Consider the following 54,332-nt stretch of genomic DNA (forward strand, 5'->3'; position numbering starts at 1 on the left):
AGATGTGTATAAGAGACAGGCACTACCCCGTGGCCGAGCCCCCCTCAGCGCAGCTGGCTCTCGGCGAATTCCCAGTTGACCATCTGCCAGAACGCGTCCAGATAGCGCGCGCGACCATTCTGGTAGTCGGTGTAGTAGGCGTGTTCCCAGACGTCGCAGCACAGCAGTGGCGTGCTCTCGCCGGTCAGCGGGGTGCCTGCATTGCGAGTGGCCTGCAGGCCCAGCTGCCCGCTCGGATGCTGCACCAGCCACACCCAGCCCGAGCCGAACAGGCCCAGTGCGGTGCGGTTGAACTCCTCGCGCAGGCGCTGCACGTCGCCGAACTGGCGCTTGACCAGCTCGCCCAGCCGCCCCTGCGGCTCACCGCCGCCGCGCGGACGCAGGCACTGCCAGTAGAAGCCGTGATTCCAGGCCTGGGCGGCAGCATCGAACAGCTTGCCCTGGGCATGGCGGACGATCTCTTCCAGTGACGCCTCTTCCCACTCGGTGCCGAGGATGCCGGCATTGACCGCATCCACGTAGGCGCGGTGATGGCGGCCGTGGTGCAGCTCCAGGGTCTGTGCGGACAGGTGCGGCTGCAGGGAGCCGGGAAGGTAGGGAAGGGCAGGCAATTCGACAGGCATGGACAGGTTCGTGGCCAGAGGGGCGGCGGCAGCCGGTTCCATCGGCTTACAATGGCGGCTACCGTGGGCAGTCTAGCCGACCACCGCGGTCGGTTTGTCCGGCGAAGCAAGGAGTCAGGTTGTGGCGGTAATGCAGCAAATCCAGGCCGAGGTCGATCGTTACCCGCTCGTGCTGTTCATGAAGGGCACCCCGCAATACCCGATGTGCGGCTTCTCCAGCCGCGCCGTACAGGCATTGATGGCGGCCGGCGCGGTCACCCTGCGCACCGTCAACGTGCTGGAAGAGCCCGAGATCCGCGCCAACCTGCCGCGATTCTCCAACCTGCCGACGTTCCCGCAGCTGTTCATCAACGGTGAGTTGATCGGCGGCTGCGACATCGTCCTGGAGCTGTTCGAAGCCGGCGAGCTCAAGCGCATCGTCGAAGAGGCGACACAGGGATGAGTGCCTGGCCATCGACGTCACCGACCGACGGGGCGCTCGATGGCCGCCCGTTGCAGGATCGCGTGGTGCTGGTTGCCGGCGCCGGCGGTGGCTTGGGTAGTGCGGCGGCCGTTGCGGCCGCAGCAGCCGGTGCCACCGTGGTCCTGCTGGGCCGCAAGCCGCGCCGCCTCGACCGTGTCTACGCCCAGGTCCAGGCCGTTGGCCCGGAGCCGCTGCTGTATCCGCTGGATCTGGAAGGCGCTGGCCCGGATGACTATGCCGAGCTGGCCCAGGCCCTGCAGCGCGAGCTGGGGCGGCTGGACGGCCTGCTGGTCTGTGCCGCCCACTTCCCGGGCCTGACCCCGTTCGAGCTGGCCGACCCGGCCAGTTTCGCCCGTGCGGTGCACGTTACCTTGACCGCGCCGGCCTGGCTGGCCCAGGCCTGCCTGCCACTGCTGCGGCAGCGCGAAGATGCGGCGCTGGTGTTTGCGGTCGATGCCCCCGACCGGGTCGGGCAGGCTTACTGGGGCGGTTACGGTGTGGCCCAGCATGGCCTGCGTGGCCTGATCGCCAGCCTGCACGACGAACTCGGCCGCAGCCCGGTACGGGTCAGTGGCCTGTACCCCGGCCCACTGCGCACGGCGCTGCGGGCCCGGGCGTATTCCGTAGATCAGGACCCGGCCGCCCAAGGCCCGGAGGCCGCCGCCGCTGCGGCCGTGACCCTGTTGTCCGGTGCTGGCGCCACCTGGCGCGGCCGGATTCTCGATGCCAGCGGGGCGTCCCCGGCCGAGTGAGCGCCGGGGAAAGGCGGAGTGAAGAACTCGTCACGATTGCGTTGCGATCCGGTGCCGTTTGTCGCACAACCGTCACATTGATGGCGTAGCGTGTTAATCTAGTGTTAACCGTTGTGGCTTCCTTCAGCCAAGCGGTAGGGAACCCCAGATAAATGTCCGACCAGCCACCCGCAGGGCTGTTTGGATGCGCTTTTTTTCCGCCATCGCCAACTCGCATCGAGGCTACCGAAAAATGACCCACCCACTCCGGATGTCCAAGCTCACCCTTGGTCTCGTGGCTGCGCTCGCCGCCGCTCCCGCCTTCGCCCAGAGCACCTCTGCCGGTGTCGGCGGCCAGGTGATGTCCTCTGCAGGCCAGCCTGTCGCTGGCGCTGAAGTCACCATCACCCACACCGAGTCGGGCACCGTTTCGCGTGCCACCACCGACGCGTCGGGTCGTTACAACGCGCGCGGCCTGCGCGTGGGTGGCCCGTACACCATCACCATCACCAAGTCCGGTGAAGGCACCAAGACCGAAGAAGGTGTCTACCTGAACCTGAACCAGGTCAACACGGTCAACGCCAGCCTCGGCGGCGATCTGGCCGCCACCAACCTGGACGCCGTGAACGTTGTCGCCACCGCCGGCGGCCTGGACCTGTTCAGCGCCACCAAGATGGGCAGCGGCACCAACGTGACGCGCGAAACGATGGACGCGCTGCCGTCGGCCAACCGCAACATCCAGGACTACATCCGCCTGGACCCGCGCATCTCGCAGGTCAGCAAGGCTGACGGCGCGATCTCGGCCGGTGGCCAGAACACCCGTTACAACGCCATCCGAATCGACGGCATCAGCGCCTCCGATCCGTTCGGCCTGGGCTCCAACAACCTGCCGACCGAGCGTCAGCCGGTGTCGATGGACGCCATCCAGGAAATCAACATCGACTTGGCCAACTACGACACCACCATCGCTGGTGGTACCGGTGCGGTGATCAACGCCGTGACCAAGTCGGGTACCAATGAATTCCACGGCACCGTGTACGGTTCGTACCGCGACAAGGACATGGTCCGTTCGCGCCTGGAAGGTGACAAGCAGGACTTTAACGGCTTCAAGGACGAGAAGACCTACGGCATGACCTTCGGCGGCCCGATCGTCAAGGACAAGCTGTTCTTCTTCACCAACTACGAAAAGTACGAGCGTAGCGGTGGCGGCGTCAGCCTTGGCGAAAGCCCCTACAACAAGGCTGGCGGCATCAGCGATGCTGATATCGCCCGCGTCCAGAAGCGCATGTCCGATCTTGGCTATCAGGTCGGCGGCGTCGGTGCGCTGAACAACAAGACCGAGATCGAAGAGTACGCGGTCAAGCTGGACTGGAACATCAACGAGAACCACCGTGCGGCCCTGCGCTACAACAAGATGAAGCAGGACGTGGTGCGTTTCCCGAAGGTCAGCAACAGCGAAATTTCGCTGAGTGACTTCTGGTACACCCAGCCGACCGAGTATGAGACCTGGATGGGTGAACTGTTCAGTGACTGGTCCGAGAACTTCTCGACCGAGTTCAAGGTCTCGCACAAGGACTACTCGTCCAACCGCGTTGCCGCTTCGCACCTGCCGCAGATCCGCGTCCGCTTCGACAACAACAATTCGCTGTACCTGGGTACCGAGCAGAACACCCACACCAACCTGGTGGAGTCGAAGGAACTGAGCGCCTTCGGTGCCGGTACCTGGTATGTCGGTGACCACACCGTCAAGTTCGGCTTTGACTACACCGACAACGACCTGATGAACTTCTACGGTCGCAACCTGTACGGCGCGTATGAGTTCGCCAACCTGGCTGCGTTTGAAGCCGGCACCCCGTCCGCGTACCAGGTGCGCGTGCCGCGTGCTGGTGGCAGCCTGGATGACATTCCGGCGAAGTTCCACCTGAAGAACACGGGTCTGTTCATCCAGGATACCTGGGCGATCAACTACAACCTGAGCCTGATGTTCGGTGTCCGCGTTGACATGCCGGACTTCAGCACCCAGCGCCTGTACAACCCGCGCATCGAGCAGCTGTACGGCTTCAACAACACCAAGCTGGTCGACAAGAAGCTGTTCCAGCCGCGCGTCGGCTTCAACTACACCTTCGATAGCGACCGTCCGACCCAGCTGCGCGGTGGCGTGGGCCTGTTCGGCGGTGCTGCCCCGAACGTGTGGCTGGCGGGTGCCTACCAGAACACCGGCCTGAACTACGCCGAGTACAACCTGACCCGCAATCCGGGTGGTTTCAGCTTCGATGCTGACAATCCGTTCATCCCGGACCCGTCGCTTGCTTCGGCACGTCAGAACGTCGACCTGATCGCTCCCGGTACCCGCCTGCCGTCGGTCTGGAAGGCCAACCTGGCCTTCGATCACGAACTGCCGTGGTACGGCATCGTGGCGTCGGCCGAGCTGCTGGTCACCAAGGTCAAGGATGGTCTGTACTTCGATCGTCTGGACGTCATGACCCCGAACGCCAACCGCTCGGTTGGTCAGGACGGTCGTGCGCTGTACTGGAACGACTACGGCATGAACGGTGCCAATGCTGGCTCGAACGGCATGCAGGCTGGCCAGAAGAACGGTCGTGCCTGCTCGGCCACCGATCAGACCTGCCCGAGTGACCGTGTCAACCGTCCGAGCGATATCGGCGACGTGATCCTGCTGCGCAACACCGACAAGGGTCGTGGTTCCCAGGCTACGTTCTCGCTGGCCAAGCCGCTGACCGAGAACTGGGGCTGGTCGCTGGGTTATACCTACACCCAGGCGAAGGAAGTGAGCCCGCTGTCCAGCTCGCAGAACACCTCGAACTGGAACAACACGCTGAGCCTGAACGCCAACGACAACGTTGCGTACAACTCGCGCTATGCGATCAAGGACCGCATCACCGGTACCCTGGAGTGGAAGCACAACTTCTTCGGTGACAATGCCACCCGCGTCGGCCTGTTCTATGAAGGCCGTTCGGGTCGTCCGTACAGCTACGTGTTCTATAACGACGTGAACGGCGACGGCGCAGGCACCAACGATCTGTTCTACGTGCCGAAGGGCCCGGGTGACGTGATCTTCACCGGCGGCGCCGACATGGAGAAGAAGTTCTTCGAATGGCTGGCGCAGAATCCGGAGCTTGATGCCTACCGTGGCAGCGTGGTCCCGGCCAACGCGCACCGCGCCAAGTGGGTCAACAGCTTCGATGTCCGCATCAGCCAGGAGTTCCCGGGCTTTGCGAAGACCCACAAGGGCGAGATCGCGCTGGACATCATGAATGTCGGCAATCTGCTCAACAAGAAGTGGGGTCTGATCGACGATTACGGCTTCTACGCCACCCGTCGCGTTGCCAACTACTCGGGTATCGACCCGGCTACCGGCAAGTACCTGTACAACTTCACCGGCCGTACCGACAACTCGTCGATCCAGGAAAACAACAACGACAAGGGCAACACCGCCGTGTCGCGCTGGTCGATGCAGCTGACCGTGAAGTACAAGTTCTGATCCATCAGAGCCTGAAGCAGTAAGTGAAAACGGCCGGGGAAACCCGGCCGTTTTCCGTTCATGCGAAAGTCCTTGCAGGTCACCTGGCATCGGCGTAGCATCCGGAAATGTGCGCGGTGCCAACGCCGCCGATGCGGTCCCGGAAAGGCGAACGCGGGAAGCACACATCCAACGGTCGGGCTTCCCGGCCGTTTTGCTTTTTAAGGGGGCGGCAGTACAGTCGGAAACCTTGAAGGAAGCGAAAAATTGGACATGACCACGAACGAAAAATCAGCCCGTGCACTGCCGGTGCAGGACGCGCGGATCTACCCGCGCGGTGGGCTGGATGTGCTGTCGCGGGCCGAAGTGGCCCGCCTGCGCGATGCCTCTGCCGGCGGTATGCACGAGCTGCTGCGGCGCTGCGCGCTGGCCGTGCTGACCAGCGGAAGCGCCTCTGACGATCCGCGCGCGGCGCGCGATCTGTATCCCGATTTCGACATCCAGGTGGCGCAGCAGGATCGCGGCGTGCGCATCGACCTGGTCAATGCACCGGCGATGGCCTTCGTCGATGGCGAGATCATCCGCGGCGTCGCCGAACTGCTGTTCGCCGTGGTGCGTGACCTGGCCTACATGGCCATCGAGATGGGCCCGGCCTACGCGGCCGAGCTGGAGTCGTCCGAGGGCATCACCAACGCGGTGTTCGGCCTGCTGCGCAATGCGCGCATCCTCAACCCGGGCGACCCGAACCTGGTCGTGTGCTGGGGTGGCCATTCGATCTCGCGCGACGAGTACCTGTACACCAAGCAGGTGGGTTATGAGCTGGGCCTGCGCGGCCTGGACATCTGCACCGGCTGCGGTCCAGGCGCGATGAAGGGCCCGATGAAGGGCGCCACCATTGCCCACGCCAAGCAGCGCCGCACCGTGACGCGCTACATCGGCCTGACCGAGCCGGGCATCATCGCGGCCGAGTCGCCGAACCCGATCGTCAACCACCTGGTGATCATGCCGGACATCGAGAAGCGCCTTGAGGCCTTCGTCCGCATCGGCCACGGCATCATCGTGTTCGCCGGTGGCGTCGGCACCGCCGAGGAAATCCTGTACCTGCTCGGCATCCTGCTGCGCGAGGAAAACAAGGACCTGCCGTTCCCGCTGATCCTGACCGGCCCGACGGTGGCAGCGCCGTACTTCGAGCAGATCGATCGCTTCATCCGCCTGACCCTGGGCGATGCAGCCGCCGAGCGCTACGAGATCGTCATCGGCGACCCGGTGGCGGTGGCAAAGAAGATGGCCAACGGCATCAAGCGCGTGCGTGAGCACCGCCTGGCACAGAAGGACTCGTTCTTCTTCAACTGGTCGATCGAGATTCCGTGGGAGTACCAGCAGCCGTTCGTGCCGACCCACGAGGCAATGGCCGCGCTGGACCTGCACCACGGACGTGCCCCGCACGCGCTGGCGGCCGACCTGCGCCGGGCGTTCTCGGGCATCGTTGCCGGCAACGTGAAGGAAGACGGCATGCGCCGCATCGAGCAGTTCGGGCCGTTCCAGATCCACGGTGACCCGGACATGATGCAGGCCCTGGACGCGCTGCTGCGCGCCTTCGTCGAACAGCGCCGGATGAAGATCTCCGGCGAATACCAGCCCTGCTACCAGGTGCTGGCCTGAGCCTGCGCCGGCGCGATGGGGATCGCGCCGGGACAGGCAGGGGGAGGGCGGGCCGTCAAGGTGTTGACGCCCGTCACCCCGGAATGACCGTTCATCCTGCCGCCGCTTGCCGGTGGCAGGGCGATGGCCCATCGTGGCCATCAACACGCTGGGGAGCGTCCAATGTCTTTGCGCCGGCAAAACGGCTTTACATTGATCGAGTTGATGGTCACGTTGACCGTCTTCGTGATCTTGGCGTCGATCGCCTATCCCAGTTTCCGCGGAATGATCCGCTCGAACCGCCTGGCGACCGCCAACAATGAACTGATTGCCCTGACAGGCCTGGCGAGAGGCGAAGGCATCCGCAACAGCCGTGGTGGTGGTGTCTGTGGCAGTACCGATGGCACCGGTTGCGATGGCGAATGGTCCAAGGGTGTCCTGGCCTGGTCGGATCTCGATGGAGATGGCCAGTTGGGGGGCACCGATACCGTGTTGCGGTTTTCGCAGGGCAACCCGCAGTTGAGTGTGGTGGGGCCCGCGGGTGCGACCATCGCGTTCGACGGTCGCGGCCGTCGCAGGGCGGCTGCGGACCAGACGCTGGTGCTGTCGCCGGACACCTGCAAGACCGGTGAGCCCAAGAGTACATTGACGATCAACCAGTCCGGCCAGGTCCGGGCGACCAAGGGAACCTGCTCATGAGCCGACGCAAGCTTGCCGGCCCGCGTTCTTCGCAGGGTGGTTTCAGCCTGATCGAGGTGATGGTGGCCATGCTGATCCTGGCGTTCGGCCTGCTGGGCTTCGCCTTGCTGCAGACCACCAACGTCCGCTTTGTGCAGAGTGCGAATTACCGCACCCAGGCCACCAATCTGGCCAATGACCTGATCGAACTGATGCGTGCCCAGCGCACCGATACCCTGGCCGGAGGTGCTTACTCCGCCGCTTCGTTCTCGGCCGGCTCGGTGACCGCGAAGGGCGCGTGCGCCTGGCCAACCGGTGCTGCGGTGACGCCGAAGACCAATGTCGCGCGATGGCAGTGCGAGGTCGTCAAAACGCTTGGCGAAAAGGCCAGCGCGGAGGTGAAGTTCACCCAGAGTACCGGTCAGGTAAGCGTCGCGATCACGTGGGGGGACCAACGCTGGGACCCCGAGAATCCCGACAGCCTGACCACCTTTGGCTTGACCACTTTCCTGTGAACGTGCCCATGAGTCCGTCTTCGCGAATCCGCGGCTTGTCGCTGATCGAACTGATGATCGCCATGGTCATCGGCCTGGTGTTGATGCTGGGCATCACCCAGATATTCATTGCGTCCCGCGCGGCTTCGCGCCTGTCCGAGGGCGCTGCCCGGACCCAGGAGAATGCCCGTTTCGCGTTGGATTTCCTGCAGCGTGACCTGCGTATGGCCGGGCACTTCGGCTGCGTGAACGACCAGGCACATGTGATCAAGAACACGGGCGATGTCCGCTACAACCTGGGAATCGCTTCCGGCAGCGGTGATCCTCTGGACTTCTCTGTACCGGTACAAGGCTATGAAGCTGCCGGCACCGCGCCGACCAACACCCTGACCCTGGGCCGGGCATGGAGTGCCGCAGGCTCGGTGCCCAAGAGCATCACCGATCTGAAGCCGAAGCCGCTGCCCGGCAGCGACATTCTCGTGTTGCGGCTGCTGAGCCCGGAGGGAGCCGTGCTTGCCTCGGCAAGCGTGGACGGCACCGCCACCACGTTGACAGTGTCCAGCGACGGCATGGCGCGTCTCAAGGCCAACGCCGCAGGTACTCCCGCCGTATTCGCGCTTGCAGATTGCACCCGCGCCGACGTGTTCTCGGGCGCCATCACAGGTTCTACGGTAAAGGTGGACAAGGTCGACCTGACGGGTTACTCGGTCAACAACGCAATGACCATGCTGTACCGCGCCGATGGCCTGGTGTACTACATCGCGACCAACGGCAACAATGAGCCATCGCTGTTCAGGGCACGTGCCAATGGCGCAGGTGGTTATGGCACGGGCGAGGAGCTGGTGGAGGGCATCGAGAACATGCAGGTCCTGTATGGCCTGGATGCGACGACCGATATCGCCCTGGCCACGCCGCCGACTGGGCGGATCGTCGATCAGCGCGTAGCCAGCAGCGTCAGTACCGCTACCGATGCAACGGCAACCGCCGCGTGGCGACGTGTCGGGATGGTGCAGGTCGGTCTGCTGGCCAGGAGTCCGCAGCGTGCTTCGGCCGAAGCACCGGGTGCGGCCGACAACTATCTTGGAGTGCTCGGGGTGACCATCGCGCCGGGTGATCCCTATGACCAGCGTCATCGCGGGGCCTATGAAGTCTCCGTTGCGCTCCGCAACCGCCTGTTCGGGAACTGACGACCATGCGACCAATCACTCGCTTTTCGCGTCGCCCTTTTTCTGGTCCTGCCCGCCAGCGTGGTGCGGTGCTGTACATTTCGCTGATCCTGTTGATTCTGCTGGCCCTGCTGGGAGTGATAGGCATGCAGGTGGCAGGCATGCAGGAGCGCATGGCATCGGGCTACCGCGCTGGTAGCTTGGCGTTCCAGAACGCCGAGGGGGCTGCGCGCGGGGCGGAAAATGCAGTCGAGAAAATCGCCAACCGACAGTCAGCGGGTGACAACCCGATGGTCAGTTCCGCCGACATCGATCAACGCTGCGACGATGGTTTCGATCCGTCCGACTGGGTGGCCAAGACCAAGCTGGGCAGCAAGCCGGCGGTGAAGGTCCGGCAGATCCAGGGCTGCATCCAGGGAGAGGGGGCGCTGGACATGGGAAAGCCGCTGGAGACAGCAACGCCGGTTTACCAGATCACGACGTATGCCAGTGATACGACTTCCGACGCGACGTCGCGTTCGGCGGTCGATACCGTATTCAAGCTGTGAGGCTGGGGAGCCCATGAACACGCGCAATCGCAGAATCCTGGCAGGCGTTGGCCTTGCCGTCTTGGCCGCCGGCGGCTATCTGGTGCATACGCTGATGGCGGCACAGGCGCAGGGGGTGTTGGCCCAGGAGCCGATGAACGTTCAGGTGCAGACGCCGCCAGCGTTCATCATGGCGGTAGACGACTCCAACTCGATGACCTTTGAGCGCATGTTTCCAGGGGGCGATGGGCGTCTGATCTTCAACTCGTCAACGGGCAGCTTCTTCAACAATGATGGCAGCTTCTACAGTGTTGGCCGTGATTGCACGAGCAGCTCGGTCGATTGCTATCTTTATCTGTATCCACATTCCGATTACAACGAACGCTATTCGTACGGCCGTGCGATTCCGCCGTTGGACATCTTCGGGTTCGCACGTTCGCACGTCTACAATGCGAGCTATTACAACCCTGCTGTCACCTATAAGCCATGGATAAAGGCTGACGGGACACGCTGGGCCGACGCAGTCCTTGACAAGGTGCGCGTTGACCCTCGCACCGGATTTGCGGGCAACCTTCAGTTGTACAACATGCTGGCGACCCGTGCGTCGAGTTCAGAGGGTTTCCAGTTCGTTGACGGAATGCGGATTCCGAATCTCGCCGACACCGGTAACGAGTATTACCGGAGCGGCAGCTGGCGCACGGCTGCGCGGGATATCAGCTCCGCGGTTCAGTACGGTGTGAAGTACTTCCCGGCGACGTTCTATCTTCCAGAGAATGCGCCCGCTCCCTATGGCTACAAGAGCGACGATGCCAATCGCCCGGTGATCGCAGGTGCTTGTGGTCCAAAGTGCAATCTTCGTCGTTACCAGATCAAGAGCGAAAACTACAATATCGACGGGGCGTACGGTCTGGCGATCCAGAATTTCGCCAACTGGTTCCAGTATCACCGCAATCGCACGCTCGCCATCATCGGTGCATCGACGGAGGCTCTGTATGGCGTCGACAACATGCGCGTGGGCTACTTCACGATCAATGTCCTGAAAGACGTGAAGATGCATGATCTGGTGACCAATCGAAGCGATCTGTACGAGCAGATATACGGCCTGAAGCCGATCAGCGGCACGCCCAACCGTCGCGCGGTGGAGTACCTGGCAGAACAGTTCCGACGTACTGATGATGGCGCGCCGGTGATGCGGGCGTGCCAGCGCAATGGTGGCATGTTGTTCACTGACGGCTACACCAACTCCGGTAATGTGCCGAATGGATCGTTTGGTAATGCCGATGGGGTCAATACCACCGATCTTCCCAGCGTTCCATTCGCGGATGGTTACAGCAATACCATGGCGGACATCACGGCCGCCTATTATTCCGGTAGCAAGACCCCGCTGCGTTCGGGTACCGGATTCGCAAAGGGCCAGGTGCCAGTGGATGAGCGCTGCGCGTCACTGGACAAGAGCAGTGCAGACTGGAAGCGGCTGGATTGCCAGACTGACCTGCATATGAACTTCTACGGCGTGACCCTGGGTGCGCAAGGGCGCATCTATGGTGTCAATCCCGCTGCGACTGCGGACCCTTTCAAGAATCCTCCTGATTGGAACAGCAATCCAGATCCTGCAAAGGTTGACGATGGCACGGTTGTCGACGAAATCTGGCACGCCGCGCTGAACAGCCGCGGTGAGTTCATCAATGCGCAGACGCCCAATGACGTGACGGTTGCAATGCGCCGGGTGCTGGAATCAATCACTGCCGGCAAGTCACCGTCTGGAACACTGGGCATGACCGGCGCCCGCATTGGTGCAGGCTCGCTGTCGGTAACGCCCAGCTACGACATCCGCAATGGTGCGACCGACTGGTCGAGCAAGCTCAAGGCTTCGACCGTCAGGATCACTGGTGAACAGGTCGCTGTGTTCAGTGAGGCCTGGGAGGCGTCCGCCAAGCTGTCCTCGAGTGGTCGTCGCATTGTCGCCAACAAGGCGGGCACCGTCGTCGACTTTGGGGCGGGTACGATCAGCCTGACCGACTTGTGCAGCAAGCCGGATGGCAAGTACGCCACGATGCTGGTGTGCAGCCAGGATAAGTTGAAGGACATTGATGCTGACCTGAGCACGGCCATCCGCTATCTGAAGGCGGATGCATCGATGGAAAAGCGCAACGGTGGCAAGTACCGTGACCGCGCGACACCGCTGGGTGACATCGTCACATCCGCACCCGTGGTGAGTTCGCCGATTGACGACTATGGCTATCGCCAGCTTGGTGGAAGCTATGCGGTCAGCTACGCCAAGTATCTCGATACCAAGGCGAAGGGCCATCGCTACATGGTGTACGTGGGCGCGAACGACGGCATGTTGCATGCCTTCGACGGTGGTATGGGTGCCTCGGGTGAGATGGACAGCAGCGGTGGCACCGAGAGCTTCGCCTATATTCCCGCAACTGCGCTGGGCCACATGGCAAATCTGTTGTTCCCCTTCAAGCCGGACAGCAAGGACCAGACCTTCCGTCATCGCTATTACGTCGATGGACCGATCACGGTCTCCGACATTTTGAATGGAAGCACGTGGCAGACAGCGCTGGTCGGCACCGCCGGTGCGGGCGGTCGCTCAGTGTTCGGATTGGATGTGAGTGCTCCGGGTTCCTTCGGCACCGGCGAAGTGTTGTGGGAAATCAATGACATCAATGCGTCGTTGCCCGAGAACGTGCGCAACAACATCGGGTTTGTGCTGGGCAAGCCAGTAATCGTTCCTGTAAAGGAAGGCAACGGCATTGCCTGGAAGGCGATCTTCGGCAACGGCTACAACAGTTTCAGTCGCAAGGCGGTGCTGTTCGTGGTCGACATGGCCACTGGCAGTGCACGGATGATCGAGGCGGCTGAAGGAACTGCTGCAAACGGTATCAGTGGTGACAATGGCCTGGGCAACGTTGTGGTGGTGGATCGTTGGCGAGGCGATAACCAGAACGTGCGTGGCCGGGATGGGCTGGCGGACACCGTCTATGCAGCCGACCAGCGAGGTGCGGTCTGGAAGTTCGATCTGACCGACGGCAAGGACACCGCGTTGTCGACTCCCGTGTTTACCACCCAGGTCAGCCAGGATACGGGCGGGCGCAATTATCGCCAGCCCATCACCGGCGGCATGACGGCAGCGACCGGGCCGTCTGGTGGCGTGATGCTGTACTTCGGTACGGGCAGCTTCTCGTTCTACTCGGACAAGGACGACAAGACACAGCAGGCGCTGTATGCGGTCAACGACCTTGCTGGAAAGAGCGTTGCGACGACGTTGACGGCTTCCAATCTCGTCCCCTACACGGCCGCCACACCAGCAACCGGCGCGGAGGCGCGCAAGATCGTTGCAGGTACTGCGCCTGCCAATGCGCGTGGCTGGATGGTCAGTCTTCCCACAACCAATGGAGAGCGGTTCGTCGGCAACCCATTGCTCGTCAGCGGCATCATGTTCCTGCCTACGTATGTCCCCAATCTGGAATCCGTGGGTTGCTCGACGAGTGGTTCGAACTGGCTGTTTGGTCTCTCGTCGCTGACCGGCGCGGCCGCGCTGGAGAATGTCCGGGCCGGATCGCCCAAGGGTGAAAAGCCAGCAGCGGGCACGGCAGGTATTCTGCTGAAGAGCGAGGGCACTGCCCCGATCAGGGACGTATCGCTGTCAGTGTTGCCGCGTCTTGGCACCGGCAAGGAGGGCCCGCCCGGGGGCAGCTCGTGCTGGATGGTGGTGGGCGCCGCCGGCAGCCAATCGCTGTATCTGCCCTATCCCTGCGGTCGCCAGTCCTGGCGCCAGCTGCAATGATTCCGATGCAAGGAACCCATCACATGTTTGCTGTCTCCTCGCCTCGTCGTGCGGCCGGCTTCACGCTGATCGAGCTGATGATCGTGGTGATCGTCATCGGCATCCTGGCGGCAATCGCGATTCCCTCCTATCAGAGCTACGTGAGGCGATCGCATCGAGCAGTTGTAAAGGCGGACATGGCCGAGTATGCGCAGCGTGCCGAGCGCTACCACTCAAGCAACAATTCCTATGCCGGATTTGCGCTGCCCAGCAAGGTCTCGCCACGCGAAGGTGGTACGGCCCGCTACAACCTGGCGTACAAGGGGGACGGCACAACCTTCACGATCACCGCCACGCCGCAGGGCACGCAGACCAAGGACAGCTGCGGCAAGCTGAGCCTGGACCAGGCCAACCGCAAGACAGCCGAAGCGGCCCTTTCGGACTGTTGGTAAGTCAGGTGTTGATCTTCCGGTAAACGGTCAGTACAATGCGCCTCCCCGCCCGAATAGCTCAGCCGGTTAGAGCACTTGACTGTTAATCAGGGGGTCGTTGGTTCGAGTCCAACTTCGGGCGCCAGATACTGCAAAAGCCGCGAGAAATCGCGGCTTTTGTTTTTCTTGCGTGGATGTTCAGCAGGGCATGTTGCGGTCCGTGCGTTCACTGCGTGTGCGCCCGCCATTGTTGACAATCAGCTTGCCATGCAGGCGGCTGCCGGCGCAGATGCGCAGGGTCAGATTGGCACCAGGGCTCCGCCCATCGGCCTGGAAAAACAGTTGCGGGCGGCCACTGCTCGCCTGGGCCAGGATCAGGACGTCGGAACGCCCGCGCTGGTGTGTCAATACCATGTCGGATGATGACGGCGATCCTCGGCGGGTGCCGCTCCGGTAGACGATCCAGCCGATGCTCCAGTCGCTGATGCAGTGCAGTCCATCGTCGCTGGCGCACACGCCGATCAGCTCGCGCCGCCTCAGGGCTTCGCTGCGAGCACTGGAAAGACCCGCATGCAGGCTCAACTGCAGGGCATCGGCGCGCTGCCGCAACAGCAGGGACTGCAGGGAGGGCCAGCCGGCCGCCAGTAGCACGGCCATCACTGCCACGACCGCCAACAGTTCGACCAGATGCATGCCTCGCGGTGCGGTAGGGCTGGGGAAGGGGAGGTGGCGCATGGGTCCAGCCTCCCTTGTCCAGCTAGGCGCCACCATCAGCCAACGCCGCGCTCACCTGCCCGAAAACCCCTCAGCGGGCCGTCACTCCATGCCCCGTATACTCACTACTCCCGGGAACTGGCACCACCATGAGCGACCGTTTTGAACTCGTCTCGCCGTATTCGCCGGCGGGCGACCAGCCTGATGCCATCGCGAAGCTGACCAGCAACTTCGAAGCGGGCATCGCCAAGCAGACGCTGCTGGGCGTGACCGGCTCGGGCAAGACCTACACCATCGCCAACGTCATCCAGAACGTGCAGAAGCCGACGCTGATCATGGCGCCGAACAAGACGCTGGCGGCGCAGCTGTATGGCGAGTTCAAGGCGTTCTTCCCGCACAACGCGGTGGAGTATTTCGTCAGCTACTACGATTACTACCAGCCGGAAGCCTACGTGCCGTCGTCGGACACCTTCATCGAGAAGGACAGTTCGATCAACGAGCACATCGAGCAGATGCGGCTGGCGGCGACCAAGACCCTGCTGTCGCGCCCGGACGCGATCGTGGTGGCGACGGTGTCGGCAATCTATGGCCTGGGGGCGCCGGAAGACTACCTGTCGCTGCGCCTGATCCTGTCCAAGGGCGAGCGCATCGACCAGCGCGACCTGATCAACCACCTCACCCAGCTGCAGTACACGCGCAACGAATACGAGCTGCAGCGCGGTACGTTCCGCGTGCGCGGCGAAGTGATCGACGTGTTCCCGGCCGAGTCGGACAGCGAGGCGCTGCGCCTTGAACTGTTCGATGGCGAGGTCGAGAAGATCACCCTGTTCGACCCACTCACGGGTGAAACCCTGCGCAACATGCAGCGCTTCACTGTGTACCCGAAGACCCACTATGCGACCACGCGCGAGCGTGTGCTGGCGGCGATCGAGACGATCAAGGTCGAGCTGAAGGAGCGCCTGGAGCAGCTGTACGCGCAGAACAAGCTGGTGGAGGCGCAGCGCCTGGCGCAGCGCACCCAGTTCGATCTGGAAATGATGGCCGAGGTCGGCTACTGCAACGGCATCGAGAACTACTCCCGGCACCTGACCGGCAAGAACGCCGGCGAACCGCCGCCGACATTGTTCGACTACCTGCCAGCCGACGCGCTGCTGGTGATCGACGAATCGCACGTGACCATTCCGCAGATCGGTGCCATGTTCAAGGGCGACCGTTCGCGCAAGGAGACGCTGGTCGAGTTCGGGTTCCGGCTGCCCTCGGCGCTGGACAACCGGCCGCTGCGCTTCGAGGAGTGGGAAGAGCGCTGCCCGCGCAGCATCTATGTGTCGGCCACGCCAGGCCCCTATGAGTACCGCGAGGCCGGTGACGAGATCACCGAACTGGTCGTACGCCCCACCGGGCTGATCGACCCGGTGGTGGAGATCCGCCCGGTGGGCACCCAGGTTGACGACCTGATGAGCGAGGCCAACGCGCGCATCAAGGCCGGTGACCGTGTGCTGGTCACGACGCTGACCAAGCGCATGGCCGAGAATCTCACCGAATACCTGACCGAGCACGGCATCCGCGTGCGCTACCTGCACTCGGACGTGGACACGGTCGAGCGCGTGGAGATCATCCGCGACCTGCGCCTGGGCAAGTTCGATGTGCTGGTGGGCATCAACCTGCTGCGCGAGGGCCTGGACATGCCCGAGGTGTCTCTGGTGGCGATCCTGGATGCCGACAAGGAGGGCTTCCTGCGCTCGACCGGCTCGCTGATCCAGACCATCGGCCGTGCCGCCCGCAACGTGCGTGGCAAGGCGATCCTGTATGCGGACAAGATCACCCGTTCGATGCAGGCGGCGATCGACGAGACCGACCGTCGTCGCGCCAAGCAGGTCGAGTACAACGAGCAGCACGGCATCGTGCCGCGCTCGGTGGCGCGTCCGATCACCGACGTGCTGGAAGGTGCGCGCTCCGATGCGGCCGAGAAGGAAGCAAAGAAGGGCAAGGGCAAAGGCAGGCCCGGCGTTGCCGAGGAGGGGAGTGACTATCGATCGCTCAGTCCGGCCCAGCTGGCGTCCCGTCTCAAGGCGCTGGAGCAGCAGATGTACCAGCACGCCAAGGACCTGGAATTCGAGGATGCCGCCCGCGTGCGTGACCAGATCCGGCAGCTGAAGGAAGCGAGTCTGGGCTGAACGCGGCAGTGCAGCATCTTCTTCACAAAAGTGTTGCGCTTCACGGCCGGCATCCGTAATATACGCGGCCTGCACCGACGCAATCGCGGACGTTCAGAAGCAAAAACGGGCGGTTAGCTCAGCGGTAGAGCACTACCTTGACATGGTAGGGGTCACAGGTTCGAACCCTGTACCGCCCACCACGAAGTCCCTGGAAGGGGGCTGTCGTGAACTGCAAAGCCCGGCCCTGGCGCCGGGTTTTTACGTAGCAAGGCCAGCTTTCGGGCGGCAAGAACAAGATGGGCGGTTAGCTCAGCGGTAGAGCACTACCTTGACATGGTAGGGGTCACAGGTTCGAACCCTGTACCGCCCACCACCTGGCTCCCGGCATTGCCGGTGCAGCGGTGGATCACGACGGAAGCCGGCCTTGTGCCGGCTTTTCTCGTTTCAGGCATCGATCACGGTTCCATATGGTCAGCGTTGCACGACCAGGTCTTCGATGCTGATCATCCGCTGCAGCTTCCAGTGACCGTCCACGCGCTCCCAGAGCTGGGCGACGCGAACCGTTGCACCACGCGTGGGCTGGGCAACGCCGGGTTCGTGTTGCAGGGGCTGGTTGGCCAGCCTCAGGACCCGGTCCTGGCGCAGCCGGTAAAGCAGCAGGGAGGGCGAACCGCAATCCTGTCGTACGACGTCAGGCTGCTGGGTTTCGGCACGCAGGATCTGGCTGCGAAGGGCCTCTTCAGTGGGCCCGTTGCCAGCGCCGAACAGGCTGGAGAGCAGCAGCATCAGGGCAAGCATCGGCATGGCACGGTGCTCCAGCGGGAAAGTGCACGCAGGCTGGCATGACATGTGGGGTGCTGCAGCCGGCCTGCGACGAAGGCCGGAATTGAACCGCCAAAGACGGCCGGGGGGCGATGAATCCGGGCCGTGCAGGCGTAGACTCCGGTCTACCGCGCAATCGCGCCGTCACTGCAAGGAGCTGCCGCATGAGTGATCACGTTCCGGTTTCCCGGCCCAATCCCATCATCGAACTGCTGTTCGGCGGCAACATGCTGGAGGGTACCTTCAAGGCGGTGATCTGGGTGGCCCTGCTGGCGGCAGTGCTGGCGTGGACCACGTTCCGCTGAGTCTTCCCGCTGCCTGCGGCACCGGCGGCGTCGCTGGCCTGCGCTCAGGCGCTGAAGGCCTGGCGCAGGCTGCGCAGCGTGGCCTGGCGATGTTCCTTTGCGGTCGCTTCGCCCATCTCCAGTTCCTGCAGGCGCAATCCCACCAGCGTCATCGACAACGCGTAGCCGCGTGCCGCATCGGCAGCACGCGAAAGGCCCAGTGCGCGGCGCGTCAGCGCGTTCACGTGTTCCAGGTCGGGCAGCAGCCCCAGGTAGACGCGCTCGGCGCTGTCCAGGTCGGGGGCACGCAGGATCGCGTGCGCTTCAGCAGCAGGGGAGACGGAGGCCATGGGGGGGTCCTTGTCCGTTGCGGGCGCTCGATCAGAACGAGCGCATCAGGGAAACGAAGGCCGACGTCTGCGTACCGCGACGGGCCATCGGGCTGTCCTTTACTGCATCGCCGAACCACTGGTTGGCGACGACGCCGGTCGCGCGCCACTTCGTGCCCAAGGGCGTGCTGACTGCGATCTGCAGGCTCGGTGATGTCGCGCTGCCCGGGTTGTAGGCGGCAAGTCCCGAGCGCAGCGCTTCTTCGTCGGTGATGCCGTAGTAGTAGTCGAGCAGGCGCGCACTGGAGTGCACCACGCCGACCTTGGGCACCCAGGTGAAGCGACCGGCCTGGATCGGATAGCTGTAGTGCAGGCGCGACTCCATGCCACCTCCGTGCCCGGTGACCTCGCGCATCACGCTGGCCTCGACGATGCCCCAGTCGGCGCTGTACTCACCGTTGATGCCGGCCATGGCCGACATCTGCCGGCTGTGCAGGCGACGCAGCTGAGGATCGTTCACGTCGTCGGTCTTGAAGCGCAGCGTGTAGGGCGTGACTGCCGCCGACAGGCGCAGGCCCTCGCGCTTGTACAGGTACATGCCCAGCGAGCCCGGGCTGGCGAAGAAGCGCTCGCCCTGCCAGGCAATGGACGGTACGACCAGCGGCTTGACGTCGTAGTGGGCGTACGCCCCCGGGGTCGCGCCGGCACTGATACCGGCCTGCACGCCCGGGTTCCGGTCGGCGGCGTGGGTGATCAACGGCAGGCCGATGGCAGCGGAGAACAGCAACGGGCGCAGCAGGGTCGGGGACAGCGACGGCATCGATCAACCACTTTGCGGGGGATGGCTGTGCATGGTGCGGGCACAACATTGTCAGAACATTGCGCCTTCGCAACTGGCACACGAAGACGCCCAAACCTGGCGCCAGGCACTATGATCGGCACCGTTTCCGGTAGCCGAGCCCCTGATGCGCATTCTCCTGGTCGAAGACGATCCCGATCTGTCCCGAGCCCTGCAGTCGGGCCTGGAGCGGCAGGGCGTGGTCGCCGACGTGGTCGGCAGCCTGGCCGAAGCCGCGGTTGCGCTGCGCGAGCCGGTGCATCAGCTGATGCTGCTGGACCGTCAGCTGCCCGATGGCGATGGCGTGGCTTTCGTCGCCACCGCACGCGCGCTGCGCCCGAACCTGGCGGTGATCATGCTGACGGCCAAGGGCAGGTTGTCAGACAAGGTCGAGGGCCTGGATGTCGGTGCCGACGACTACCTGGTGAAGCCGGTGGCGATCGAGGAGCTGATGGCGCGGATCCGTGCTGTCTCGCGGCGGCCCTCGGCCATGGTGACACCGAGCCTGCATCTGGGCCGGCTGGAATTCGACTTCGAATCGCTGCAGGCACAGGTGGAGGGCCAACCGCTGGCGCTGCCGCGGCGCCAGGTGCTGGTGCTGCAGGCACTGGCGATGCGCCAGGGGCGCACGGTCACCCGCACGGCACTGGAGGCCGCGGTGTACGGCTTCGACGATGAGATCCAGTCCAATGCGCTCGATGCGCACATTTCCAAGCTGCGCAAGGCGCTGCAGCAGGCCGGGGCGGGCGTTGAAATCCATGTGATCCGGGGCGTCGGCTACCTGCTGGCGGAGGCCTGAGATGGCGCGTCCGACACGTCCGATCCGTTCCATCACGCTGGGGTTGGCCTGGCGGTTGTTCCTGGCGCAGGCCTTCACCGTGCTGTTCGCAGTTGTTGCGCTGATCCTGACCTGGGGCGACAAGGACACCTGGGGCATGGACATGTTCATGGCCGAAGCCGTGGCCAAGGCCGTGCACAGTGAAGGCGGGCGGTTGGTGCTGGACCAGGCGCGCTGGAACAAGCTCGACGCCGAGGCCGGGGGCAACCTCTGGTTCGCGGCGGTCGACGACAAGGGTGTCTGGCTGGAACGCGGCACGATTCCGGCGATCCACGCCCCGCTGCTCGCGCGCCTGCCGACGCTGGGTGCCACCGAACTCGGCTCGCTGGTGCCGCCGTACCTGGACGTGGCGCGGGTCATGATCCGCAAGGAGGACGGGCGGCGCATCACGGTGATGGTGGGTGGGGCGCCGAAGGGCGGGTTGCTGGACGGTGCGCTGATGGTGCTGCGCCTGATCGGGCTGTGGTTTTTCCTGCCGCTGATCGTGATCACGCTGCTGGTCATGCCGACCGTGATCCACCGCGCGATGCGCGGCGTGCGCCGCTCCGCACAACAGGCCAAGGAGCTGGATATCGGCCAGCCGGGGGCGCGTCTGGATGCGCAGCTGGTGTCGACCGAGGTCGCACCGCTGGTGGAAGCCTTCAACGACGCGATCGACAAGGTGCAGCAGGGGTATGCCGCGCGTGACAAGTTCCTCGCCGATGCCGCGCACGAACTGCGGGTGCCGATTGCAGTGGTGCAGGCGCGCCTGTCGCAGTTGCCGCAGGGCGAGCTGAAGTCGCAGCTGCTGACCGACGTGGCGCGGCTCGGTAACGTTGCCGAGCACCTGCTTGACCTGCAGCGACTTGATCGTAATGTCGGCGCACTGCAGCGGCTGGATCTGGCGTTGCTGGTGCGCGAAGCGGCCGCCGATCTGGCGCCGCTGGTGGTGGGTGCCGGTTACGGCTTCGAAGTGGATGCACCCGAGATGCCAGTGTGGATCCATGGCGACAGCCTGGCGCTGGGGCGGGTGATCGCCAACCTGGTGCACAACGCCATCGTCCACGGTGGCGGACGCGGCACCATCTGCGTGCGCCTGGATGCACGTGGCCTGCTGGAGGTCAGCGACCAGGGCGCCGGTATTCCGGTGGGCGACCGTGAAGCGATCTTCGAGCCGTTCCATCGTCTGCGCGCAGCGGGTAGCGGCAGTGGCCTGGGCCTGCATCTGGTGAAGGAAATCGTGCAGCACCATGGCGGATCGGTCAGCGTCGGCGAGGCGGCCGGTGGTGGCGCCAGTTTCCGTGTCAACTTCCATCGCGGCACCGTCCGGCGCTGACAGCCACGCGGGGAAATCCCCGATAGGCAACCTGCCACGTCCCTCGGCAGGCTGCTGGAATGGTTCCCGAACGTTCCGCTCCAGCACTGTTTGGCCCCGGCTGCGCCGCCGGCCTGGTGCTGGGCGCGCTGGCCTGCGTGCAGATGCCGGCACTGCTGCCGTTGTGGCTGAGCGCGCCGATGGCCGTTGCCGGCGTCGCGGGCTGGCTGCTGCGCTGGCGCGGCCGCGCGTGGGCTGCAGTCCTGCTCGGCCTGGCATGGGCAACAGTGCACGGGCAGTGGGCCCTGCACGGCCAGCTTCCACCCGGAGCGCCGCCGCAGGATGTGCAGGTGCGGGGGCGGGTGGCCGATCTTCCACAGAGAGGGGCTGGCTACACACGTTTCGTGCTGCACGTGGATGACGCCGATGCGCCGCCAGTGCTGCGTGGCAAGCGCCTGCAGATCACCTGGAACGATCCATGGCGTGGACCGCCTGCGAGCGGCACCGATGGTGGGCGCCATGCGGTTCAAGCTGGCGCGTACTGGGAGCTGTCGCTGCGGGTGCGGGCACCGCGTTCGCGGATCAATCCTGGCGGCTTCGACGGCGAACGCCATGCATTGCTGCGCGGCATTTCCGGCAATGGCACGGTGCGCGACCCCGGCGCTGCGCGTGAGCGCGCGCCTGCACAGGGCCTGCCGGCCTGGCGCGAGCGCAGCAGTGACGCCATCGCCACCCAGGTGGCCCATCCTGCCGCTCGCTTCGTACAGGCGCTGGCACTGGGCGATACCCGCGGCTTGTCCGATACCGACTGGGAACACCTGCGCGCTCTGGGCCTGACCCATCTGGTCGCCATTTCCGGTTTCCACGTGGGCGTGGTGGCTGGCTTCGGTGTACTGCTGTGTCGCGTGTTGTGGTGGCTATGCCCGGTGCTGGGACGGTTCTTGCCTCGGCCGCAGGCGGCGGCATGGGGTGCGGCGCTGGCCGCAGCCGTCTATGCCGTGGCCGCCGGCGGCGCGCTTCCAACAGTGCGTGCGGCGCTGATGATCGGGCTGGTGGCACTGGCCCGTGCCGGGCGTCGCCCGGTGGGTGCGGGGCAGGGACTGGCCCTGGCCGCGATGGTGATGCTGCTGCCGGCGCCGCTGTCGGTGCTGTCGGCCGGCTTCTGGCTCAGCTTTGGGGGCGTGCTGTGGCTGCTGTGGTGCCTGCCACGGACCGGGCCGGACGGCGTCGGTGGGGGCCTGCGCGGCTTTCTGGCTGCCCAGGGCGTGGCCAGCCTCGGCCTGTTGCCGCTGTGCGTGGCCCTGTTCGGCGGCACCGCGCGCTTGGGGCCGCTGGTCAATCTGCCGATCATTCCGTGGTGGACCCTGCTGGTGGTGCCGTTGTCGCTGCTGGGTACCGGCCTGCACGCGTTGCAGGATGGTGCCGGGCGCTGGGCATGGCGCGCCGCCGCCTGGCTGTTCGAGCTCAGCTGGCAGGCCCTGCAGCCGTTGGCGCTGCACCCGCAGGCGATGTGGTGGCTGGCCGAGGCACCGCGCTGGGCGGTGCCGGCGGCAGTGGCGGGGGTGTTCTGGTGGCTGCTGCCACGCGGCGCTGGCGGTGGCCTGGCAGGCCTGCTGCTGTGCCTGCCGCTGCTGTGGCCCGCCCGGCATGCACCGGCTGAAGGCGAACTGGAGCTGCTGGTGCACGACGTAGGGCAGGGCACCGCGGTGCTGGTGCGTACGCCGCGGCACGCGCTCTGGTACGACGTGGGGCCGCCGACCGGCGGCGACGGCAACGAACGCATTCTGGTCCCGGCCCTGCGCGCGCTCGGACAGGGGCCGCCCCAGCAGGCGGTGCTCAGCCATGACCATCTTGATCACACCGGCAGCCTACCGAGCTTGCGAAGGCAGCTGCCCGGGCTGCAGCTGCTGGCGCCACCGGGCAGCACCATCGCCGGCGCTACGCCCTGCCAGCAGGGGATGCGCTGGCAGTGGGACGGGGTTGATTTCCAGGTCCTGCACCCGGCGCCGGGCAGCCGCCAGGCCGAGAATGAAGACAGCTGCGTGCTGCGCGTCGCCAGCCGTCACGGCGTGGTCCTGCTGCCTGGCGATATCGGCCGCCCGGCCGAGCAGGTGTTGCTGCAGGCGTCTCCGGCAGCGCTGAAGGCGGATGTGGTGCTGGTGCCGCACCATGGCAGTGGCGGCAGCTCCAGCGCGCCGTGGGTGGCCGCCGTGGCGCCACGGCTGGCGGTGGTCTCGGCCGGGCACCGCAACCGCTTCGGGCACCCCCGCCAGGACGTGGTCCAGCGCTGGCAGGCGCAAGGGGCGGAAGTGCTGACCACGGCTGATTCCGGGGCGATCCGCATATGGCTTGGCGCACAAGGGCTGCAGCTGCGTGAACAGCGCATCCACGCATCCCGGTGGTGGGATGCCGCTGGGCGGGCGCGGTCGGCTGCTATCCTATCGCCGATCGAACAAGCGGCCGTTGGGCCGGAGGGTTGAAACGTGTGGGAACTGGTCAAGGCCGGTGGCTGGCCGATGGTGCCGCTGCTGCTGTTGGGCGTACTGGCTTTGGCGATCATCCTGGAGCGTTTCTGGTCCCTGCGACGTACTGAAGTGCTGCCGCCCGGCCTCGGCCAGGAAGTGCGCAACTGGGCGGCACGCGGCAAGCTCGACCCGGCCCACCTGCAGACCCTGCGTGCGAACTCGCCGCTGGGCGCGCTGCTGGCCGCCGCGCTGGAAGCACGCAACCGCCCGCGCGACCAGATCCGCGAGCGCATCGAAGACACCGGCCGCCACCTGGTGCACCGCATGGAGCGTTTCCTCAACGCGCTGGGCACCATCGCATCGGCCGGGCCGCTGCTGGGCCTGCTGGGCACGGTGATCGGCATGATCCAGATGTTCCTGGGCATCCTCGACCATGGCGTGGGTGATGTGAACCAGCTGGCCGGTGGTATCGGCAAGGCGCTGGTGTGCACCGCCACCGGCATGATCGTCGCCATTCCAGCACTGATGTTCCACCGCTACTTCAAGGGCCGCATCCACGGCTACGTGGTGGAGATGGAGCAGGAAGCCAGCGCGTTGCTGGATACGCTCGACGGCCGTCCCGGGGTGTTGAACCCGGCCCCGGCCGCACGTCCGACCAATGCTGCCACGGCGAAGGCCTGATCGATGCGTATCGGCAACGACCGATCCCAGGATGAGCCGCATATCGACCTGGTGCCACTGATCGACGTCATCCTGGTGCTGATCATCTTCTTCGTGGTCACCACCACCTTCGATGCGCGCTCGACACTCCAGGTGGAGCTGCCTACGGCCAGCCAGCAGCCCAGCAATGAGCCGCCGCGCTCGTTGAGCGTGCTGATCAACGCCGAAGGCCGCTACTTCATCAATGACCAGGAAGTGCTGCGCAGCGACGTCGAGTCGGTCAAGCAGACCATCGCGGCCGTTGCCGGCAGCGACCGTACCCAGCCGGTACTGTTGCGTGCCGATGCCCGCACGCCCTATCAGGCCGTGGTGACCGCGCAGGATGCGCTGGGTCAGCTCGGCTTCCGCCGTATTGCCATTGCAACAGCACCCGAGGTGCGTCCATGAGTTCCAAACACGCGCCGGTGTGGCCGATCTACAAACGTCTGCTGGGATACACCCGTGCCTACTGGGGCATGATGGTCGCCGCCGTCATCGCCATGGCGGTGGAGTCGGTAGCCGGTTACCACTTCACCAAGCTGATGGAGCCGCTGGTCAACCGTGGCTTCGTCAATCCCGAACCGAAAATGGCGGTGATCCTGCCGCTGACCATCCTTGGCCTGTTCCTGATGCGCAGCGCCGCCACCTGGGTGAGCGACTACGCGCTGGCCAAGACCGGTCGCAGCGTGGTGCGCGACCTGCGTGAACAGGTGCTGGCCAAGTACCTGCACCTGCCGTCCTCGCATTTCGATACCGAATCGACGCCGGTGATGGTCAGCCGCCTCAACTTCGATACCGAGCAGGTCACCCAGGCCAGCGCCGATGCGCTCAAGACCGTGGTTGCCGACACCCTGACCATCATCGCTATGCTGGCGGTGATGCTGCAGATGAGTGTCAAGGTGACCGTGGCCATGCTGGTGGTGGTGCCGATGATCGGCGTGATCGTGTCTTACGTGGGCAAGCGCTACCGGCGCATCAGCCGCGGTATCCAGGACGGCATGGGCACGATGGCGCAGACCGCCGAGCAGTCACTGGCGGCCCAGCAGGAAGTGAAGGTGCACGGCACTCAGCAGCATGAGATGTCGCGCTACTCGCGCCTGGCCAACCGCATGCTGGCGCTGAACATGAAGGTGGAAATCACCCGTGCCGGTGCCTCCAGCGTGGTCCAGTTCCTGGCCGCGCTGGCGCTGGCGGTGATCGTCTGGGTGTCGACCCGCGAAGCACTGGCAGGGCGCCTCAATGCCGGTCAGTTCATGGGCCTGATGATCTCGATGACGGCGATCATCCCGTCGCTGCGCCGCCTGACCAGCGTGCAGTCCTCGATCTCCCGCGGTGTGTCCGCCGCCGAGCGCCTGTTCGACATCCTCGACATGCCGGTCGAGCGCGACGAAGGCCGCAACACGGTGCAGCGCGTGCGTGGCGAACTGGCCTTCGAGCACGTCATGCTGCGTTACCGCGAAGACAGTGGCATCGCCTTGGACGACATCAGCTTCGTGGCCAAGCCGGGTACGGTCACCGCCATCGTGGGTCGATCCGGCAGCGGCAAAACCAGCCTGATCCGGCTGGTGCCGCGCTTCTACGAACCCAGCGGCGGGCGCATCACCCTCGACGGGGTGGCACTGGACGACTATCCGCTGGCCGACCTGCGTCGCCAGGTGGCGATGGTCGGGCAGAAGGTCATGTTGTTCGACGACACCATCGGCGCCAACATCGCCTATGGCATGGACGCGACGGATGAACAGATCCGAGCGGCAGCTGAAGCCGCGAATGCCTGGGAGTTCATCGCACGCATGCCGCAGCAGCTGCAGACCCCGGTGGGCGAGAACGGCGCGCTGCTGTCCGGTGGCCAGCGCCAGCGCCTGGCGATCGCCCGTGCGATCCTGCGCGACGCGCCGATCCTGATCCTCGATGAAGCCACCGCAGCGCTGGACAACGAATCGGAGCGCCTGGTGCAGGACGCGCTGCAGCGATTGATGCCCGAGCGCACCACGCTGGTCATCGCGCATCGCCTGTCGACCATCGAGCATGCAGACCAGGTGCTGGTGATGGATCACGGTCGCATCGTCGAGCGCGGTACCCACAAGGAGCTGCTCACCATGGGTGGCCTGTACCAGCATCTGCACAGCATGCAGTTCCGCGAAAGGCAGGACTGATGGCCGGCAAGGGTACCCAGACCCCGCCGTACTGGTACGACGGCACCCCGGTTCCGTGGGCGATGCGCCTGCTGGCGCCGCTGTATGCCGGCGTCACCGCGCTGCGCCGGCGCGCCTATCGGCGTGGCTGGCGCAAGCGCTACACGCTGCCGGTGCCGGTCATCGTGGTTGGCAACATCACCGCCGGTGGAACTGGCAAGACGCCGCTGACCATCGCGCTGGTGGAGCGCCTGCGTGCCGCCGGTTGGAAGCCGGGCGTGGCCAGTCGTGGCTACGGCCGCGAAGATGCCGACAAGCCGCTGTGGGTAAAGGCCGATACGCCGACCGCCAAGGGTGGCGACGAGCCGGTGCTGATTGCCTGGAAGACCGGCGTGCCGGTGCGCGTGGACAGTGATCGTGTTGCAGCCGGCAAGGCGCTGATCGAGGCCGGCTGCGATGTGATCGTCTGCGACGACGGCCTGCAGCACTACCGGCTGGCACGCGACATCGAGATCGAGGTGGTCGATGCGCAGCGCCGCTACGGCAATGGCCGGATGATTCCGGCCGGGCCGCTGCGTGAGCCGGTCAGCCGCGCCAGCGAGTGCGATTTCCGCGTGGTCAACCTCGGCCAGGCCGATGAGGAGACTGCAGCACAGGCCTGCGGCTTCGGCCAGTGGCCGATGGCCCTGCACATCGACAGCGCACAACCGCTGGCCGGTGGCCGTGCCCGTCCGCTGTCGTATTTCAAGGGCCAGCGCGTGCACGCCGTGGCCGGCATCGCCCACCCGCAGCGCTTCTTCGACATGCTGCGCGCGCGTGGCATCGGCGTCGTGCCGCACGCCTTCGCTGACCATCAGGCCTATCAGCCGCAGGACCTGTCCTTTGGCAGCCAGCTGCCGGTGCTGATGACCGAGAAGGACGCGGTGAAATGCCGCGCGTTCGGCAATGACTGGCACTACGCGGTCCCGCTGCGCGCCGAGCTGCCTGCCGCATTCTGGGTGGCGCTGACCGACCGCCTGGACAAGCTGCGACCGAACTGAGTGGCGCGGCGGCGCTTGCATTCATGCGCCGCCGGCCGCATTCCCGTTGTAACGAGCCTGCCGAGTACCGCCCCATGACCGAATTCGTCGTCGCCATCCCGGCCCGCTATGCCGCCTCGCGGCTGCCGGGCAAGCCGCTGCGCCCGCTGGGCGGTGAGCCGCTGGTGCTGCACGTGGCGCGTCGCGCGCTGCAGGCCGGTGCCGGCGAGGTCTGGGTCGCTACCGACGATCAACGCATTGCCGACGCACTGTCCGGCCTGGCCGAAGTGAAGGTGGCGATGACTGCGACCTCGCATGCGTCCGGCACCGACCGCCTGGCCGAGTGCGCGCGCATCGCCGGCTGGGCCGATGACACCGTCGTGGTCAACCTGCAGGGCGATGAGCCGTTCGCACCGGCGGCGGGTATCCGCTCGGTGGCCCAGGCACTGGTTGAAGGCAATGCGCCGATGTCGACCCTCGCCACGACCGTCGAAGACGCGCATACCCTGTTCGACCCGAACGTGGTGAAGCTGGTGCGCAACGTGCGCAACGAGGCGATGTACTTCAGCCGCGCCCCGATCGCCTGGCACCGCGATGGCTTTGCACGCAGCCGTGACACGCTGCCGGCCGGTCACAACTGGCTGCGCCACATCGGCATCTACGGCTATCGCGCCGGTTTCCTGCAGCAGTTTGCGGCGATGCCGCCGGGCCAGCTGGAGCAGATCGAATCGCTGGAACAGCTGCGCGTGCTGGAAGCGGGTTTCCCGATCAGCGTGGCAATCTCGCCCGAACCGTTCCCGCCGGGCATCGACACGCCCGAGGACCTGGAACGCGCCGAAGCATTGCTGCAGACGCTGGCTGCCCGATGAAGCTGCTGGTCGTCTGCCTCGGCAACATCTGCCGTTCGCCGATGGCCGAAGGTGCGCTGCGCGCGCGCCTGGACGCCTCGCCGCTGGCTGGTCGGGTGCAGGTCGATTCGGCCGGCACCGGCGACTGGCATGTGGGCGAGCCACCGGACCGGGACCGGCGAGCGATCGCCTGCGCGGCCGGGCATGGCGTGGACATCGGCGGCCTGCGCGCGCGCCAGCTGCAGGTCGCGGATTTCGACCGCTTCGACTGGATCCTGTGCGCCGATGAGGCCAACCTGCGCGATGCGGGTCGCCTGGCCACACCCGCCCAGCGCGAACGCCTGGCGCTGTACCTGCCGTGGTCCGGCGGGCAGGGCAGGGGTGCGATCCCGGACCCGTACACCGGCGGCAGTGAGCATTTCGAACAGGTCTGGACATTGGTCGACGATGCTGCAAAACGTGCCGTGGCACGACTGTTGCATGACGCCGACTCCGGCATAATCGGGCCATGAACGTCCAGCCCGTCCCGGACCTGCCCGAGTTCGCCACCTGGCTCAACGCCACCCCCTGCACCCTGACCGAACTGCGCGGTCGGCCGGTGGCGCTGTTGTTCGTCAACGCCGCTTCCGCCTGGAGCGCGCAACGCCTGGCCGAGTTCGGCCAATGGCTGTCGCGCCACCCCGGCAAGCTGCAGCCGCTGGTGCTGCAGGTGCCGCGCTTCGATTTCGAACGCGAGGCCGGCGCCGCATTGAAGCTGCTGCGTCGCCAGGGCCTGACAATGCCGGTCCTGCTCGATGCCGACTGGGATGGCTGGCGCCGCTTCGGCATCACCGCCTGGCCGACCCTGGTGCTGCTGGATGCGCAGGGCCGCGAACAGCAACGGCTGGTCGGGCAGGGGGCACCCGGTGAGCTGGAGCGTGCCTTGAACGCGCTGTGCGAAGGCGCACCGTCGGCGCCGCCGCGTGGCGGCAGCGAACTGCACCCGGAACCCCGCCAGGCGCTGCGCTTCCCGCTGGGCCTGGCGGTCAGCACCGAACGCCTGTACATCGCCGACAGCGGCCATCACCGCATCCTCGAATGCAGCCACGGTGGCCGCATCCTGCGCCAGTTCGGGCTGGGCACCGCCGATTTCATGGACGGCAACCTCGCCGAAGCCGCGTTCCACCGCCCGCAGGCGCTGGTGCTGGAGCGCGATTCGCTGTATGTCGCCGACACCGGCAACCACGCGGTGCGCCGCATCAACCTGCTGACCGGCATCGTCGATACCCTGTGTGGCAACGGCCGTCCCGGTGCGCCGGTGGAAGGCCCGGTCGCGCAGGCGCGGCAGGTTGCGCTGGACCATCCGGTCGGCCTGGCCATCGCCGACAACCAGCTGCACATCGCGATGGCCGGCGACAACCGCATCTGGAGCTACCACCTGGGCCAGCGCAGCCTGCAATGGCGCGCGGGCAGTGGTTCCATCGACGAGCGCGATGGCAGCGGGCATCTGGCCGCCTTCGCCCAACCCACCGCGTTGGCCGTGGTGCAGCAGGTGCTGTACGTCGCCGACGCATTGGGATCCTCGATCCGTGCACTGCAGCTGCGTGGCGACCTGGTGCAGACGCTGGTCGGGCAGGGGCCCTGGCGCTTCGGCAGCGAAGACGGTCCGCGTTCGGACGCCAGCCTGCAGTTCCCACAGGCCATCGCGCTGAGCCCGGATGCGCCGCTGTTGTGGATTGCCGATACCGGCAACGGCCGCCTGCGCACGCTGCGCCTGGGCGGTGGCGAACTGACCACCCAGCCGTTGCCACGACGCCTGCATGGCCCGGCGGGGTTGGCGGTAGGCGCCGGTGCGGTGTGGATCGCCGAGACCGACGCCCATGCCGTGCTGCGATTCGACCCGGACAGCGGCGTGCTCAGCGAAGTCCCGATCAGCGAATGACAGACGTTCCCGCCCCGGCCTTCGACGGCAAGGCCTTCGCGGCCCAGCTCAGTACCGCCCCTGGCGTGTACCGCATGTACGCCGCCGACGACACGTTGCTGTACGTGGGCAAGGCGCGCGCGCTGCGCAACCGTGTCGGCAGCTATTTCAACGGCAGCCCGAAGAACGCGCGGATCATGTCGATGATCTCGCAGATCGCGCGCATGGACGTGACCGTGACGCGCTCGGAAGCCGAGGCGCTGCTGCTGGAAAACCAGCTGATCAAGTCGCTGTCGCCGCGCTACAACGTCTCGCTGCGCGACGACAAGACCTACCCCCATGTGCTGCTGACCCGCGAGGATTGGCCGCGCATCGCGCTGCATCGCGGCCCGCGCGCCATTCCCGGTCGCTATTTCGGGCCGTATCCCGGCGTCACCGCGGTGCGTGAAACGCTGAACCTGATGCACAAGCTGTTCAAGCTGCGCAGCTGCGAGGACAGCGTGTTCCGCAACCGCTCGCGGCCGTGCCTGCAGTACCAGATCGGCCGTTGCAGCGCGCCCTGCGTGGAGCTGGTGCCGGCGCCGGACTACGCCGAGTCGGTGCGTCGCGCCGCACTGTTCCTGGAAGGCAAGAGCGACGAGCTGACCCGCGAACTGGGCGAGCAGATGCAGGCCGCCAGCGAGGCACTGGAGTTCGAGCAGGCCGCGCGCCTGCGCGACCTGATTTCTTCACTGCGCAGCATGCAGACCCGCCAGTACGTGGATGGGCGCGCTGCGGATCTGGACGTGCTGGCGGTGGCCATGCAGGGTTCGCAGGCCTGCGTGCTGCTGCTGGCCTTCCGCGATGGCCGCAACCTCGGTACCCGCCCGTTCTTCCCGCGTACCAATGGCGAGGAGAGCCCGGAGGAAGTGCTGGCCGCGTTCGTCTCGCAGTACTACATCGAATTCGAGCCGCCGCGCGAGATCCTGTTGGACCGCGAGATTCCCGATGCCGACCTGCTGGTGGCCGCGCTGTCGGCCTCGGCCGAGCGCAAGGTGCAGCTGAAGTGGAACGTGCGCGGCGAGCGTGCCGGCTACGTGGAGCTGGCCAGCCGCAACGCGCAGCTGACCCTGGCGACCGAACTCAACAGCCGCAACGCGCAGCACGCGCGCAGCGACGCGCTGCGCGACATGCTGGGCCTGGCCGAGCCGGTCAAGCGTGTTGAATGTTTCGATATCAGCCACACCATGGGTGAGGCCACCGTGGCCTCATGCGTGGTGTTCGACGCCGCCGGTCCGGTGCGCGCGCAGTACCGCCGCTTCAACATCAGCGGCATCGAGCCGGGCGACGACTACGCCGCCATGCGCCAGGCCATCGACCGCCGCTTCCGCCGTGCAGTGGAAGAGCAGGGCGTGCTGCCGGACGTGCTGCTGATCGACGGCGGCGCCGGCCAGTTGGCCCAGGCCCAGGCCGCGCTGGCCGACCTGGGCGTGGAAGGCGTGTTGCTGGTGGGCGTGGCCAAGGGCGTGGAACGCCGCGCCGGCCACGAAGCGCTGGTGATGCCCGATGGCCGCGAGCTGCGCCCGGGCGCGGCCAATCCGGCGCTGCAGTTCATCCAGCAGGTGCGCGATGAGGCGCACCGCTTCGCCATCACCGGCCACCGCGGCCGCCGCCAGAAGGCGCGGATGACCAGCAAGCTGGAGGACATCCCTGGTATCGGGCCGCGCCGCCGCGCCAGCCTGCTCAAGCATTTCGGCGGCCTGGTCGGCCTGAAAGCCGCTGGCGAAGCGGAAATCGCCAAGGTGGAAGGTATCAATGACGCCCTCGCGGCACGTATCTACGCTAACCTGCACGGGTTGGCCACGCCTGATGCGGCCGAGTAGAGAGAGAAGCACGCAAGCATGAAGTTGACCCTGCCCACCTGGCTGACGTTGTTGCGGATCGTGATGATCCCGGTGCTGGTGCTGGTGTTCTACCTGCCCTACACCTGGACCAACTTCGCCTCGGCGGCGATCTTCGGCCTGGCCGCGATCACCGACTGGCTCGATGGCTGGATCGCACGCCGTTACCAGCTGGAGTCGGCCTTCGGCGCCTTCCTCGACCCGGTCGCGGACAAGCTGATGGTGGCAGTGGCACTGTTCCTGATCGTGCAGGGTCACCCGACGCCGTGGATGGCGTTCTGGGCGGCGGTGATCGTTGGTCGTGAAATTGCGGTATCGGCGCTGCGCGAATGGATGGCCGAACTCGGCCAGCGCGCCAAGGTGCGCGTGGCGATGATCGGCAAGGTCAAGACCACCGCGCAGATGGTCGCGCTGCTGTGCCTGCTGTATTCGGTGGCACCGAACGTGCCGGTGGAAGACATCTGGATGGGCTGGCCGGTGTTCCACATCGGCGACTGGACCTTGGCCATTGCCGCCGTGCTGACCCTGTGGTCGGGCCTGCAGTACCTGCACGCCGCCTGGCCGAGCCTGCGCGATGACGAGCGCGCTGCGCGCGAGCGTGCGCGGCAGAAGAAGCTGGGCAACTGATCCCCGGGGTCGGATCCCTTTCCTCAGGAATGGGCTCTGACCCCATCTGTGCGTTTATCCACGCATGGCGTGGATCTACTCGACACGCTGGACGGATCTACGGTGATGCCCCATCCACGCATGGCGTGGATCAACTGGAAATGCCGCATCCACGGATGATGCGGATCCATAGGTTTGCGGGGATGCCATAGTAGATCCACGCCATGGATACGCAATGCAAGGTGCCTCGCAGACCCTGAAAAAGCGCTTGACGCCATCCTTGGAATAGGTAAAATTTCGCCTCCCAAGCGGGAATAGCTCAGTTGGTAGAGCGCAACCTTGCCAAGGTTGAGGTCGCGAGTTCGAGTCTCGTTTCCCGCTCCAGATTCAAGAAAAACGCTCCCGAAAGGGGGCGTTTTTCGTTTGCGTCCAACGCGCTTCATTGCCACTTCACCGTCGCCCCATCGCCCCACCACATGAAGGTTGGATGCTGCATCCTTCGTTCCAAGGGTGACGCCGCGATGCCTCATCAATCCTCCGCCTACGATCACGACGTGGTCATCGTCGGCGCCAGTTTCGCCGGTGCCGCCTGCGCGTTGGCCGCTGTCCAATATGGACTGCGCGTGTGCGTACTCGAACGCAAGGCCGACCCCGGCGAGCGCCTCCACACCACCGGCATCGTGGTGAAGGAAGCGATGGAGCAGACCTGGCTGGGGCGCATGCCCGAATACCTGGTGCAACGCGTTGCCAATGTGCGCCTGTATGCGCCGAACCTGCGCAGCGTGTTGTTGGCCGCACCGGGCTATTACTTCCTCACCACCGATACGCCGAACCTGATGCGCTGGCTAGCCAGCGAGCTGCGCGCGAACGGTGTCGACCTTCGCCTGCAGCAGTCCTTCACCGACGCCCATCGCAGTGGTGACGGCTGGCAGGTGGAAGGGGCAGGGTGCTGCGCCTACCTGGTCGGTGCCGATGGCGCACGTTCGCGCGTGGCCCGGCGCACTGGCCTAGGCCAGGTGCGCGGCAATCTCTACGGCGTCGAACGTGAGTTCGCCGGCCTGCAATTGCCGCAGGGTGACGCACTCCATTGCTTCGTCAGCAAGCGCTTTGCACCGGGCTACATCGGCTGGGTCGTGCAGAATCCTACCGGCCTGCAGGTGGGATTGGCGCTGCGCCATGACCCGAATCAGGTACGCCCGCCTGATATTGATGGCTTCCTTGAGCACGTGCGCGATGTGGTCGGCATTCCGCCTTCGGCGCGCCCCTCGGCTACCCGTGCCGGCCTGGTGCCTTGCGGCCGGCCGGATGGGCCGATCACTGGCCAACGGCTGATCCTGACCGGCGACGCGGCGGGCATCGTCTCGCCATTGTCCGCCGGGGGCATCCACTCCTCGTGGCGGCACGGCTGGGCGGTCGGCGAGGCGATTGCCCGTCATCTGCGTGGCCAGGGGCCGGAAGCGGAACGGGTGGCGCGGCAGGTGGCGCCGGCATTCCATGGCAAGCGCCTGCTGCGCTGGGCGATGGATCATCTGCAGGCCGACTGGCCGCTCAACGCACTGCTGCACACGGCGACCACGCGGCGCATCGCCGAGCAGGTCTACTTCCATCGCCGTGGCCTGCGAACCTGAGGTATCGGTCCTGGGGGCCTGAACGCCGCCCCACAATGCACGCGAAAATTCCTGTTGACGCCGTGCAGCAATATCGACACAATAGCGCTCCTTCGACGCAGGTCGAACGGAATCTGCGGGAATAGCTCAGTTGGTAGAGCGCAACCTTGCCAAGGTTGAGGTCGCGAGTTCGAGTCTCGTTTCCCGCTCCAGATTCAAGAAAACGCTCCCGAAAGGGGGCGTTTTTCGTTTGTCACACCGGTTGCACCACTGCCGCGCTAGCGTGCCTTGCCGGGCAGGGCGCTGCACCAGGTCCGGGCATCCTGCCGGTCGAAACCGGGGCAGCGGTTGTCCCGCCGGATGTAGACGTAGGGCACGTCGTCTTCGTAGGCGAAGTGGTAGTAGTAGGTCCGGTCCTTCCCGTACAACCAGTAGTTCGACGAGCCCTGGTTGATGGCATACGGCTCGAACGTGAAGATCGAGGATTCGGCGGGAATGAAGTTGCTGCGCTCCATCAGTAGCAGCGTGGCGTTCGAGACCAGTGGGGTGGTCAGGACGAGCACGATCACACCGACAGTCGCTGTCGTGATCGAGCCAATCAGCAGCCAGCGGCGAGGGCGTTTCACGGTCGGGCAGCATCGAAGCAAGACAATGCCGCAATGTGCAATACGCTGTGAAAGTCGTCCAGTGTTCCGTGCCGGGAACGCATTGAAAGCGTAGTGAAAGACTGGGTCGGCGTTGCCTGAACCGCACGCGTGCTGTGACCTTTTTCGGACGATTTCTCCATGTTCGCTCCACAATCGCACGGTAGCCTTCATGCTCCTTCTACACGTTGGCGGGCTGGTGGTCAGGCGTATCACTTCAGTGGCAGTGCCCAAGGCCGGGCACGGACTCTCCCTGCATGCAGTGCTGCGCCCTGGTGCGTTGTTGGCAAGCCTGGCCCTGGCCGGTTGCATGTCGGTGCCTGTTCCGGACCTGCCTGACCGCACGCCCAGCACCTGGACCCAGGTGCCGCAGGGCCAGGGCGTGGCAGTGGATGCCAGACAGTGGTGGAAAGTGCTGTCCGACCCGGCACTGGATGGCCTGGTCGACCAGGCCATCGCCGGCAATCTGGACCTGCAGCAGGCTACGCTGCGCCTGCAGGCCGTTCGGATCGTCGCCGGCACTTCCGACTCGCGTTTCCTGCCGGAAATCTCGGCCAGCGCCAAGCAGGTGCAGGACGCCGCCGCCGTCGATACCTACTTCCATGCCGGCATCGAAGCGATCTGGGACCTGGGCCTGTTCGGTGCCGCCGAGAGCGCGCAGTTGAGCGCGCAGGCTTCGGCCGGCAATGCCGAGGCGCTGCGCAATGCCGCGCAGGTGGCGGTGATTGCCGACGTGGTGCGCAGCTATCTGGACCTGACCGTTGCACAGGCCCAGCAGGACCTGCTGGCCCGCCAGCAATCGGTGGATGACCGCGGCGAGCACCTGGCCCTGGTCCGCCAGCGCCTGCGCCTGGATGAGCCTGGCGAACTGGATCGCCTGCGTGCACGCCAGGCCGCCACCCACGCCGCCATCGCACAAGCCCGGGAAAACGCCGACAACGCCGCCCGTGCGCTGGCATTGTTGCTGGGCCGTGATGGCCCGGATCCGGCTTGGCGCGCCTATCGCTCGCCGCCGAAGCTGGGCACGTTCTCGCTGCAGCAGGTACCGGCCGATCTGCTGCGCCACCGCCCGCAGATTCTGCTGGCCGAATCTGAAGTGATGCAGGCTGCGGCGAGCAAGGGCTCCGCACGTGCCGCGATGTATCCGCGGGTCAGTCTTGGTGGCTCGATCCTGTACGCCTACAACCTCACCCAGAACGCCCGCTCCAACTCCGATTCCAGTCCGTCGATCGGCCCGTACGTCGATATCCCGCTGTGGGATTGGGGCCAGCGCCGCGCGCGCTTCAATGCCGATGAAAAGCAGCTGGATGCTGCACTGCTCGGTTACCGCAAGGCGGTACTGGAAGGCGTGAGCGAAGTGGAGGGCGCGCTGGGCAGCCTGGCGCGCCAGGACAGCAGCATCCAGTCGCTGCGTGCGGCCAATGATGCCGCCGGCCAGCAGGTCAAGCGCCAAGCGCGGCAGGTGCAGCTGGGCCTGTCCAGCGAGTTCGATGGACTGGATACGCAGCGTGCCGCGCTCGCCTCGCAGGCTGATCTGATCGGTGCGCAGGGCGCACGCGTGCTCGCGTTTGCTTCGCTGTACCGCGCGCTTGGCGGTGCACCGCTGCCGGCTGAGGGTGAGGGCGAACAGCAATGATCGCGCTGGCCCGCAAGACCCTGGCCTATGAGTGGCGCCGGTTTCTGCCGGTAGTGCTGGCGATGTGCTTCGCTGGCGTGCTGCTGATCGTGCAGGCGGCGCTGGTGCTGGGTATCTTCGGTACCGCCGCGATCTACGTGAAGGCATCGTCGGCTGATATCTGGGCCGGTTTCCCCGGCACCCAGAGCGTCAACTACGGCCATGCAATCAGCGCGGATGTGGAAAGCCACCTGCGCATGGACCCGGATGTCACCCGCGTCGAACCCTACGAGTGGGTCGATGGCGAATGGCGCTCCAGCGCGCAGGGTACCGGTAACGTGTCTGTGTATCTGTCCGGCATCTCCACCCAAGGCGACGCGATGATGTTCGCGCGCATCCTGCCCGCCGACCTGCGCGCGCAGCTGCGCGAACCCGGTGCGGTGATCGTCGATAGCGCCGATCTGGATACGCTGGGCGTGGACCTGCAGAACAACCGTGCGTGGATCAATGGCAAGGCGGTGCGCGTGGTCGCGGCACAACCGGGCCTGCGTGGCCTCGGTGGCGTCAACGTGCTGGCCTCGCTGGATACCGCGCGCGCCATCGCGGGTACCGATCCGCACGAGGGCAGTACCTATTTCGTGGCGGACCTGCGTTCGCCGGACCTGGCCGACCGTGTGCGCGACCGCCTGGCCACGTCGATGGGGCAGGCCACGCCGGTCGAGTTCTGGACGGCACCGGAGTTCGCCAGCCGCTCGCAGCAATACTGGCTGTTCGATACCGGTGCCGGCATCGCAGTGCTGTTCATGGCGGTCATCGTCTGCTTTGTCGGCGCGGTGATCACCAACCAGTCATTCGCTTCGGTGGTGGCCGGTTCGGTGCGCGAGTACGCCACGCTCAATGCACTTGGTGCCGGTCGCTATGCGCTGGCGCGGGTGGTGTTCGAGCAGGCGCTGCTGATCGGCGGCGTGGGCATGTTGCTGGCGGCGGCGTTCAGCACCGTGGTGCTGTTGATCGCACAGACCCAGCGCGTGCCGGTGCAGCTGACACCGATGGTGATCATCGGTTGCGTGGCGCTGGTCGCGGTGATGGCCATGCTGTCGAGCATCATGGCGGTACGCAGTGTCGTCCGCTCCGATCCATCGTTGCTGCTGCGTTGAGGACCGGCCGATGACTTCCATACGCGCCGTCGCCCCGACCCTGCAGGCCGACGCACTGGAAAAGGGTTTCATGTCCGGCGACGTGCAGGTGCCGGTGCTGCGTGGCCTGTCACTGGACATCTATCCCGGTGAACTGACCCTGGTATCGGGCCCATCCGGTTGCGGCAAGAGCACGCTGCTGTCGTTGCTGTCTGGGTTGTCTGCGCCCGATGGCGGCCGCGTGCACGCGCTCGGGCAGGATGTGGGCCACATGACGCGCAGCGAAGTGGAGCGCTTCCGCCTGCACCATGTCGGCTTCGTGTTCCAGGGCTTCAATCTGTTCCCCGCACTTACCGCACTGGAACAGGTGCAGCTGCCGCTGGGCTATCGCGGCATGAGCAATCGCGAAAGCGAACCGCTGGCCCGCAAGGCATTGGACGAGGTGGGCCTCAGCCACCGCAGCCACATGCGACCGGCGCAGCTGTCCGGTGGTGAGAAGCAGCGCGTGGCCGTTGCGCGCGCCTTCGCCAAGTCGCCGACGCTGATCTTCGCCGACGAACCCACCAGCGCGCTGGACGCCGAGAACGGCCAGCGCGTGATCGACATCCTGCATCGCTACGCACGTGCGCACGGCGCCACCGTGTTGTGCGTGAGCCACGATCCGCGCCTGATCCGGCATGCCGATCGGGTGATCGCCATGGAAGACGGCATGGTCCGTGATGACCGCCGCCAGAACGAAACTGTAGAGTCCGCCCCATGACCAAGACGTTGCACCTGCTTCCCTTCAGCCTGGTACTGTCCGCGGCGCTGCTGCTCGGCGCCTGTTCCAAGGACGCGCCTGCCCAAGCACCTGCAGGTAAAGCCGGCACTGCCACCGCCGGCAAGGTCGCGGTGGCGCGCGGCATCATCGACGTCGAGGGTGGCCTGATCGCGCTGGCGCCGCCAGTGGATGGCTCGATCACCGCCGCGCCGGTGAAGGAGGGTGCCACGGTGAAGAAGGGACAGTTGCTGCTGTCGCTGGATGGCGCCCTGCTGCAGCAGGAAGTGGCGATGGCCACCGCCGATCTGGCCCTGGCCAACGACCGCCTGAAGGGCAGCCAGGCGCAGTTGCGCGAACTGGAGCGCAACGCCACCCGCCTGTCCACCGGCGCCAGCGAAGGCGTGTCGTCCAACCAGCAGGCCGATGCGGCCAAGCAGCAACTGGCCGGTGTGCGCGCCGATGTCGACGTGGCCGGTGCGCAGGTCGACATGGCCCAGCACAAGCTGGAGCACGCGAAATTGAAACTGCAGCAGATGTCGCTGAGCGCACCGGAGGCCGGCACCGTGGTCGGCCAGGTGCCGGGACTCGGTGCATTCGTGCAGGGTGGCAAGCCGGCGATCTCGTTGCTGCCGGCACGCCCGCTGCAGGTGCGTGCCGAACTCAGTGCTGCCTACGCCGATACCGTGCAGGTGGGCATGAAGGCTACCGTTGTGCCGGATAGCGATGGCGCAGAGAACACCGGCTCACTGCCACCCGCACGCGTGGTGCGCATCAGTCCGGTGTTCGCGCAGGCGCGCCTGCCTGAAGATGCCGGGCGCGGCGTGGCCAAGGTAGTGGAGTGCGTGCTGGAGTTCGATGGCGCGGCCAAGGCGCGCTTCGGCCAGCATGTGCGGGTGGAGTTCCGGAAGTAGGCGCGGGCCTCAGTTCCCGAGCCAGCGTCGCAGGCGAGGCCAGAGCGAGGCCGGCACAACCACGAGCAGTGCCAGCAGCAGGATGGCGCTCATGCCGAGCAGCCAGTTCGAATGGACGTCGCGCACGGGGGATTGATGCATGGCAGCCAAGCCCCATAGGACGTTCCACCCCAGCCATGGAATGAGGCTGATCAGGATCCGCAGCCACAGGCGGCGGAACCGCCATGGCTGCACAGCCAGGCCCAGCGCTGTCATTTCCACGAGGACGATCAGCGCGAACGTGATCACCGAGCCGATGGGATAGGGCAGTGTCCCGGACTCGGTGTGACGCAGTTGCCAGTAGTCTGGCTTGAAGCCGGCATGGATGAGCGCGGCAACCAGCAGTAGCCAGATGAGTGATGCCAGCAGCCAGAAGGAAGGGGGAGCACGGAATGCGATGGGCAGGGGCACGATGCAGGCGTTCGTCGCTGGCGGATCCTCAACTTCCTGCATCGGCCTGCCGCAATCCATGCAAGAGATCCGAAAATGAAGCGGTGAAGCCCTCGGATCCAGCGCCTTAAGGAACCGCAGTCGGGGTCTTCTTCCTGCCGGAAATGCGTCCCAGGACGCTGACCAGCGACACCACGCACAGCGCCAGCAGCAGTCCCACGTCCAGCAGCAGCAACCACAGCAGGTGCATGCCGTGCACCGGTGGCTGATGCATGGCCGACAGCATCCACGGTACCGACCACGCCAGCAGCAGAACGAAGGCAATCAACAGGCGCAGCCACAGTCGCTTCAGTTTCCATGGCCGCACGATCAAGGCGGCCACGACCAGTTCTACCGTGCCCAGCAACGCGAACACGATGACAGTGCTGGTCGGGTAGGGCAGTTCGGTGCCTTCCAGGCGGTGCAGCAACCAGTAGTCCGGGGTGAAGCCGGCATTGACCAGTGCGGCGATCAGCGCCAGCCAGGTCAGCGCGACCAGCAACCAGAACAGGCGGATGTAACGTCTAGGCATCGGCGGTGTCCATGGTAGCGGGCAGGCGGCTGCGTGATGCATAGCACACCGATGTGGCGATCGCGGCCAGCGCCAGCAGGCCAGGCCCGACAGTGAAGTACAGCAGGCGCAGCGGGTGGTTGTGCATCAGCGTCCAGGTCGCGAACGTCAGCGGAACCGCCAGCACCAACAGCTTGGCGAACAGCGGCCGCAGCACCGCAATCAGTGGCTGGGCGCCAAGGAACATCCAGAACAGGTAGAACTGCGCGATGCCCAGGCTGATGTCGCGATGGGAGGTGAAGCCGAAATGGTCGCGATACCAGTTCATTCCCAGCGGAATCAGTGCCCAGTACAGCAGGGCCACCAGCAGATGCAGCAGCAGGGCGATCAACAGGGGCTTGCCGCGAAGGAACATGGGCGCACGGGGCTGGGCGGGGCAGCGTACCCCAGTGCGGACGCCCATCACCGCATCGTGTGAAGACTGTTGACGGCGTGAAGGAATTTGGACACAATAACGCTCCTTCGACGCAGGTCGAACGGAATCTGCGGGAATAGCTCAGTTGGTAGAGCGCAACCTTGCCAAGGTTGAGGTCGCGAGTTCGAGTCTCGTTTCCCGCTCCAGATTCTACAGGGCCCCGGTAGGGGCCTTGTTTTTCTCCCGCCACGGCAAGGCGGGGCACGTTGGGCCGCAAGGCTTTACGCGCAGTCAGAAAGGTGAAATCGCTGGTGTGTGTTCCGGATTTCCGGTACCATGGCGGCTTACGCGGGAATAGCTCAGTTGGTAGAGCGCAACCTTGCCAAGGTTGAGGTCGCGAGTTCGAGTCTCGTTTCCCGCTCCATGTTCCGACAGGCCCCATCATGGGGTTTTGTCTTGTCAGGGCTCCGTTCCTGGCGTGCAGTACGTTGGCCTCATGGCAGAGTGGCTATGCACCGGATTGCAAATCCGTTTACAGCGGTTCGATTCCGCTTGAGGCCTCCAATTGAAAAGCCCTGACTCCGGTCAGGGCTTTTTGTTTGTCTGGATGCCAGTTAACCTGCGTCCGGATCGATATCCGCTACAGCCTGGCCAGCGCCTGCACCGTGGCCTGCGTCAGCGGCTGGGGCAGAGCATCCAGCGCGAACCAGCCCAGGCCAGTCTGCACGCCCGGCTCCTGGATGGAAGCCTCGGCACCCGCAGGTGCCCGTGCCTCGAAGATCGGCGCGACCCAGTGCTGCGCAAGCGCCGGCTCGAAATGATCGGCCACGCACAGTAGGCGCAGCAGCGTCACTTCCAACGCCGTCTCCTCGCGAGTTTCGCGGACCACGGCAGCCTCCACCGTTTCCATCCAGTCGACTTTGCCGCCGGGCAGGCCCCAGTGCCCGCGCTCCGGATCGCGTCCGCGCTGGATCAGCAGGATGCGGCCGTCGGCATCACGGACGACGGCGCCGCATCCAACGCGGGGAATCTGAAGTTCAGTCATGGCGGAGAGTGAAGAAGGAGCTGTCTTCATTCTTGCATGCACGCCGTATCAGGCGAACCCGCGCTAGGCTGGGCACCTGTGCATCAGCAACCTCACAGGTGTGTCGCATGCTTCTCCGGCAACTCGGCGCTGACGACGCCGATACTCTCTGGCAAGCACGGTTGCAGGCCCTTCGCGAGTCGCCCGCGGCGTTCCTGTCCACGCTGGCCGAGGCGCAGAATGACTCGGCGGACGTGATGCGCGCCCAGCTTGCCGATCCCGGCACGCGCTACTTCGGCACGTTCGTTGACGGCATGCTGGTGGGCTTCCTGCGTTACGTACGCCCGGTGCGGTTGGCGCGACGGCATACGGCGGAAGTGCACAGTGTCCATGTGGGTGCTGGCCATCGAGGCCAGGGTATCGCCCGTCAGCTTCTTCTTGCCGCGTTCGCGGCTGCGCGCGCGGAAGGCATCGAATCGCTCACTCTCACGGTGCTGGCGGACAACGCCGCCGCGCGCGCGCTGTATGAATCGCTGGGTTTCACCGAATCCGGCGTCGAGCCGCGCGCGGTGAAGCGCGACGGCCGCTATGTGGACATGGTGTCGTACTGGATTTCAGTGACCAGCCACCCACCATCGCCGGCACCTTGAATCACCCGCTCTACGCCGGATCGTGGACCGGCGTCTGCGCGCGGAAGTTGCGCCCGACTGGTTCACCCACGCTCAGGTAGTGGCGGAACAGATAGATCAACGGTTTCCAGTGGGCGACATCGATGTGCTGGGTGCCAGCCACGGTGATCGCTTCGTGCGCATGCACGCAACGGATCCGTCCTTCGACGATCACGAAGCCCTGGCTGTCATCCTCGGCGGGCGGGTGCATCGCCATCACGCTGACTTCCACCTGCAGCGGGCACTCGGCAATCGCCTCTGGCGCGACGTGCGTCGAGGCGACCGCACTGAAGCCCCCCAGCGCGAACTTGTCGCGGACGTGCACGTAGCCCATCGCCTGTTTGGCAGTGGGCACCGGATCGCAGCCTGTCGCGCGCGCGATGGCCTCGACCTGTGCGGCCTGCGCGGAGGATGGGAAGTTCAGTACGCACTCGCTGCGCAGCTGCAGGTTGCGATAGCCCTGACCCTGCACGCCGAGGCCCAGCACTACCCGGTTGCCCAGGGCCCAGAACGAAGACAACGGACTGATGTTGCTGCTGCCGTCGTCGTTCAGCGTGGTCATCAGCAACACAGGCGTGCCCGGGTACAGGACCGAAGGGGTGATGCAGCGGCGGGGAATCGGAGCGGAATTCATGGCAGGCCTAGCACTATCGGGGTGGCCACTGTGCCGTGGCAGCGGGTGCCGACGCTTCGGCCTGCATCGAACTGTCGGCCTGCAACGGCGTGCCACAATGCGGGCATGGTCCACACCTCCGGTTCCCTTGTCAGCGTCGGTGCCCTGGTTGGCGACCAGGCGCGCGCATCCATGCTGCTGCAGTTGATGGATGGGCGTGCGTATACCGCGACGGAGCTGGCACGCGTGGCTGGGGTGACACCGCAGACGGCGAGCACGCATCTGCGCAGGCTGGTCGAGGCCGATCTGCTGGTTGCTGTCGCGCAGGGGCGACACCGCTACCACCGGCTGGCCTCGCACGAGGTTGCCGACATGCTGGAGGGCATCCTGCGCGTTGCGGACCGCACGCCGTCCTGCACCGCTGAGGCATCACGCAGCATGCCGGCGTTGCGCCAGGCGCGTTCCTGCTACCGGCATCTGGCCGGTGTGCATGCGGTGGCGATTACCGACCGCTTGTTGCAGGCAGGGCACCTGGTCCCGCACCAGGCGCATTGGCAGGTGAGTGTGGAGGGCGCAGCGTTCCTGCAGGAGCTCGGCCAGCCGCTGGCTGAGCTGCTGCGGCTTCCCGTGACGGTCAAGCCTGCGCGCTACTGCCGAGGATGCCTGGACTGCACCGAGCGGCGCCCGCATCTGGCCGGGCTGGTCGGCGAGGCGATGCTGGACAGCTTCGTGAAGAACGATTGGCTTCGGCGGGTTGAGGGTCGACGTGAACTGCGGCTGACGCAGCCGGGGCGCGAAGCGCTGTGGACGCGGTTCGGCCTGGCGACATAAGGGCCCCTCCAGTCTCATTCGCCCACGACATGGCAAGGCGCTATGGTCGAGTTCCAAGTCTTAGGGAGCTGCAATGGCGAGCAAGGACATGAACGATCGCGGCACGCTGGCGGTATGCCGGCAATGAGCAAATCTTCTGTGGAAGTACGTTGGCTGACGTTCCGCCTGATGAACGGCCAGTCGATCGGACCGGATCGACTGAAGGATGGATGGGTGATTGCTTCGGAGACCCGCCACTGTGGCGTGCGGCGTGAAGCCATCGAAGGCGCGGGCGTGGTCTACGCGCTGTATGCACCGGCCAACCTGGCCTCACCGCGGCGCGCGGAGATGCGCATGCGCGAATTCCTGATGAGCTCCGGCTACACCTTCACCATGGGTACGCTGGGCGGCTGACGCCGCCCTTTGGGGTCACGGGCGTACGGTCAGTGCCTGGCCGAGCATGCCGATCGGACCGCGCGCATCGTGCAGCACGGTGCTGGTCAAGCCGAGACCCTGGTGGCCAAACGACACCGACGTGTCGAAGCCCAGCCACTCGCCTTCGGGCATGCCGAACAGGTGCGCGGTCAGATCGAGGTTGGGGAAGGCGACCTCCTTCGGATCGGCGCGCACGGCCATGCCATTGGACAGATCGAACAGGGTGGCGGCACGGGCCAGCGGACTGACCGGCTCGCCGTCCAGCAGCGCGTGCTTCGCGCGCGCCCAGTAGGTGGCACGGCCGGGCCCCTGATCATGTCGGCGGATCTCCACGCTCTTGATGAAACCGCCTGGCCAGACCGTACCTGGGTTCCACGCGGGCATTGATTCCGGCGGAGCAATGCCGGTGATCGGCGTGCCGGCGATGGCCTGCGTATCGTTCGGGCGCATCAGCCATGCACGCACGCGCAGCGCCGGGCGATCGTCATGGCGCAGCGTGGCTTCGACCAGTTCGATGGTGCGACCACCGCGCAGCACCTGTACGTCGGCCTCCATCGCTTCGATCGGAATGGTGCCGAGGATGTCGTAGGACAGGCGCGCGATCAGAAAACCGTGCCCACGCGCTGCGGCGTCGCGTTCCAGGTGGTGCGCCAGCAGCCCGATCGCAGGTGCGATGTGTTGTTCGCGGATGTTCCAGGCGCCGCCCGTGTGTTCGGTCGGCAGGTAGCGGGTGTCGCTCAGTCGTTCGAAGAAGGCCATCGTATGCGTTGTGTCAGCAGGGGGGGGAGGCGGCAGATGCTGCGCGGGTCCCTGCATCGTAAGCGTTTGGCAGCGTGGCCGGCTGAGCCGGCTCCCGCAGGAGCCGGCTGGATGCCGGTCAGGGCGACGGGCAGTCCGTTTCGCGGCACAGCTTGTACTCGGCCAGACACTGCTCGGAGGTCTTGCCCAGCGGTCCATGTGATGTACGCAGGCACTGCTCGTACTTCAGCGTGCAGAACTCGCAGGATCCTGCGGCGAAGGCCAGGCCGGTTACGGCCATGCCAAGGAACATCACGGTCTTCAAGGTCGTCTTGATCATCACGTCAGTCCTTTGTGTGCCCTTCAATGGGCGGGGCTACCATAGCAGTCCTTCCATCGCGGCCTTGATGCACCGCGACACGCGTTGTGCTCACCGCCGTGCAGCCTTCAACGCCTCGACCACATCGGCTTCAGAGAAGCCGCAATGCCCTTTGCCTGCCGGAGGCAGCACCCGCGGCAACGGCCGTGCGCCGACATGCGCCGCCAGCTGCGGATACACCGCCTGCATATGCGGCACGATGGTGGGATCATTGTTGTTGAACTGGATCACCAGCGGCCGCTTCAACGCGCCGCTCAGTGCCAGCTTCGCACGGACATCGGCTTGCGCCGCAGGCGCGGCGTCGAGACGCTGCACGCCGGCATTGAACGCCGTGTCGTCGCCGAAGCCGCGGTAGACCACGCCCCTGTTGCCCACCGGCATGCCGCCGCTACGTGTCGCCAGTTCGTGCAGGACCAGTGCATGCAGGCTGATCGTACCGGCCAGCGCATCCGGAGCGACCTGCAGCTGCCTGGCAAGCACGTCGGCATGCTGGGGGTTCTGCTGCAGCGCGCCGGCGATGCCTTGATAGAGCGCTCCCTGCGGCAACGCGGCTGCTTCGCGCGAGGCCAGTCCACTGGCCGGCAGGCCTTCCGCGTTGGGGAAGAAGTAATCGAAGGCGACCAGCGTTGTCAGCAGATCCGCGGCGATCTGTTCGCCACTGAGGTTGGCGCCGCACAGCGAGACGCCACCGGTGTAGTGCTGCGGGTAGCGCTCGAGGCTGGCGAGTGTCACCGCGCCGCCCATCGAGAATCCGAGCAGCCAGGTGTGGTGCACGCGCTTGAGTTCGCCCAGCGCATGCTGGCGCAGGCGCTCCATGTCGGTGATCGCATCGGCCACGGCCCAGCCCTGGCTGGCGTAGGCACTCTGCGCGACGGCGTAGCCTGCGGCCAGCAGCGTTGCAGTGCTGTCATTGGCGGTCATCGGCGTAGTGCGTGGCACGCCCACCGGCTCGTAGCCATGCGCCAGCATCACCAGGTCGCCGTTCCAGTCAGCCGGCACGTCCAGGCGCCAGGGGGCACCCTGCAGTTCACCGCTGAGCATGCGTGGTGCAGTGGGTGGCGCAGCCAGCAGCGATGCCGCAGGCAGCAGAAGGGCGAGGGCGCATCGAAGCAAGGGGCGCATCTTGGTCATTCCATCCGGGAATGGCGCCGAGCATAGATGCCTGCGAATTGTTGCGCGCGCTGCACTGCCGCAGGGGATTGCCCGCCGGCCAGGCTGCGCTCTACGCTGGCGGCATGGTCCTGCACAGCACCGCGTCGATTATCCGCATTCCCCACGGGAAGGCGGGATAGCGCGCGGTCGCCACGGCCATGCAACCCGCCCGGGAAGGCGGGTTGCATGCGGCGCTCTCCCGGATACTGGAATCCATCAAGGAGAACGCAGGTGCATCACCTTTCATCGACCGACAATGCGCCGACCCTGCACCTGGTGTGCGGCAAGATCGGTGCCGGCAAATCCACCCTGTCGCAGCAGCTGGCGGCGCAGCCACGTCACGTGCTGATCAGCGAGGACGCCTGGCTGGCCGCGCTGTATCCCGACCAGATCCATTCCGTTGCCGATTACCTGCAGCGCGCGGCCGCGCTGCGCGGAGCGCTGACGCGGCATGTATGCGCGATCCTGCAGGCCGGCGTTTCGGTCGTGCTCGACGTTCCGTTCAATACGCCGGCCGCCCGTGCATGGGGCCGCGAACTGTTCGAGTCGGCCGGTGTTGCCCACCAGCTGCATTTTCTCGATGTTGCCGACGCCATCTGCAAGGCGCGGCTGCATGCCCGCAACGCGCGCGGTGAGCACCCGTTCCAGCCCAGCGACGAAGCCTTCGAGCAGATCACCCGTCACTTCGTGGCACCTGCGCAGGAGGAGGGCTTCGTGGTGATCCGTCATTCACAGGAGGCTTGAGGGCGCGGAGAGGGCGGCGTTCAGTCGACCATTTCGGTGGTGATTCCGATACGATCTGTCGCATTGAGCTCGCCTCGCTTGACCCGGAGTCCCGTCATGGTCGACCGTCTCGCCATACTGCTTGAACGTTTTGCGGTGACCGCCTCGGTATTCCATGCCGGTGCGCTGTGCGGCATCAACACGCTGGAGGGCGAAGACGAGGCGGGTCAGCTGCACCTGGTGCGGCGCGGGCCGGTGCAGGTCAGCCACGGGCAGCAGACCGTGCAGGTCGAAGTGCCGAGCCTGCTGCTGTATCCGCGGCCGATGCCGCATCGCTTCAGCACCGACCCGCAGCAGGGCGCCGACATGGCCTGCGCCAACCTGCATTTCGAGGGCGGTCGGCTCAATCCGATCAGCGCCGCGCTGCCTGATTTCATCTGCCTGCCGCTGGCCGATCTGTATGGCGGCAACGCGGCGCTGGAACTGCTGTTCGAAGAAGCGTTCGAGCAGCGTTGCGGGCGGGCGGCGATGGTCAACCGGCTGTTCGAGGTGGTGATGATCCAGGTGCTGCGCCAGCTGATGGAAGGCGGCGAGATGCGTGGCGGCCTGTTCGCCGGGCTGGGTCATCCGCGGCTGAGGTTGGCGCTGGTGGCGATGCATGAAGCGCCGGCGCAGGCGTGGACGCTGGAGGACCTGGCCGAAGTGGCCGGCATGTCACGCAGCGTGTTCGCCGCCAGCTTCCGCGAGGCGATGGGCACCACGCCGGGCCAGTACCTGCAGGGCTGGCGGGTGGGGTTGGCGCAGCAGGCACTGCGCCAGGGGCGGCCGCTGAAGCGGATTGCCGATGATGTGGGCTATGGCAGCGAAGCGGCGCTGTCGCGCGCGTTCAAGGCGCACACCGGGCAGTCGCCGCGGGAATGGCGGGGACAGGCCCGTGCCAGTGCGGCCTGAGCGTCAGCCGAGCACCAGCCGGGCCAGCTTCATCCCACCGAACAGGCCGGCCAGGCCCAGTGCCACCGAGCCGCCGGCATACAGTGCCGCCAGCCCATGCTGGCCACGCTGCAGCAGCAGGCCGATCTCCAGCGCATAGGTGGAAAACGTGGTGTAGCCGCCGAGGATGCCGGTGGCCAGCAGCAGGCGCAGCTGCGGCGAGGCGCCATTGCGCATCGCGAAGACCTCGACCACCACGCCCATCAGCAGGGCGCCGCTGACGTTGATCAGGAAGGTCGACCAGGGCCAGGGACTGCCGACGGCCACCCGCGCGCCGATCAGGTTGCAGGCATAGCGCAGGCAGGCACCGATGCCGCCTCCGACGAAGACCAGGAAATAATTGTTCAGTGTTTGCATGGCGTGCCTCGAATGCGGGTTCGCAGGGTCAATGGCGAACGCCGAGGGCAGGCACGACCTGCCGTCGACGAACACCGGGTTCGTCCTGGCAGGAGCCATCAGCCTTCTCAGGCGGTTATCGGGGGAGCCCCATCCCCATCGCGGTCCATGCTACCAGCGGCGGTGCATTCACGTCATCGAGGTCGTCAGCACGCGGGCGACCTTGCTGCGGCTGAAGCCATCCATCAGCAGTTCGAACGCGAGCAGATCCAACGCTGCATGGCGGCGATGGTCGATCTCCAGCCCGTTCTCGGCCACCAGGTGACTGACCAGCTCGTAGGCGTCCTGCCAGACATCCAGATGGGCCTGGCTGGGGATGTAGGCACTGCCAGGCTCACCGACGCCGAGCCCGCTGACCCCGTACAGCAGCTCGCGTGCGTCCAGCTTGGCCGCATCGGCGATGCGGAACAGCTGTTCGGCTTTCACGTGCGAGGCGCTCACGTGGTCGTTGAGCCAGTTGCTGATGGTTGCTGTCGTTGATTTGGCGGCGCGTGCCAGATCGGCCGGGCGTGGGTGCCCGGCTTTCTTCATGGCTGCCGCGAGTCGTTGGCCGAGAGTATTCATCTATGCAAGCCAGCTTAACGCGTGGATTGCGAAGAAGCCTTGTCGCAAGAATCAGTCTGGTTAACAGAAGGACCGACCGTGACCGAATTCTGGAGCAAGCGGCAGGTGCGCACCCGGCTGGGATTCCAGACCGATGCCGAACTGGCCCGCTTCTTTGGCATCAGCCGTTCCGCAGTGTCGCAATGGCCGAAGGATTTCCCGATTCCGGCCCTGCGGCAGTACATCCTGCATCAGCGCTATCCGAACCTGTTCCCCACGACAGAAGCGTCGGCGGGCGAATCCATCTGACTTGCGCCGCCTTTTGTCGCATTTAGCACGCTAAGCGCAATTTGCTAAGTATGCTTAGCAAAATAGGCAAGATCGATCGATCTGAGGGTCACAATCGGCGCCATCTACTGGAGTCATCGGTCCATGGTTCCCGCGGCCTGTCGGCTTCACCCCATCCGGGGGGCCCGGGGTCCCGTATGTAGTTTCGTGAACGATTAATAATTTCAATCGCTAAAGTCGCCGCATGTAATTGACCTGTCGTGAAATCTATGACTAATTGGAGTCAACCAAGCGTGAAGCCTGGGAGTCTTTCAGTAGCACGCAAGTGAGTCGGTAGACCGTCAACAATGCAGAACAAGTCCAACGGAGGTCGTATGGAATACGGCATGCATGGCTTGGCTGAACGGGTACGCCGCGAACTGGAAGCCAGTTACCACAAACACGGATGCGGTCCGGCGTTCTGGGATACCTACCAGCAGGTGCTGGACCGTCTGGTCCCGCAGGGGACCGAGCGTACCGAAGTCACCAACGAAATGGCGCTGATCATCGAACAGCTGGGCATCGTCCGGCGTGCGCAGCTTGTGCCGCCGCACGCCAGCGGGTCGCGTTGATTCAGAGCAGGCGCCAGGCGCCGCAGGCAAGCAGCGCCAGCAACAAGGACAGCAGCGCCAACGTCCGGGGTCGCCACAGGCGCTTCGGTTGTCCGGCCATTGCCTGGGGACTGCAGTAGCGCACCAGCGCCGGACCGAAACCGGCCCGGTGCTGCTGTTGTGCGCAGGCCTCCAGGCAGGCACCGCAGGCCAGGCAATCGGCGTGCGGTCCCTGGCGGATGTCCAGTTGCATCGGGCAGGCAATGACGCAGGCCGCGCAATCGGTGCAATCACCCAGACGGTCGGCGCTGAAGGTCGGCATCGGTCCAGCCAGCAGCGGATGCGCGGCGCGGAATACGTAGTCCTGCGCAGTGGTCGGGTCGAGCAGGCCGCGGCCACGGCCCAGCACCCCGCCAAGCCCGGATGGACGTGGCCCGCGCGGCTCACCGCGACGGGCGTCGTACAGCATGCGCGGCGTATGCGGATCGGTCAGCAGTGGCTGCATGCGTGCGAACGGGCACAGCGAACGGCAGACCTGCTCGCGCAGGAAACCGGCGTTTCCCCAGGTGGCAGCGGCATAGAACAGTACCCAGAACGTTTCCCAGCCGCTCCAGCCAGCGTTTGGCGCGGCGGCCAGCAAGCCGGTGATCGGGCTGAACAGGCCGACGAAGGTAATGCCGGTCCACACTGACAGCAGTCCCCAGGCCAGCTGGGTGACCGGGCGTACAGCAGGTGCCGGCAGCATGCGGGCCGCGCTGCGGGCGATCCAGTCGAAGGCGCGCCGCCACAGCGTCTGCGGGCAGGCATGGCCGCACCAGATGCGTCCGGCGAGGTGGGTAAGCAGCGCCAGGCCGACGGCCAGTACCGCCAGCAGGCCGATCAGTACGCCGACGTCGCCGGGCCACAGGGTCCAGCCGAACAGGTCGAATCGCCGCGCGTTGATGTCCAGCAGCAGCGCCTGGCGGCCCTCCCAGCGCAGCCACGGCAGTGCGTAGAACAGCGCCAGCAGGGCGGCGCTGAGCGTGCCGCGCCAGTGCCAGGGACGGGGAGTCCGGGTACATGACGTGCTCATCCCAGCGGCAGCTCGTCGTCGTCATCGCTCGGCATGGGCCGCTGCAGGTACCAGGTGACCGCGCTGGACAGTGCCGTCACCGACCAGAACATGAAGAATCCCGCCGTGTAACCCAGTTCGCGGCTGATTGCGGTGCCCGGGAAACTGATGGCCTGCAGGCGCAATGGATCGACGAAGGCGAAGAACACCACGCTGGCCACGCCGGCGGCGATGAAGCTGGGCCAGAGGATGGCGCCCCACTGCTGGATCAGCCGCTGGCGGCGGTTGGGAGAAGGTCTGTTCATGCTGTCCCGGATCGAAAAGTGGGCGGCGCGTATACTTCGCCAGGGTCGGCGCCGCATCCGCAGGGCATGCTTCCTGCAAGCGTGCCAGCCTAGGCGCAGCGGACTGCGCCGACATTGATCTGGATCAACGGTGGTGATGGCCGGCTGCGGCACACTGCCGGCACGCTTTGGGTACCCCGATGAACGCAACACCGCCGCCTGTCCTCCCCGTCGCCTCGCTCGAGTTGTGCACCGAGCAGGAAGTGACCCGCCTGGTTCACGACTTCTATGCCTGCGTGCGCGAGGAAGAGCGGCTGGGGCCGGTGTTCGGCGCGCACGTCCACGATTGGCCCGAGCACCTGGCGCAGCTGGTCGACTTCTGGTCGGCGATGCTGCGCGGCACCCGCCGGTTCAAGGGCTCGCCGATGTCCAAGCACATGGCCATCGAGCTGGACAAGGACCTGTTCGACCGCTGGCTGGTGCTGTTCCGGATCACCACCGCCGAATGCAACAACCCGCCGATGCAGGAGCTGGCCAACGACGTGGCCGCGCGCATCGGTGACACCTTCTGGAAGCGCTACCAGATGCTGCGCTGGCCGCAGGTCGGCCTGCCGGTGCTGGGGATCCCCGGCAAGGATTGATCTGGGTCAAGGCGGCGCAGGCCGCCCGGCGCGATGCTGGCGGCATGGACACGTTCTCTCCCGCCGCTGGTGGCCTGGCCTGGACCTTCGACCCCGATCTTCTGCGCCGGCACGACCGGCCGGGCCCGCGCTACACCTCGTACCCGACCGCGCCGCATTTCCATGATGGCTTCGACGCGCCGGCGCTGCGCCAGGCGATCGCCGACAGCAACCAGCTGGCCCGTGCGCTGTCGCTGTACGTGCATGTGCCGTTCTGTTCCAGTCCCTGCTTCTACTGCGGCTGCAACCGGGTGATCACCCGTGATCGCGGTCGTGGCCACAGCTACGTCTCACGCGTGCTGGCCGAGGCCGACCTGCTGGCGCCGCAGTTCGATGACGGCCGCGAGGTGATCCAGCTGCACCTGGGTGGTGGTACGCCGAACTTCCTCGATGCCGAAGCGATGACCACGCTGGTGGAAGGGTTGCGCCGGCGCTTCGATTTCAGTGATTCGCCGCAGCGCGATTTCTCGATCGAACTCGATCCGCGCTTCATCGACACCCGCGACGTCGCCATGCTGGCGCGGCTGGGGTTCAACCGGGCCAGCCTGGGCGTGCAGGATTTCGATCCGCAGGTGCAGGAATCGATCAACCGCGTGCAGGGCGTGCAACAGACGCTGGACATCCTGCGTGCCTGCCGCGACAGCGGCATGCGTTCGGTCAACGTCGATCTGATCTATGGGTTGCCGGGACAGAGCCTGGAAGGCTTCGGTCGCACCCTCGAGCTGGTGCTGGCGCTGCGCCCGGACCGCCTGGCGGTCTACGGCTACGCGCACCTGCCGCATCTGTTCCGCGCGCAGAAGCAGATCGACGAAAGCCGCTTGCCGTCACCGGAAGACAAGCTGGCGCTGCTGGGCCTGGCGGTGGAGAAGCTCTCCGCGGCGGGCTACCAGTACATCGGCATGGATCACTTTGCGTTGCCGGAAGAGGATCTGTCGCGCGCACAACGCGCCGGCCAGCTGCATCGCAACTTCATGGGCTATACCACCCACGCCGATACCGATCTGCTCGGCCTGGGCGTGAGTGCGATCAGCCACATCGGTGCCACCTACAGCCAGAATCCGCGCGACCTGCCGTCGTGGGAGGACGCGGTGGACCAGGGCCAGCTGCCGGTCTGGCGCGGCGTGGCGTTGAGTGCCGACGACCAGTTGCGCGCGGAACTGATCCAGCAGCTGATGTGCCAGGGCGAGGTGGATGGCGTGCTGCTGGGGCAGCGTCACGGCGTGGATTTCGAGCAGTACTTCGCCGAGGACCTGCGTTCGGTACAGAGGCTGCAGGAAGACGGCCTGGCCGAATACCGCGATGGCGTGGTGCGTGCCAGTGAACCCGGGCGACCGCTGCTGCGGCTGCTGGCGATGTGCTTTGACCCGTATCTGCGTGCCGCGCACGAGCAACCACGTTATTCGCGGGCGATCTGAAAGCGGGACGTGCTGCGTGCGTGTGGTGCCCGGAGCCGGAATCGAACCGGCATGGGGTTGCCCCCGGCGGATTTTAAGTCCGATGCGTCTACCAGTTTCGCCATCCGGGCCTGCAGCGCGGCGCCGATTGTAGCCCACCTGCGGTTCCGCAACCGGATTGCATCATGGCCGCGGCGTGCTTAACTGTCGATCGCATTCATGTCATAGTCCCTGCCATCGTTCCCAGGGGGGGAGCCACCTGATGTCGCTGCACGCGATTGCCTATGCCAGTGAGGCCCGCGCCGATCTGCAGACAACCGATCTTGACCGCCTGCTGGCCGACGCCACGGCATTCAATCGTGTAGCCGGTGTCACCGGTGTGCTGATGTTCGACGGAGCGCGCTTCCTGCAGTATCTCGAGGGCCCGGAGGACGGCATCGATTCGGTGTTCCAGCGCATCCTCAATGCGCGCAGCCACGGGCAGCTGAAAGTGTTGTGCCGTGCCCCCGTGGTGCAGCGCGCATTTCCGCGCTGGTCGATGGGCACGCGGCGGATCGAACCGGAGCTGCTGGCACAGATCGTCGACGCCGCGTGGCCCGGCTTCCTGCTTGGCAGTGGTGGATTCGAGCGCCTGCTGCAGGCCTGGACCGGCGCAGACGGCGAACTGGAACCGGCC

General features: G+C 65.6%; 57 protein-coding genes, 9 tRNA genes and 1 riboswitch (1 of these 67 running past the window's edge). Of the genes, 47 read left to right on the plus strand and 19 right to left on the minus strand.

Going from position 1 to position 54,332, the window contains the following annotated elements; translation table 11 throughout:
- Nucleotides 1-44 precede the first annotated feature (44 nt).
- The gene (locus AC5O77_RS16220) at nt 45-623 is read right to left on the minus strand and encodes a superoxide dismutase (protein WP_478057098.1); all 579 of its coding nucleotides are present in this window, start codon (nt 621-623) and stop codon (nt 45-47) included.
- A gap of 121 nt (nt 624-744) precedes the next feature.
- Between AC5O77_RS16220 and grxD the strand changes: the two genes are divergently transcribed.
- The 11 genes from grxD (at nt 745) to AC5O77_RS16275 (ending at nt 14,152) form a co-directional block, all read left to right on the plus strand.
- Nucleotides 745-1,065: a Grx4 family monothiol glutaredoxin gene (grxD, locus tag AC5O77_RS16225; RefSeq protein WP_005408852.1), complete on the plus strand. Its 321-nt coding sequence runs from the start codon at nt 745-747 to the stop codon at nt 1,063-1,065.
- Nucleotides 1,062-1,838: an SDR family NAD(P)-dependent oxidoreductase gene (locus AC5O77_RS16230; RefSeq protein WP_049399918.1), complete on the plus strand. Its 777-nt coding sequence runs from the start codon at nt 1,062-1,064 to the stop codon at nt 1,836-1,838. Before grxD ends, AC5O77_RS16230 begins: the two co-directional genes overlap by 4 nt.
- A 232-nt stretch (nt 1,839-2,070) precedes the next feature.
- On the plus strand, nt 2,071-5,319 hold the full coding sequence (locus AC5O77_RS16235) for a TonB-dependent receptor (protein WP_080355163.1): 3,249 nt from the start codon (nt 2,071-2,073) through the stop codon (nt 5,317-5,319).
- 252 nt (nt 5,320-5,571) lie between these two features.
- The gene (gene ppnN, locus AC5O77_RS16240; protein ID WP_010486098.1) at nt 5,572-6,960 is read left to right on the plus strand and encodes a nucleotide 5'-monophosphate nucleosidase PpnN; all 1,389 of its coding nucleotides are present in this window, start codon (nt 5,572-5,574) and stop codon (nt 6,958-6,960) included.
- Nucleotides 6,961-7,122: 162 nt separating this feature from the next.
- The gene (locus tag AC5O77_RS16245; protein ID WP_032128889.1) at nt 7,123-7,638 is read left to right on the plus strand and encodes a GspH/FimT family pseudopilin; all 516 of its coding nucleotides are present in this window, start codon (nt 7,123-7,125) and stop codon (nt 7,636-7,638) included.
- The gene (gene pilV / locus AC5O77_RS16250) at nt 7,635-8,132 is read left to right on the plus strand and encodes a type IV pilus modification protein PilV (protein ID WP_189719760.1); all 498 of its coding nucleotides are present in this window, start codon (nt 7,635-7,637) and stop codon (nt 8,130-8,132) included. Before AC5O77_RS16245 ends, pilV begins: the two co-directional genes overlap by 4 nt.
- An 8-nt stretch (nt 8,133-8,140) precedes the next feature.
- Nucleotides 8,141-9,298, plus strand: coding sequence for a PilW family protein (locus AC5O77_RS16255; RefSeq protein ID WP_478057097.1), 1,158 nt, complete (start codon nt 8,141-8,143; stop codon nt 9,296-9,298).
- A 5-nt stretch (nt 9,299-9,303) separates the two neighbouring features.
- On the plus strand, nt 9,304-9,825 hold the full coding sequence (locus AC5O77_RS16260; RefSeq protein ID WP_032128892.1) for a pilus assembly PilX family protein: 522 nt from the start codon (nt 9,304-9,306) through the stop codon (nt 9,823-9,825).
- A 13-nt stretch (nt 9,826-9,838) separates the two neighbouring features.
- Nucleotides 9,839-13,597, plus strand: a complete 3,759-nt coding sequence (locus AC5O77_RS16265) for a pilus assembly protein (RefSeq protein WP_478057096.1) — start codon at nt 9,839-9,841, stop codon at nt 13,595-13,597.
- A gap of 23 nt (nt 13,598-13,620) precedes the next feature.
- Entirely contained in the window at nt 13,621-14,028 is a 408-nt protein-coding gene (locus AC5O77_RS16270; protein WP_317217723.1) for a type IV pilin protein, read from the plus strand.
- 47 nt (nt 14,029-14,075) lie between these two features.
- Nucleotides 14,076-14,152 (plus strand) — tRNA-Asn (locus tag AC5O77_RS16275).
- A gap of 53 nt (nt 14,153-14,205) precedes the next feature.
- Here the strand turns inward: AC5O77_RS16275 and AC5O77_RS16280 are convergent.
- Nucleotides 14,206-14,700 (minus strand): GspH/FimT family pseudopilin, encoded by a 495-nt coding sequence (locus AC5O77_RS16280; protein ID WP_032128895.1) that lies wholly within the window; start codon nt 14,698-14,700, stop codon nt 14,206-14,208.
- Between the two features lie 170 nt (nt 14,701-14,870).
- Here AC5O77_RS16280 and uvrB point away from each other — a divergent pair, with 170 nt between their 5' ends.
- The 3 genes from uvrB to AC5O77_RS16295 all read left to right on the plus strand — a co-directional run bounded on the left by uvrB (nt 14,871) and on the right by AC5O77_RS16295 (nt 17,250).
- Nucleotides 14,871-16,895 (plus strand): excinuclease ABC subunit UvrB, encoded by a 2,025-nt coding sequence (gene uvrB, locus AC5O77_RS16285; protein ID WP_032128896.1) that lies wholly within the window; start codon nt 14,871-14,873, stop codon nt 16,893-16,895.
- Nucleotides 16,896-17,002: 107 nt separating this feature from the next.
- Nucleotides 17,003-17,077, plus strand: a tRNA-Val gene (locus AC5O77_RS16290).
- A 98-nt stretch (nt 17,078-17,175) separates the two neighbouring features.
- Nucleotides 17,176-17,250: transfer RNA gene (locus AC5O77_RS16295), tRNA-Val, on the plus strand.
- A 98-nt stretch (nt 17,251-17,348) separates the two neighbouring features.
- Here the strand turns inward: AC5O77_RS16295 and AC5O77_RS16300 are convergent.
- Nucleotides 17,349-17,681, minus strand: coding sequence for a hypothetical protein (locus AC5O77_RS16300; protein ID WP_182267549.1), 333 nt, complete (start codon nt 17,679-17,681; stop codon nt 17,349-17,351).
- A gap of 182 nt (nt 17,682-17,863) precedes the next feature.
- On the opposite strand from AC5O77_RS16300, the gene AC5O77_RS16305 reads away from it, so the two are divergent.
- Nucleotides 17,864-18,004, plus strand: coding sequence for a hypothetical protein (locus AC5O77_RS16305; RefSeq protein WP_165929929.1), 141 nt, complete (start codon nt 17,864-17,866; stop codon nt 18,002-18,004).
- Between the two features lie 44 nt (nt 18,005-18,048).
- Here the strand turns inward: AC5O77_RS16305 and AC5O77_RS16310 are convergent, their stop codons facing one another.
- Nucleotides 18,049-18,333: a hypothetical protein gene (locus AC5O77_RS16310; RefSeq protein ID WP_032128898.1), complete on the minus strand. Its 285-nt coding sequence runs from the start codon at nt 18,331-18,333 to the stop codon at nt 18,049-18,051.
- 31 nt (nt 18,334-18,364) lie between these two features.
- Nucleotides 18,365-19,132 carry a MipA/OmpV family protein gene (locus tag AC5O77_RS16315; protein ID WP_494506969.1) on the minus strand — a complete coding sequence of 256 codons (768 nt, stop codon included), beginning with the start codon at nt 19,130-19,132 and terminating at the stop codon, nt 18,365-18,367.
- Nucleotides 19,133-19,277: 145 nt separating this feature from the next.
- On the opposite strand from AC5O77_RS16315, the gene AC5O77_RS16320 reads away from it, so the two are divergent.
- The 15 genes from AC5O77_RS16320 to AC5O77_RS16390 all read left to right on the plus strand — a co-directional run bounded on the left by AC5O77_RS16320 (nt 19,278) and on the right by AC5O77_RS16390 (nt 34,650).
- A complete protein-coding gene (locus tag AC5O77_RS16320) occupies nt 19,278-19,949 on the plus strand; it encodes a response regulator transcription factor (RefSeq protein WP_032128900.1) in 672 nt (223 codons plus the stop codon).
- A gap of 1 nt (nt 19,950) precedes the next feature.
- A complete protein-coding gene (locus AC5O77_RS16325; protein ID WP_049399928.1) occupies nt 19,951-21,303 on the plus strand; it encodes a sensor histidine kinase in 1,353 nt (450 codons plus the stop codon).
- Between the two features lie 59 nt (nt 21,304-21,362).
- Entirely contained in the window at nt 21,363-23,762 is a 2,400-nt protein-coding gene (locus AC5O77_RS16330; protein ID WP_478057095.1) for a DNA internalization-related competence protein ComEC/Rec2, read from the plus strand.
- A gap of 3 nt (nt 23,763-23,765) precedes the next feature.
- A complete protein-coding gene (locus AC5O77_RS16335; protein ID WP_478057094.1) occupies nt 23,766-24,428 on the plus strand; it encodes a MotA/TolQ/ExbB proton channel family protein in 663 nt (220 codons plus the stop codon).
- 3 nt (nt 24,429-24,431) lie between these two features.
- A complete protein-coding gene (locus AC5O77_RS16340; protein WP_032128903.1) occupies nt 24,432-24,854 on the plus strand; it encodes an ExbD/TolR family protein in 423 nt (140 codons plus the stop codon).
- On the plus strand, nt 24,851-26,599 hold the full coding sequence (gene msbA / locus AC5O77_RS16345) for a lipid A export permease/ATP-binding protein MsbA (RefSeq protein ID WP_032128904.1): 1,749 nt from the start codon (nt 24,851-24,853) through the stop codon (nt 26,597-26,599). The genes AC5O77_RS16340 and msbA overlap by 4 nt, the downstream gene beginning before the upstream one ends.
- The gene (lpxK, locus tag AC5O77_RS16350) at nt 26,599-27,618 is read left to right on the plus strand and encodes a tetraacyldisaccharide 4'-kinase (protein ID WP_032128905.1); all 1,020 of its coding nucleotides are present in this window, start codon (nt 26,599-26,601) and stop codon (nt 27,616-27,618) included. Before msbA ends, lpxK begins: the two co-directional genes overlap by 1 nt.
- 74 nt (nt 27,619-27,692) lie before the next feature.
- Complete coding sequence (kdsB, locus tag AC5O77_RS16355) at nt 27,693-28,466, plus strand: 3-deoxy-manno-octulosonate cytidylyltransferase (RefSeq protein ID WP_317217843.1); 774 nt, start codon at nt 27,693-27,695, stop codon at nt 28,464-28,466.
- Nucleotides 28,463-28,957, plus strand: a complete 495-nt coding sequence (locus AC5O77_RS16360) for a low molecular weight protein-tyrosine-phosphatase (protein ID WP_478057093.1) — start codon at nt 28,463-28,465, stop codon at nt 28,955-28,957. The genes kdsB and AC5O77_RS16360 overlap by 4 nt, the downstream gene beginning before the upstream one ends.
- On the plus strand, nt 28,954-30,366 hold the full coding sequence (locus AC5O77_RS16365) for a hypothetical protein (protein ID WP_423174066.1): 1,413 nt from the start codon (nt 28,954-28,956) through the stop codon (nt 30,364-30,366). Before AC5O77_RS16360 ends, AC5O77_RS16365 begins: the two co-directional genes overlap by 4 nt.
- Entirely contained in the window at nt 30,363-32,207 is a 1,845-nt protein-coding gene (gene uvrC / locus AC5O77_RS16370) for an excinuclease ABC subunit UvrC (protein ID WP_071228378.1), read from the plus strand. The genes AC5O77_RS16365 and uvrC overlap by 4 nt, the downstream gene beginning before the upstream one ends.
- Before the next feature lie 18 nt (nt 32,208-32,225).
- Nucleotides 32,226-32,852, plus strand: coding sequence for a CDP-diacylglycerol--glycerol-3-phosphate 3-phosphatidyltransferase (pgsA, locus tag AC5O77_RS16375; protein WP_012510614.1), 627 nt, complete (start codon nt 32,226-32,228; stop codon nt 32,850-32,852).
- A gap of 287 nt (nt 32,853-33,139) precedes the next feature.
- Nucleotides 33,140-33,215: transfer RNA gene (locus tag AC5O77_RS16380), tRNA-Gly, on the plus strand.
- 137 nt (nt 33,216-33,352) lie between these two features.
- Entirely contained in the window at nt 33,353-34,459 is a 1,107-nt protein-coding gene (locus tag AC5O77_RS16385; RefSeq protein ID WP_494506970.1) for an NAD(P)/FAD-dependent oxidoreductase, read from the plus strand.
- Nucleotides 34,460-34,574: 115 nt separating this feature from the next.
- Nucleotides 34,575-34,650, plus strand: a tRNA-Gly gene (locus AC5O77_RS16390).
- Nucleotides 34,651-34,716: 66 nt separating this feature from the next.
- Here the strand turns inward: AC5O77_RS16390 and AC5O77_RS16395 are convergent.
- Nucleotides 34,717-35,064, minus strand: coding sequence for a hypothetical protein (locus AC5O77_RS16395; protein ID WP_478057091.1), 348 nt, complete (start codon nt 35,062-35,064; stop codon nt 34,717-34,719).
- A 190-nt stretch (nt 35,065-35,254) separates the two neighbouring features.
- Between AC5O77_RS16395 and AC5O77_RS16400 the strand changes: the two genes are divergently transcribed.
- Genes AC5O77_RS16400 through AC5O77_RS16415 form a run of 4 tightly spaced genes read left to right on the plus strand, consistent with a single transcriptional unit; the run spans nt 35,255 to nt 39,504 of the window.
- Nucleotides 35,255-36,718, plus strand: a complete 1,464-nt coding sequence (locus AC5O77_RS16400; protein WP_317217838.1) for an efflux transporter outer membrane subunit — start codon at nt 35,255-35,257, stop codon at nt 36,716-36,718.
- A complete protein-coding gene (locus AC5O77_RS16405; RefSeq protein ID WP_478057090.1) occupies nt 36,715-37,854 on the plus strand; it encodes an ABC transporter permease in 1,140 nt (379 codons plus the stop codon). Before AC5O77_RS16400 ends, AC5O77_RS16405 begins: the two co-directional genes overlap by 4 nt.
- Nucleotides 37,855-37,864: 10 nt before the next feature.
- Entirely contained in the window at nt 37,865-38,593 is a 729-nt protein-coding gene (locus AC5O77_RS16410; protein ID WP_032128913.1) for an ABC transporter ATP-binding protein, read from the plus strand.
- Nucleotides 38,590-39,504 (plus strand): HlyD family secretion protein, encoded by a 915-nt coding sequence (locus tag AC5O77_RS16415; protein ID WP_478057089.1) that lies wholly within the window; start codon nt 38,590-38,592, stop codon nt 39,502-39,504. The genes AC5O77_RS16410 and AC5O77_RS16415 overlap by 4 nt, the downstream gene beginning before the upstream one ends.
- 9 nt (nt 39,505-39,513) lie before the next feature.
- On the opposite strand, the gene AC5O77_RS16420 is transcribed toward AC5O77_RS16415, so the two are convergent.
- The 3 genes from AC5O77_RS16420 to AC5O77_RS16430 form a co-directional block, all read right to left on the minus strand.
- A complete protein-coding gene (locus AC5O77_RS16420; RefSeq protein WP_223224653.1) occupies nt 39,514-39,996 on the minus strand; it encodes a hypothetical protein in 483 nt (160 codons plus the stop codon).
- Between the two features lie 64 nt (nt 39,997-40,060).
- Entirely contained in the window at nt 40,061-40,504 is a 444-nt protein-coding gene (locus tag AC5O77_RS16425) for a hypothetical protein (RefSeq protein WP_478057088.1), read from the minus strand.
- Nucleotides 40,497-40,898, minus strand: a complete 402-nt coding sequence (locus AC5O77_RS16430) for a hypothetical protein (RefSeq protein ID WP_032128918.1) — start codon at nt 40,896-40,898, stop codon at nt 40,497-40,499. Before AC5O77_RS16430 ends, AC5O77_RS16425 begins: the two co-directional genes overlap by 8 nt.
- Before the next feature lie 130 nt (nt 40,899-41,028).
- On the opposite strand from AC5O77_RS16430, the gene AC5O77_RS16435 reads away from it, so the two are divergent.
- From AC5O77_RS16435 to AC5O77_RS16445, 3 genes are all read left to right on the plus strand, one after another.
- Nucleotides 41,029-41,104: transfer RNA gene (locus AC5O77_RS16435), tRNA-Gly, on the plus strand.
- Nucleotides 41,105-41,246: 142 nt separating this feature from the next.
- Nucleotides 41,247-41,322 (plus strand) — tRNA-Gly (locus AC5O77_RS16440).
- 66 nt (nt 41,323-41,388) lie between these two features.
- Nucleotides 41,389-41,462 (plus strand) — tRNA-Cys (locus tag AC5O77_RS16445).
- Nucleotides 41,463-41,538: 76 nt separating this feature from the next.
- Here the strand turns inward: AC5O77_RS16445 and AC5O77_RS16450 are convergent.
- Nucleotides 41,539-41,943: an NUDIX hydrolase gene (locus AC5O77_RS16450; protein WP_049420992.1), complete on the minus strand. Its 405-nt coding sequence runs from the start codon at nt 41,941-41,943 to the stop codon at nt 41,539-41,541.
- Between the two features lie 107 nt (nt 41,944-42,050).
- On the opposite strand from AC5O77_RS16450, the gene AC5O77_RS16455 reads away from it, so the two are divergent.
- Nucleotides 42,051-42,572 (plus strand): GNAT family N-acetyltransferase, encoded by a 522-nt coding sequence (locus AC5O77_RS16455; RefSeq protein ID WP_121503777.1) that lies wholly within the window; start codon nt 42,051-42,053, stop codon nt 42,570-42,572.
- A 10-nt stretch (nt 42,573-42,582) separates the two neighbouring features.
- On the opposite strand, the gene AC5O77_RS16460 is transcribed toward AC5O77_RS16455, so the two are convergent.
- Entirely contained in the window at nt 42,583-43,224 is a 642-nt protein-coding gene (locus AC5O77_RS16460; RefSeq protein WP_478057087.1) for a flavin reductase family protein, read from the minus strand.
- A gap of 105 nt (nt 43,225-43,329) precedes the next feature.
- On the opposite strand from AC5O77_RS16460, the gene AC5O77_RS16465 reads away from it, so the two are divergent.
- Complete coding sequence (locus AC5O77_RS16465; protein WP_478057086.1) at nt 43,330-44,034, plus strand: ArsR/SmtB family transcription factor; 705 nt, start codon at nt 43,330-43,332, stop codon at nt 44,032-44,034.
- Nucleotides 44,035-44,157: 123 nt separating this feature from the next.
- Nucleotides 44,158-44,427 carry a hypothetical protein gene (locus tag AC5O77_RS16470; protein ID WP_032128923.1) on the plus strand — a complete coding sequence of 90 codons (270 nt, stop codon included), beginning with the start codon at nt 44,158-44,160 and terminating at the stop codon, nt 44,425-44,427.
- A gap of 15 nt (nt 44,428-44,442) precedes the next feature.
- Here AC5O77_RS16470 and AC5O77_RS16475 read toward each other — a convergent pair whose 3' ends face one another.
- The 3 genes from AC5O77_RS16475 to AC5O77_RS16485 form a co-directional block, all read right to left on the minus strand.
- Entirely contained in the window at nt 44,443-45,207 is a 765-nt protein-coding gene (locus AC5O77_RS16475) for a thioesterase family protein (RefSeq protein WP_478057085.1), read from the minus strand.
- Between the two features lie 118 nt (nt 45,208-45,325).
- The gene (locus AC5O77_RS16480) at nt 45,326-45,526 is read right to left on the minus strand and encodes a hypothetical protein (RefSeq protein ID WP_088025576.1); all 201 of its coding nucleotides are present in this window, start codon (nt 45,524-45,526) and stop codon (nt 45,326-45,328) included.
- Between the two features lie 90 nt (nt 45,527-45,616).
- Nucleotides 45,617-46,687: an alpha/beta hydrolase gene (locus tag AC5O77_RS16485; RefSeq protein WP_478057084.1), complete on the minus strand. Its 1,071-nt coding sequence runs from the start codon at nt 46,685-46,687 to the stop codon at nt 45,617-45,619.
- 261 nt (nt 46,688-46,948) lie between these two features.
- Between AC5O77_RS16485 and AC5O77_RS16490 the strand changes: the two genes are divergently transcribed.
- Both AC5O77_RS16490 and AC5O77_RS16495 read left to right on the plus strand, forming a co-directional pair.
- Complete coding sequence (locus AC5O77_RS16490; protein WP_478057083.1) at nt 46,949-47,461, plus strand: P-loop nucleotide/nucleoside kinase family protein; 513 nt, start codon at nt 46,949-46,951, stop codon at nt 47,459-47,461.
- Between the two features lie 96 nt (nt 47,462-47,557).
- Entirely contained in the window at nt 47,558-48,391 is an 834-nt protein-coding gene (locus AC5O77_RS16495; RefSeq protein WP_032128928.1) for an AraC family transcriptional regulator, read from the plus strand.
- 3 nt (nt 48,392-48,394) lie between these two features.
- Here AC5O77_RS16495 and crcB read toward each other — a convergent pair whose 3' ends face one another.
- Nucleotides 48,395-48,787: a fluoride efflux transporter CrcB gene (gene crcB, locus AC5O77_RS16500; protein WP_494506971.1), complete on the minus strand. Its 393-nt coding sequence runs from the start codon at nt 48,785-48,787 to the stop codon at nt 48,395-48,397.
- A gap of 82 nt (nt 48,788-48,869) precedes the next feature.
- Nucleotides 48,870-48,933: riboswitch (Fluoride riboswitch) on the minus strand.
- Nucleotides 48,934-48,955: 22 nt separating this feature from the next.
- Nucleotides 48,956-49,357 carry a transcriptional regulator gene (locus tag AC5O77_RS16505; RefSeq protein WP_010486043.1) on the minus strand — a complete coding sequence of 134 codons (402 nt, stop codon included), beginning with the start codon at nt 49,355-49,357 and terminating at the stop codon, nt 48,956-48,958.
- Nucleotides 49,358-49,468: 111 nt separating this feature from the next.
- On the opposite strand from AC5O77_RS16505, the gene AC5O77_RS16510 reads away from it, so the two are divergent.
- Together AC5O77_RS16510 and AC5O77_RS16515 are read left to right on the plus strand one after the other, a co-directional pair.
- Nucleotides 49,469-49,678 carry a helix-turn-helix domain-containing protein gene (locus tag AC5O77_RS16510; protein WP_032128930.1) on the plus strand — a complete coding sequence of 70 codons (210 nt, stop codon included), beginning with the start codon at nt 49,469-49,471 and terminating at the stop codon, nt 49,676-49,678.
- A 353-nt stretch (nt 49,679-50,031) separates the two neighbouring features.
- Complete coding sequence (locus AC5O77_RS16515) at nt 50,032-50,268, plus strand: hypothetical protein (RefSeq protein ID WP_032128931.1); 237 nt, start codon at nt 50,032-50,034, stop codon at nt 50,266-50,268.
- A 1-nt stretch (nt 50,269) separates the two neighbouring features.
- Here AC5O77_RS16515 and AC5O77_RS16520 read toward each other — a convergent pair whose 3' ends face one another.
- Complete coding sequence (locus tag AC5O77_RS16520) at nt 50,270-51,319, minus strand: 4Fe-4S dicluster domain-containing protein (protein ID WP_164080509.1); 1,050 nt, start codon at nt 51,317-51,319, stop codon at nt 50,270-50,272.
- On the minus strand, nt 51,316-51,603 hold the full coding sequence (locus AC5O77_RS16525) for a hypothetical protein (RefSeq protein WP_010486039.1): 288 nt from the start codon (nt 51,601-51,603) through the stop codon (nt 51,316-51,318). Before AC5O77_RS16525 ends, AC5O77_RS16520 begins: the two co-directional genes overlap by 4 nt.
- 179 nt (nt 51,604-51,782) lie before the next feature.
- Here AC5O77_RS16525 and AC5O77_RS16530 point away from each other — a divergent pair, with 179 nt between their 5' ends.
- Nucleotides 51,783-52,223, plus strand: a complete 441-nt coding sequence (locus AC5O77_RS16530; protein WP_478057082.1) for a group III truncated hemoglobin — start codon at nt 51,783-51,785, stop codon at nt 52,221-52,223.
- 44 nt (nt 52,224-52,267) lie between these two features.
- Nucleotides 52,268-53,677, plus strand: coding sequence for an oxygen-independent coproporphyrinogen III oxidase (gene hemN, locus AC5O77_RS16535; protein ID WP_132809774.1), 1,410 nt, complete (start codon nt 52,268-52,270; stop codon nt 53,675-53,677).
- A 23-nt stretch (nt 53,678-53,700) separates the two neighbouring features.
- Here the strand turns inward: hemN and AC5O77_RS16540 are convergent.
- Nucleotides 53,701-53,787: transfer RNA gene (locus tag AC5O77_RS16540), tRNA-Leu, on the minus strand.
- Between the two features lie 131 nt (nt 53,788-53,918).
- Between AC5O77_RS16540 and AC5O77_RS16545 the strand changes: the two genes are divergently transcribed.
- Nucleotides 53,919-54,332, plus strand: partial view of a BLUF domain-containing protein gene (locus tag AC5O77_RS16545; RefSeq protein WP_032128935.1) — the 5' portion only. Its footprint extends 21 nt past the window's final position; only the first 414 of its 435 coding nucleotides appear in the window; it begins with the start codon at nt 53,919-53,921; its stop codon lies off the right edge, out of view.

It is taken from the genome of Stenotrophomonas sp. INTA L402-1, from assembly GCF_059295135.1.

Bases quoted from the DNA above. Each gene is read 5' to 3' on its own strand.
- AC5O77_RS16220 (WP_478057098.1), bottom strand. From the start codon at position 623: ATGCCTGTCGAATTGCCTGCCCTTCCCTACCTTCCCGGCTCCCTGCAG.
- AC5O77_RS16230 (WP_049399918.1), top strand. From the start codon at position 1,062: ATGAGTGCCTGGCCATCGACGTCACCGACCGACGGGGCGCTCGATGGC.
- AC5O77_RS16235 (WP_080355163.1), top strand. From the start codon at position 2,071: ATGACCCACCCACTCCGGATGTCCAAGCTCACCCTTGGTCTCGTGGCT.
- ppnN (WP_010486098.1), top strand. From the start codon at position 5,572: ATGACCACGAACGAAAAATCAGCCCGTGCACTGCCGGTGCAGGACGCG.
- AC5O77_RS16245 (WP_032128889.1), top strand. From the start codon at position 7,123: ATGTCTTTGCGCCGGCAAAACGGCTTTACATTGATCGAGTTGATGGTC.
- pilV (WP_189719760.1), top strand. From the start codon at position 7,635: ATGAGCCGACGCAAGCTTGCCGGCCCGCGTTCTTCGCAGGGTGGTTTC.
- AC5O77_RS16255 (WP_478057097.1), top strand. From the start codon at position 8,141: ATGAGTCCGTCTTCGCGAATCCGCGGCTTGTCGCTGATCGAACTGATG.
- AC5O77_RS16260 (WP_032128892.1), top strand. From the start codon at position 9,304: ATGCGACCAATCACTCGCTTTTCGCGTCGCCCTTTTTCTGGTCCTGCC.
- AC5O77_RS16265 (WP_478057096.1), top strand. From the start codon at position 9,839: ATGAACACGCGCAATCGCAGAATCCTGGCAGGCGTTGGCCTTGCCGTC.
- AC5O77_RS16270 (WP_317217723.1), top strand. From the start codon at position 13,621: ATGTTTGCTGTCTCCTCGCCTCGTCGTGCGGCCGGCTTCACGCTGATC.
- AC5O77_RS16280 (WP_032128895.1), bottom strand. From the start codon at position 14,700: ATGCATCTGGTCGAACTGTTGGCGGTCGTGGCAGTGATGGCCGTGCTA.
- uvrB (WP_032128896.1), top strand. From the start codon at position 14,871: ATGAGCGACCGTTTTGAACTCGTCTCGCCGTATTCGCCGGCGGGCGAC.
- AC5O77_RS16300 (WP_182267549.1), bottom strand. From the start codon at position 17,681: ATGCCGATGCTTGCCCTGATGCTGCTGCTCTCCAGCCTGTTCGGCGCT.
- AC5O77_RS16305 (WP_165929929.1), top strand. From the start codon at position 17,864: ATGAGTGATCACGTTCCGGTTTCCCGGCCCAATCCCATCATCGAACTG.
- AC5O77_RS16310 (WP_032128898.1), bottom strand. From the start codon at position 18,333: ATGGCCTCCGTCTCCCCTGCTGCTGAAGCGCACGCGATCCTGCGTGCC.
- AC5O77_RS16315 (WP_494506969.1), bottom strand. From the start codon at position 19,132: ATGCCGTCGCTGTCCCCGACCCTGCTGCGCCCGTTGCTGTTCTCCGCT.
- AC5O77_RS16320 (WP_032128900.1), top strand. From the start codon at position 19,278: ATGCGCATTCTCCTGGTCGAAGACGATCCCGATCTGTCCCGAGCCCTG.
- AC5O77_RS16325 (WP_049399928.1), top strand. From the start codon at position 19,951: ATGGCGCGTCCGACACGTCCGATCCGTTCCATCACGCTGGGGTTGGCC.
- AC5O77_RS16330 (WP_478057095.1), top strand. From the start codon at position 21,363: ATGGTTCCCGAACGTTCCGCTCCAGCACTGTTTGGCCCCGGCTGCGCC.
- AC5O77_RS16340 (WP_032128903.1), top strand. From the start codon at position 24,432: ATGCGTATCGGCAACGACCGATCCCAGGATGAGCCGCATATCGACCTG.
- msbA (WP_032128904.1), top strand. From the start codon at position 24,851: ATGAGTTCCAAACACGCGCCGGTGTGGCCGATCTACAAACGTCTGCTG.
- lpxK (WP_032128905.1), top strand. From the start codon at position 26,599: ATGGCCGGCAAGGGTACCCAGACCCCGCCGTACTGGTACGACGGCACC.
- kdsB (WP_317217843.1), top strand. From the start codon at position 27,693: ATGACCGAATTCGTCGTCGCCATCCCGGCCCGCTATGCCGCCTCGCGG.
- AC5O77_RS16360 (WP_478057093.1), top strand. From the start codon at position 28,463: ATGAAGCTGCTGGTCGTCTGCCTCGGCAACATCTGCCGTTCGCCGATG.
- AC5O77_RS16365 (WP_423174066.1), top strand. From the start codon at position 28,954: ATGAACGTCCAGCCCGTCCCGGACCTGCCCGAGTTCGCCACCTGGCTC.
- uvrC (WP_071228378.1), top strand. From the start codon at position 30,363: ATGACAGACGTTCCCGCCCCGGCCTTCGACGGCAAGGCCTTCGCGGCC.
- pgsA (WP_012510614.1), top strand. From the start codon at position 32,226: ATGAAGTTGACCCTGCCCACCTGGCTGACGTTGTTGCGGATCGTGATG.
- AC5O77_RS16385 (WP_494506970.1), top strand. From the start codon at position 33,353: ATGCCTCATCAATCCTCCGCCTACGATCACGACGTGGTCATCGTCGGC.
- AC5O77_RS16400 (WP_317217838.1), top strand. From the start codon at position 35,255: ATGCTCCTTCTACACGTTGGCGGGCTGGTGGTCAGGCGTATCACTTCA.
- AC5O77_RS16405 (WP_478057090.1), top strand. From the start codon at position 36,715: ATGATCGCGCTGGCCCGCAAGACCCTGGCCTATGAGTGGCGCCGGTTT.
- AC5O77_RS16410 (WP_032128913.1), top strand. From the start codon at position 37,865: ATGACTTCCATACGCGCCGTCGCCCCGACCCTGCAGGCCGACGCACTG.
- AC5O77_RS16415 (WP_478057089.1), top strand. From the start codon at position 38,590: ATGACCAAGACGTTGCACCTGCTTCCCTTCAGCCTGGTACTGTCCGCG.
- AC5O77_RS16420 (WP_223224653.1), bottom strand. From the start codon at position 39,996: ATGCAGGAAGTTGAGGATCCGCCAGCGACGAACGCCTGCATCGTGCCC.
- AC5O77_RS16425 (WP_478057088.1), bottom strand. From the start codon at position 40,504: ATGCCTAGACGTTACATCCGCCTGTTCTGGTTGCTGGTCGCGCTGACC.
- AC5O77_RS16430 (WP_032128918.1), bottom strand. From the start codon at position 40,898: ATGTTCCTTCGCGGCAAGCCCCTGTTGATCGCCCTGCTGCTGCATCTG.
- AC5O77_RS16450 (WP_049420992.1), bottom strand. From the start codon at position 41,943: ATGACTGAACTTCAGATTCCCCGCGTTGGATGCGGCGCCGTCGTCCGT.
- AC5O77_RS16455 (WP_121503777.1), top strand. From the start codon at position 42,051: ATGCTTCTCCGGCAACTCGGCGCTGACGACGCCGATACTCTCTGGCAA.
- AC5O77_RS16460 (WP_478057087.1), bottom strand. From the start codon at position 43,224: ATGAATTCCGCTCCGATTCCCCGCCGCTGCATCACCCCTTCGGTCCTG.
- AC5O77_RS16465 (WP_478057086.1), top strand. From the start codon at position 43,330: ATGGTCCACACCTCCGGTTCCCTTGTCAGCGTCGGTGCCCTGGTTGGC.
- AC5O77_RS16470 (WP_032128923.1), top strand. From the start codon at position 44,158: ATGAGCAAATCTTCTGTGGAAGTACGTTGGCTGACGTTCCGCCTGATG.
- AC5O77_RS16475 (WP_478057085.1), bottom strand. From the start codon at position 45,207: ATGGCCTTCTTCGAACGACTGAGCGACACCCGCTACCTGCCGACCGAA.
- AC5O77_RS16480 (WP_088025576.1), bottom strand. From the start codon at position 45,526: ATGATCAAGACGACCTTGAAGACCGTGATGTTCCTTGGCATGGCCGTA.
- AC5O77_RS16485 (WP_478057084.1), bottom strand. From the start codon at position 46,687: ATGCGCCCCTTGCTTCGATGCGCCCTCGCCCTTCTGCTGCCTGCGGCA.
- AC5O77_RS16495 (WP_032128928.1), top strand. From the start codon at position 47,558: ATGGTCGACCGTCTCGCCATACTGCTTGAACGTTTTGCGGTGACCGCC.
- crcB (WP_494506971.1), bottom strand. From the start codon at position 48,787: ATGCAAACACTGAACAATTATTTCCTGGTCTTCGTCGGAGGCGGCATC.
- AC5O77_RS16505 (WP_010486043.1), bottom strand. From the start codon at position 49,357: ATGAAGAAAGCCGGGCACCCACGCCCGGCCGATCTGGCACGCGCCGCC.
- AC5O77_RS16515 (WP_032128931.1), top strand. From the start codon at position 50,032: ATGGAATACGGCATGCATGGCTTGGCTGAACGGGTACGCCGCGAACTG.
- AC5O77_RS16520 (WP_164080509.1), bottom strand. From the start codon at position 51,319: ATGAGCACGTCATGTACCCGGACTCCCCGTCCCTGGCACTGGCGCGGC.
- AC5O77_RS16525 (WP_010486039.1), bottom strand. From the start codon at position 51,603: ATGAACAGACCTTCTCCCAACCGCCGCCAGCGGCTGATCCAGCAGTGG.
- AC5O77_RS16530 (WP_478057082.1), top strand. From the start codon at position 51,783: ATGAACGCAACACCGCCGCCTGTCCTCCCCGTCGCCTCGCTCGAGTTG.
- hemN (WP_132809774.1), top strand. From the start codon at position 52,268: ATGGACACGTTCTCTCCCGCCGCTGGTGGCCTGGCCTGGACCTTCGAC.